The sequence below is a fragment of the Stenotrophomonas sp. TWI1183 genome (assembly GCF_039673115.1).
Classification (GTDB): Bacteria; Pseudomonadota; Gammaproteobacteria; order Xanthomonadales; family Xanthomonadaceae; genus Stenotrophomonas; species Stenotrophomonas maltophilia_AA.
Map to the genome: position 1 here is coordinate 1 of NZ_JBDJKZ010000010.1, position 55,957 is coordinate 55,957.

The following is a 55,957-nucleotide window of genomic DNA, read 5'->3' on the forward strand; positions in this document are numbered from 1 at the left end:
CCGCAGTACCGTTGGATCGTGAGGAGCCGGCCAGCGGCCGGCACTACCGGGATGTGCGATGCCGGCCAGCGGCCGGCGTTACCGGGATGCGCGCGCCGACCAACGGTCGGCGCCTACCGGTGGATCGCTGCGGCCTCAGCGCCGTGCCGGGGCGTCTCCGGCCACGTAGTACGCCGCGGTGCTGCGTGGCAGCGGGGCGCGCCCGCGGATCCGGTCGGCGATCTTCTCGGCGATCATGATCGTGGTGGCGTTGAGGTTGCCGGTGATGATCCGCGGCATGATCGACGCATCGACCACGCGCAGGCTTTCCATGCCATGCACGCGGCCCTGGCCGTCGACCACGCTCATCGCGTCGGTGCCCATCGCACACGAGCACGACGGGTGATACGCCGTCTCGGCATGCGCGCGCACGAACGCATCCAGTTCCGCATCGGTCTGGCACTCGGCACTCGGGCTGATCTCGCGCCCGCGGTACTCGTCCAGCGCGGGCTGGGCGATGATCTCGCGGGTGATGCGGATCGCATCGCGGAATTCCTGCCAGTCCTGGTCGGTGGACTGGTAATTGAACAGGATGGAAGGGTGCTCGCGCGGGTCCAGCGACTTCGCGTGCACGCGGCCGCGGCTGGGCGTGCGCATCGAGCCGACGTGTGCCTGGAAACCGTGTTCCTTGACCGCGTTGGTGCCGTTGTAATTGATCGCCACCGGCAGGAAGTGATACTGGATGTTCGGCCAGTCGAACTCCTCGCGGGTGCGGATGAAACCACCGGCCTCGAACTGGTTGCTGGCACCGATGCCGGTCCCGTTGAACAGCCACTCCGCGCCGATCGCCGGCTGGTTCCACCACTGCAGTGCGGGATACAGCGAGACCGGCTTCTTGCAGGCGTACTGCATGTACACCTCCAGGTGATCCTGCAGGTTCTCGCCGACGCCGGGCAGGTCGTGCACCAGCGGGACGCCGAGTGCGGCCAGCAGCGCGGGCGCGCCCACGCCGGAGCGCTGCAGGATCTGCGGCGAGGCGATCGCACCGGCGCACAGCAGCACTTCGCGGCGCGCGGTGGCATCGATCGGCTCGGCGCTGTTGCCGGCCAGGTAGCGCACGCCCACGGCGCGCTTGCCGGCGAACAGGATGCGGTCGGTGGTGGCATGCACCACGATCTCCAGCCCCTCGCGGTCCTTGGCCATGTCCAGGTAACCGCGCGCGGTGCTGGAGCGACGCCCACGCGGGGTCACGGTGCGGTCCATCGGGCCGAAGCCTTCCTGCTGGTAGCCGTTGAGGTCGTCGGTGCGCGGGTAGCCCGCCTGCACGCCGGCCTCGACCATCGCGTGGAACAGCACGTTGTTGCCGTTCTTCGGGGTGGCCACGCTGACCGGACCGTCGCCGCCGTGGTAATCGTTGGCACCGATGTCGCGGGTTTCCGCCTTGCGGAAGTAGGGCAGCACGTCGTGGTAGCTCCAGTCTTCCAGGCCGTCGAAGCTGGCCCATTGGTCGAAGTCCATCGCGTTGCCGCGGATGTAGCACATGCCGTTGATCAGCGAGGAGCCCCCCAGGCCCTTGCCGCGGCCGCACTCCATGCGCCGGTTGTCCATGTACGGTTCCGGTTCGGTTTCATACGCCCAGTTGTAGCGGCGGCCCTGCAGCGGATAGGCCAGCGCGGCCGGCATCTGGGTGCGGAAGTCCAGCCGGTAGTCCGGGCCGCCGGCTTCCAGCAGCAGTACGCTGACGCCGGCGTCTTCAGTGAGTCGCGCGGCCAGCGTGTTGCCGGCCGAACCGGCGCCGATGATGATGTAGTCGTATTCGCGCTTCATCGCGGTGTCTCCTGGGTAAGGCCGGTTCAGAACACCGACGCGTAGCGGTCCAGCTCGATCTGGATGGATTTGGTGCGGGTGTAGGCGCGCAGCGTGGCCAGCCCGTTCTCGCGGCCGACACCCGACTGCTTGTAGCCACCCACCGGCATCTGCGCAGGCGACTCGCCCCAGCTGTTGACCCAGCAGATGCCGGCCTCGAGCTGGTGGATCACCCGATGTGCGCGCGCCAGGTCGGGCGTCACCACACCGGCGGCCAGGCCGTAATCGGTATCGTTGGCGCGGCGCACTGCCTCGTCCTCGTCGTCGTAGGCCAGCAGGCTCATCACTGGCCCGAAGATTTCCTCGCGCACGATGCGCATGTCGTCACGGCAATCGCTGAAGATGGTCGGCGCTACGTAGCAGCCCTTGCCCAGCGCGCCTTCGGTCAGCCGTTCGCCGCCGCAGACCAGGCGCGCGCCGTCGGCCTTGCCGCTGGCGATGTGCTCGAGCACGCGCTGCATGTGCGCGGCGCTGACCAGCGGGCCGAAGTTGGTGTCCTTGGCCAGCGGATCGCCGATGCGGATGCGCTTGACCCGCTCCAGCAGTTTGGCTTCGAACGCGGCCAGCCTGCCGCGCGGCACGAACACGCGGGTGCCGTTGGTGCAGACCTGGCCGGAGCTGTAGAAGTTGGCCATCATGGCCACGTCGGCGGCCAGGTCCAGATCGGCGTCGTCGCAGATGATCAGCGGCGACTTGCCACCCAGCTCCATGGTGACGTCCTTGAGCGTGGAGCTGGACGCACTGGCCATCACCTTGCGGCCGGTGGCGGTGCCGCCGGTGAAGGAGATCTTCTCGATCAGCGGGTGCTCGGTCAGCGCCGAGCCGACGCCGGCGCCATCGCCGGGCAGCACGTTGAACACGCCATCGGGCAGGCCGGCCTCGGTGAAGATTTCCGCCAGCTTCAGCGCGGTCAGCGGGGTGACCTCGCTGGGCTTGAAGATCATCGCGTTGCCGGCGGCCAGCGCCGGGGCGGCCTTCCACAGCGCGATCTGGATCGGGTAGTTCCAGGCGCCGATCGCACCGACCACGCCCAGCGGTTCCTGCCGGGTGTAGAAGAAGCTGCTCTCGCGCAGCGGCACCTGGCTGCCTTCCAGCCCGTGCATGACACCGGCGTAGTACTCCAGCACGTCCGCGCCGGTGACCACGTCCACGTTGAGCGTTTCACTCAGCGCCTTGCCGGTGTTGCGCGATTCCAGCTCGGCCAGTGCGTCGTTGCGCTCGCGCAGCAGTTCGACCGCGCGCAGCAGGATGCGCGAGCGCTCCACGGTGGTCAGCGCGGCCCACACTTTCTGGCCGGCCTGGGCGCTCTCCACCGCAGCGTCGAGATCGTCGCTGTTGGCGCTGTGGACGTTGGCGAGCAGCTCGCCGTTGGCGGGGTTGATGACCTCGAAGGTCTTTCCGCCCTGGGAAGGAACGTAGCGGCCGCCGATGTACAGCAGCTGGTCGGGGAGGGTAGGCATGTCGATGACTCCTTTGCAGCGGGAGATCAGTGCGTCAACGCGTGAGATGCAGGAACTGCAGGTGACGCTCGTACTGATCGATGATGTCGTTGATGATCTGCTGGCGGCTGTAGCCGAACAGCTCGTAGTCCTGTCCACCCTCATAGAGGTGCACTTCGGCGCGGTAGTAACGCTGGTTGCGGAAGCGCTGCGCGGCGAACGAAGGCGTGAGGTAGCCGCGCATGATCACCTGGTAGGTGAAGACCTGTTGTTCGCCATGGTCCACCAGCAGCTCCATGTGACCCGGCTCGAACTTGGTCTGCACGTCCAGGCCCTGTTCGAGCAGCTGCGCGGCGACGGCTTCGATCGCCGGCTTCACATCGGTGTCCATGAACCGGTACACCTCGTCGCGTACCGGGAAATGCACCGCCTGGGTGATGCGCTGGCGCCAGCCGCGCTGATGCCGCGATTGCCCGATCAACGGGATCGGCGAGTACTGCGAGGCCTTCTTGCGCTGCGACTCTTCGCCCAGCGCACGGGTCAGCCCCCACAGCATCAGCAGCAGCACCACCGAGAACGGCAGCGAGGCCAGCACCACCGCGGATTTGAGCGCGTCCATGCTGCCGGCCAGCAGCAGCCCGGCGGTGACCAGGCCGGTCATCACGCCCCAGAACACGCGCAGCCAGCGCGGGCCGTCGTCTTCCGGATTGCCGCCCTGCGAGGACAGCGTGGACAGCACCACCGTGCCCGAGTCGGCCGAGGTGACGAAGAAGATGAAGCTGACGATCACCGTGACCGCGATCACGGTGCGGCTCCAGGGGTAGCTTTCCAGCAGCGCGTACAGCACGGTCGGTGGGTTCTCCACCGCCATCTGCGCCAGATGCACCTGGTCGTGATGCAGGATCTGGTCCAGCGCGCTGTTGCCGAAGATCGACAGCCACGCCAGGGTGAAACCCAGCGGAATCAGCAGCACGCCGAGCACGAACTCGCGGATGGTGCGGCCGCGCGAGATGCGCGCGATGAACAGGCCCACGAACGGCGCCCAGCCGATCCACCAGGCCCAGTAGAACACCGTCCAGTTGCCCAGCCAGTCCGGGCGCCCGCCATAGGCGTACACATCGAAACTCTTGCCGACCACGTTGCCCAGGTAGTCGCCCATGTTCTGCATGAAGGCGTTGAGCAGGTACTGGGTGGGCCCGGCGAACAGCATGAACAGCAGCAGCGAGATCGCCAGCAGCATGTTGATGTTGGACATCCAGCGCACGCCCTTCTCGACCCCGGAGACGGCCACGGTGATCGCCGCACCCATCATCAGCACGATCAGCCCGACCTGCACCCAGGCCGCGTGCGGCACCGGGAACAGGGTGTTCAGGCCGGCGTTGAGATGCAGCACGCCAAAGCCCATGTCCGCGCCGAGGCCGAACACGGTGGCCACGATGCCCAGCGCATCCACGGTGTAGCCGATCGGCCCGTTGATGCGTTTGCCGATCAGCGGATACAGCGCCGAGCGCAGCGCGAGGGGCAGGTTGTGGCGGTACGCGAAGTAGGCCAGCGCCATCGCCGCCAGCGCGAACACGCCCCAGCCATGCAGGCCCCAGTGCAGGAACAGCAGCTGCATCGCCTGGCGCGCGCTGGCCTCGCCGCTGCCGGTGCCGCCCTGCGGCGGCAGCAGGTAGTGGGTCAGCGGCTCGGAGACGCAGAAGAAGAACAGGGTGATGCTGATGCCTGCGGCGAACAGCATGCCGGCCCAGGACAGATAGCTGAATTCCGGTTCGTCATGGTCCGCGCCCAGCTTGACGTTGCCATAGCCGGACAGCGCCACGCCGACCACGAAGACCAGGTACACGGTCATCGCCAGCAGGTAATACCAGCCGACATTGCGCGACGCCCAAGTCTGGGCATCGAGCAGCATCACGCCGGCATCGATCGGAAACACGGTGACCAGAATGGCGAATGCCGCCACGATCGTGGCGGCAAGCAGGAACACGGGTCGAAGCGTGCGCACCTCGGACAGAGGCGGCTCCACGGTACTCATGGGGTGGGGGATACTCCCGGTGCCGGAGCGGCAGACGGCGGGATTTATCGCACAGGCGCTGTGGACAGCCTGTTTACGCCGCTGCGAGGCCCGCCGCGCAAGGGCGGCGGGTGCACAGGGGTCAGCGCAGCGCGCTGCTCGGCACGTCGATCGACATCGCCAGGGCGAGGTGATCGGAGAACGCGGCCGGCACCGCCTCGGCACTGCGTTGCTGCAGGCCGTTGCTGAGCAGGATGTGGTCGATCGCCCGATCCGGGCGCCAGCTGGGGAAGGTCGGCACCACGCAGCCCGGCGGCTGCAGCGTCGTCTTCTGGTACAGCACCTGCATTTCCGGACGTTCGGCCAGGCAGTTGAAATCGCCCATCAGCACCGCGTTGGGATGCTCGGAGAGCAGATCGGCGATGAAGGCCAACTGCGACATGCGCGAATTGGTCCCCAGCGACAGATGCGCCACCGCGACTGCCAGGCCCTGGCTGCCTTCACCGAACTTGGCCAGCAGCACGCCGCGCCCGCCGATCCGGCCGGGCAGGGCGTGGTCCTGGACCTCGACCGGCTCGAGCTTGCTGAGCAGGCCATTGGCGCTGGACGCGACCCCGCCCATGCGGCGGTTGGGCTGGTGGCTCCAGTAATTGAAGCCGGCGCGCTCGGCCAGATAGTGGGTCTGGTTGGTGAAGCCCGAGCGCAGGCTGCCGGGGTCGGCCTCCTGCAGGCCGACGATGTCGTGCTCACGGGCCATCTGCGCGATGGCATCCAGGCTGGTTCGTTTGCGCCCGGCCGGCAGTGCGTGCGACCAGCTGCGGGTCACATAGTCACTGTAGCGGCGGGTGCTCGAACCGGCCTGGATGTTGGCCGTCAGCAGGCGCAGGGTCCGCGTGTGGGGGGAATTCACGACGGTTCGCTGGTGCTGGATCAGTTGGCCTTGCCGGCGCGTTCGCGCGCGATCAGGTGATCGGCGATGCGCAGCATGTCCGGGAAGCCCTTGCCCTTGACCAGGTACTTGCCGTTGACGATCACCGACGGCGTGCCGCTGATCTTGCTGCGCATGGCGAACTGCTTGGCCGAGTTGGTCTTGGCGTTGACGGCGAAGCTGCCCATCATCGCGGCGAACTGCTTCGGGTCGGCGCCGTGCTTGCCATAGAAGTTGGCGATGTCTTCGACCGAATCACGGCCGCGCTCGCCCTTCAGGCTCTGCTCGGCGTGGATCGCGGCGTACATGGCTTCGTGGGTCTTTTCCTGCAGGCCCATCGCCTGCGCGGCGTAGAACGCACGGCCGTAGTCATCCCAGGTGCCGCCGAACATCGCCGGCACGTAGACGAAGTTGACGTCGCTCGGCAGGCCAGCCTTCCACGGCCCGATCAGCGGCTGGAACGCGGCGCAGGCCGGGCACACGTAACCGAAGATCTCGGCGACTTCGATCTTGCCGGTGGCCGGCTGGAACGGCTGGCCGTTCTCGATCACCACATAGTCGGTGCCCGCGACCGGCTCCGGGCCGGTCGGGCGCGAGGATGCCGGGGCCGGCGCAGGGGTGGTGGCTTCGGCAGCGGCGGTCTCGGCGGCGGCGGTTTCACCGCTGGCGGCCGGGGCCTGCTCGGTCGGGGTGGCCGTTTCGGTGGCCGGGGTGCTGCTCGGCGCGGCCGGTTCGGCCGGGGCGGTGGTGTTGGCGGTACCGTCCTGGGCCTTGCAGGCGGCCAGGATCGGCAGCAGGGCCATGAGCGTAATGGCGAAACGGGTCTTCATCGAAGCATCTCCAGCGGATGAGCATGTTGGGGCCGATGCTGGGAGCATCGGCCAGGGAAGCATGATGACACGCGGAAACGAGCGTCCCGCGTGCACGGTGCGTGATGGTTCAGCGAGCGCTGTCAGAGCGCCTTGCCGCTGCGCGCACGGGCGATCAGGGCATCTGCGTTGCGCAGCATGGCCTCGAACGAGTCGCCCTTGACCAGGTACACGCCATTGATGATCAGCGTCGGCGTGCCGGGCACCTTGGTGCGCAGGGCGAAGGCACGGGCAGCCTTCACCTTGGCGTCCACCGCATCGCTCTTGAGCGCGGCGATGTACTGCGGCGGGGCCACGCCGAAGCCCTGGTAGAACGCAGCCAGTTCATCCGGCGAGACGTTCTGCATCGGCAGCGAGCCCTTCTCATGCAGGGCATCGAACATGGCGCGGTGGCTGCGCTTGGCGACGCCCAGCTGATCGGCGGCGTAGTAGGCGCGGGCAAACGAATCCCACACGCCACCGAAAGCGGCCGGCACCGGGGTGAAGCGGACGTCCTTGGGCAGCTTGGCGGCCCAGGCTTCCAGCTGCGGCTCGAAGTGCGCGCAGTGCGGGCAGGTGTAGCCGAACATCTCCACGACTTCGACCTTGCCGGCCAGCGGCGCGAACGGGCCGGCATCGGCGATGCGTTCGTAATCCTTGCCTTCCACCAGTGGGGTCGGGGTGGCGGCGAGGGTGCTCAACGGGCTCAGGGCCAGCAGCAACAACATCAGGCGGGGCATCAACGTCATCTACATCCATCTCCATACAGAAAAAACGACGCCGGCCCAGTCGCCGGCGTGGCAGTGAACATACCCCGCCAGCCACGGCGGTCGCATCTGTCATCCGACCAAGGGGATGCGCTGCGGTGCGGGCGGTGGTTACGGTGCCTGCGTGCCCCCGGCAACGGTGGCCGCAGCGGCGACATCATCGGCCCGGTTGTGCAGGCCCTGCAGGTAGCTGGCCAGGGCCTGGATCTCCTGCTCGGTCAGCGACTTGGCGATCGTGGCCATGATCTGGAAGTGCGCCTTGTCGGTTTCCTGGGTGGTCCCGGCCTGGTACTCCTGCAGCCGACGGGCAACGTAGGCCGAGTGCTGGCCGCTGATGTGCGGGTAGGCGGGGCCCGGATTGCCGGCGCCGGTCGGGCCGTGACAGGCCATGCAGGCCGGGATGCCGCGCTCGGCATCGCCGCCGCGGTACAGCTGCTGGCCGATCTCGAAGAACTTCTTGCCCGCGTACGGGCCGTCGGTCACGGCGCCATCGTCGGCGATGCCGGCGGTGGCCTTCTGCGTGGCGAAGTAGGCACCGATGTCGCGCATGTCCTGCGGGGTGAGGTCCTGCACGAACGGCACCATCGCCGCCGAGGCCCCGGAGGTGCGCTGGCCATTGGCGATCAGGGCCATCTGCTGGGCGCTGTAGCGCTCGCTCTGGCCGGCGATGCTCGGGTACATCTCCACGGTGGAGTTGCCATCGGCCGAATGGCAGGCCGCGCAGGCCGCGGCCTTGGTCTGCCCGGCCTTGTGGTCGCCCCAGGTGGTTTTGCTGAAATCGACCTCCAGCGAGGCGGTCTTGATCGGCCCGTTGTCCGGCAACGGGGTGATCGAGGTCTGGGCAACGGCAACGGCGGCGAGCAGCGAGACAGCAAGTGCGGAAACGGCAAGAACGCGAGCATGGCGCATGCGGAAGCTCCGTGTGGACCGGCCTGGCGGTTGCGGGACCGCAACCACGGGGATCGCCCGATTATCAACGCCGTTTCACGCCACGGTCAACGCAGGGTGCAGCAAAACCGAGCGCGGGCAGCGCGGATCGGGCCCGGACATGCGATCCTATACCCATGTCATTGCTCCTCGAACGCGCCCAATACCTGCTTTCGGCCCACAACACCCGGCAATTGCCGGACGACGTGGGCGCGGAAGTCGCCTTTGCCGGTCGCTCAAACGCCGGCAAGTCCAGTGCCCTCAACGCCCTGACCCGCCAGAACAGCCTGGCCCGGGTCTCCAAGACCCCCGGCCGCACCCAGCAGCTGGTGTTCTTCGAGGTTACCCCGGGGGCCAAGCTGGTCGATCTGCCCGGGTACGGCTACGCCAAGGTCCCGCTGGACCTGCAGGCGCACTGGCAGGCCTTCATCGACCAGTACTTCCGTACCCGCGAGGCCCTGCGTGGCCTGGTGGTGGTGATGGACATCCGTCACCCGCTGAGGGACTACGACCGCCAGATGCTCGCCTATGCGGTGCAGCGCGGCCTGCCGGCGCACGCGCTGCTGACCAAGGCCGACAAGCTCGGCCGCGGCCAGCAGGGCATCGCCCTGCAGAAGGTGCGCAAGGAGCTGCAGTCCTCCTTCGGCGATACCGTCAGCGTGCAGACCTTCTCCGGCCCCGCCCGCCAGGGCGTGGATGAAGCCCGTGGGATCATCGGCGGCTGGCTGGGCCTGAACAAGCCGGCGCCGGAAGCCACCTGACCCCCGGCGTTGCTGCGGTCCAATGGGCCGCACGGCGCCGGTAGTGCCGGCCGCTGGCCGGCTGCTCTTTCCATCAGATGTATCCGGTGCCGGCCAGAGGCCGGCACTACCGGAATGCGCCTGCCGCCCGTTGTAGGGCGCGGTCGTGTTCCCTCATTCCGCCGGCAACGGCGCGAATTCGCCCGGCACCCAGGCAAACGCCTCACCTTCGCGACGCACGTGCCCCAGCCCCGGGAACGGCAGGTGCGCGCCCGCCACCCACCAGCCCTGATCCGCCGCCTGCGCCATCATCCGGCGCCGGCTGGCGATCGCGGCCGCGCGGTCGCTGTCCGCTTCAAACGACGCCTGCGGCTGCGCGAACTGCACCGCGTGGAAATGCACGAGGTCGCCCCAGACCAGCAGTTGCTGGCCGGCGCCGCCATCGATGCGATAGGACACATGGCCGACCGTATGCCCATGGCTGTCCAATGCGGTGATGCCGGCCGGCAAGTGGTCGCCAGGCGCAAAGCGCTTCAATTTCCCGCTCGCCGCATACGGCGCCACTGCCTTGCGCGCCAACGCGAAGGCAAAGCGCACGCCCTGCGGCGCGGTCGCTTCGCTGGCCGGGTCGAGCCAATACGCGGCATCGGCGGCCGAGAGCCACACCGTGGCATTGGGGTAGGCGAGCCTGTCCTGCGCATCGAGCAGGCCACACAGGTGGTCGGGATGGGCGTGGGTCAGGACGACATCATCCACCTCGGCCGGGTCGTAGCCGGCCTTGCGCAGGTTGCCCAGCACCTGGCCCAGCCCGGGCCCGAAGCATTGCGCGGTGCCGGTATCGACCAGGGTCAGGTGATCGCCCTGCTGCACCAGGTACGCGTTGACGGCGGTCTGCAGGCCCTTGCCATCTTCGGGCACGTAGCGGTGATCGAGCAGCCGGGTGACCGCGCCGGGCGCGATCCCGACCAGCGCCTGTCGGCCCAGTGCGACGGTGCCATCGAACAACGCCGTGACCTGCAGTGTGCCGATCTGCTGGTGATACACGCCAGGCACCTGCTCGCGCGGGGCGTGCGTGGTGGTGGCCAGTGCGGGGCTGGCGACAGCGGCCAGCAGCAGGGCCGTGGCGAGCATACGAACGCGGGGGAAGGACATGACGGATTCCGTACAGGGCGGCGGCGCCGCGGTGTCCCCATGCTGCGCGTCCTGCGGACTGCGTTCCGCTCAGAATGCCGCGCGATCCGCTCGCGCTCAGCTGTTGCCGATCGCCGCCGGTTCCAGCCCATAGCGCTCGACGAAGCGCTTGCTGAAGCTGCCCAGCGAGCGGTAGCCGACGCGCGCGGCCACCGTCTTCAACGGCAGGCGGGTGGTGTAGAGCAGGCCCATGGCATGCGCCAGCCGTGCATCGGTGATCAGTTCGCGCACGCTGGACTGCTCGCTGGCCAACCGCCGGCGCAGCGTCGCACCGCTGAGGCCGAGCTGCGCTTCGAAATCGCGCGACTGCCAGTCGCGCTCGGGCTGGGCGGCGATCAGATCGCGGATGCGCTCACCCAGGCTGGGCTCGGGGGGAACCAGCAGGCTGCCGTGCCCGCGCCGACAGAACGCCACCGCAAGTGACGCGAGGGCCAGCCGTGCTTCGGTGTACTGGCCGTGTTCCAGTGCCTGCCGCCACTGCAGCAGGGTCGCGCCATGTTCGGCGAGCGGCAGCCGGGCCAGTGCGTCGCCGGCCTCGGGCAACGGCTCGTTCCACAGCGCCCGCGCGGCCGTGAGCGCTTCGGCGCACATCGGCACGATCGCACTGAGGTACAGGCCGCTGTGCGGATCGGGAATGTTGACCACATCGATGCGGCAGCGGCGGGTGATCAGGAACAGATCGCCCGGCGCGAATTCCAGGGACTGCTGCGCGGTGCGCACCTGTTTGCGCCCCTGCAGCAGGATCGCGAACTGCGGCTGTGGAATCTCCACCGACGAGGCGCCATGCTCGCGGCGCGCGGTGATGCAGGCGTAGCCGTCCGCACGCTGGCAGTCCGCCAGGCTGGCCAGGGTCGCCAGCAGGGAGGTGGTGGTATCGATCGGGACGGACATCGCTCAGCCCGCCACGTTGAACAGTCGGCCGACCAGGGCGGCCGCCGCCATCGCGATCGCGCCCCAGAAGGTCACGCGCAGCGCGCCCCTCAGGCGCGGGGCGCCGCCGGCATGCGCGGCCAGGGTGCCGGTCAGGCACAGTCCCAGCAGCGTGACGACGGTGGTCGCCTGGCCGACGATGGCATGCGGGGCGAGCAGGGCGGTCAGCACCGGCAACGCCGCACCACTGACGAACGCGCCCGCCGAAGCCAGCGCCGCCTGCATCGGGCGCGCGCGCAGCTCCTCGGTGATGCCCAGCTCATCGCGGGCGTGGGCGCCGAGCGCGTCGTGCGCGGTGAGCTGGGTGGCGACTTCATGCGCCAGCGCGGGACTCAGTCCGCGGTGGCGGTAGATCGCCGCCAGCTCCTCCAGCTCGCTGTGCGGGTCTTCGTGCAGTTCGCGCTTTTCCACCGCCAGGTCGGCCAGCTCGGTATCGGCCTGGGACTGCACCGAGACATACTCACCGGCCGCCATCGACATCGCGCCGGCCACGGTCCCGGCGATGCCGGTGGCCAGAATCGTCGAGGCCGAGGCGCCGCTGGCGGCGATGCCGACCACCAGGCCGGCCACCGAGACGATGCCGTCATTGGCGCCGAGCACGGCGGCACGCAGCCAGCCGACACGGTCGGAGCGGTGGACTTCCGGATGTCGGGATCTGCTCATGGGGCTCAGTTTAGGGCCAGGGCAGCGTCAAGCCCATGCCAGTAGGATGCTGAAAACCGTCACGGTGACACGACGGCAGGGGACGCCACGATATAGTGCGCCCTTGCGATGCGGGGGCGCGAACCCCACATCCCCGCCCTGACCAGAATTCTGCGAGCCTCCCCTTGTCGAGCCCCAGCCACGTCGCCGAGACGCCGATCACCGACCGTAATGAACTGGTCGCCACGTTGGCCTCCGGCGAAAAGCCCAAGGCGCAGTGGCGCATCGGCACCGAGCACGAGAAGTTCGGCTTCCGCCTGGATGACCTGCGGCCGCCCACCTTCGACGGCGACCGCGGCATCGAAGCGCTGCTCAACGGCCTGACCCGCTTCGGCTGGGATCCGGTGCAGGAAGACGGACGCACCATCGCGCTGCTGCGCGACAACGCCTCGGTGACCCTGGAACCGGCCGGCCAGCTGGAGTTGTCCGGCGCGGCGGTGGAGACCATCCACCAGACCTGCGTGGAAACCGGCACCCACCTCAACGAGGTGGCGCAGGTCGCCGGCGAACTGCAGCTGGGCTTCCTCGGCATGGGCTTCCAGCCGAAGTGGACGCGCGATGAGATGCCGTGGATGCCCAAGGGCCGCTACAAGATCATGCGCGAGTACATGCCCAAGGTCGGCACGCTCGGCCTGGACATGATGACCCGCACCTGCACGGTGCAGGTCAACCTGGACTACGCCACCGAAGCGGACATGGTGAAGAAGTTCCGCGTGTCGCTGGCGCTGCAGCCGATCGCCACCGCGCTGTTCGCCGATTCGCCGTTCACCGAGGGCGAGCCCAACGGCTACCAGAGCTACCGCTCGCACATCTGGACCGACACCGACAACGACCGCACCGGCATGCTCGACTTCGTCTTCGAAGACGGCTTCGGTTACGAGCGGTACGTCGATTACCTGCTCGACGTGCCGATGTACTTCTCCTACCGCGACGGCAAGTACCACGATGCCAGCGGCCAGAGCTTCCGCGATTTCATGGTCGGCAAGCTGCCGGTGCTGCCGGGCCAGCTGCCCACGCTGCGCGACTGGTCCGATCACATGACCACTGCCTTCCCGGAAGTGCGGCTGAAGAAGTACCTGGAAATGCGCGGCGCCGACGCGGGCCCATGGAGCCGCCTGTGCGCGCTGCCCGCATTCTGGGTAGGCCTGCTGTATGACGATGCCGCGCTCGATGCCGCGTGGGATCTGGTCCGCGATTTCAGCCTGGTCGAGCGCAACGTCCTGCGTGATGGCGTGCCGCGCCATGGGCTGAAGCTGCCGTTCCGCAATGGCACGGTGCTCGATCTGTCGCGTGAAGCGCTGAAGATCGCCGTGGCCGGCCTCAAGCGCCGCGCCGCGCGCAACGCCGATGGCCAGGATGAAAGCAAGTTCCTGGAGGTGCTGCAGGAGATCGTCGATTCCGGGCTGACCCCGGCCGATCGCAAGCTGGCGCTGTTCCATGGCGAATGGAACGGCAACATCGATCCGGTGTTCAAGGAATTCGCGTACTGAGTGGGCGAAAGCGGTAGTCGGTGGGTCGGGCACTGGGCGCCCATGCCCTTTCCGGCGAATGTCCTCCGGCGTCGGCCTGCGGCCGCCCCCTCCTCCTTTATTTCGCCTCCAAGGGCATGGGCGCCCAGCGCCCGACCCACCGACAGCGCCAGAAAAAAACTGGCTTCCCCTCCTTACCGCAAGCCGAGCCCCGTAGCAGCCGGTAGGCTCCTGGGCAAAATAAAGGAGGAGGCCGCCCGCGGCCGGGGGACATTTGCGCCAGGGGTCTACCGGCTGCTACGGGGCCCTCACGGTCGCGACAGACCCGGGCGAATACACAGCAGGATCCATGCGGCGCCTGGACTGCTCGACCACACGCGTACAGCTGAAAAAAAACCCCGGCATTACCGGGGTTTTTTCATGCCTGTGCGGAAGGATCAGGCCGCTTTTTCCAGCGTGCCCATGTCGATCACGAAGCGGTAGCGCACGTCATTCTTCGCCATGCGCTCCCAGGCCTCGTTGACGGTCTTGATGTCGATCACTTCCACATCGCTGACGATGTTGTGCTCGGCACAGAAGTCCATCATTTCCTGCGTCTCGGCCATGCCGCCGATCGCCGAGCCGGTGATGTGCTTGCGGCCGAAGATCACGCTCACGCCGGTCGGCGGCGGGTCCAGCTCGGTCAGCACGCCGACCAGACACATCGTCGCATCGCGCTTGAGCAGCGCCATGTACGGGTTGGTGTCGTGCCCGACCGGGATCGTGTTGAGCAGGAAATCGAAGCTGCCGGCATGCGCCTTCATCTGCGCCGGATCGCGCGAGACCAGCACCTCGTCGGCGCCCAGACGCTTGGCATCGGCACCCTTTTCCGGGGTGGTGGTGATCATCACCACGGTGGCGCCCATCGCCTTGGCGAACTTCACGCCCATGTGGCCCAAGCCACCCAGACCGATCACGCCGACCTTCTGGCCAGGGCCCACCTTCCAGTGGCGCAGCGGCGAATAGGTGGTGATGCCGGCGCACAGCAGGGGCGCGGCGGCCTTCAGGTCCAGCGTCTCGGACACCTTCACCACGAAACGCTGTTCGACCACGATGTGGTCGGAGTAGCCACCGAAGGTCGGCTGGCCGCTGTCACGCTCGGTGCTGTTGTAGGTGTAGGTGGCACCCTTCTCGCAGTACTGCTCCAGGTCTTCATCGCAGGCCGCGCAGTGGCGGCACGAATCGACCATGCAGCCGACGCCGGCGAAGTCGCCGACCTTGAAGCGGGTCACGTTGGCACCGACCTCGGTCACGCGGCCGATGATCTCGTGGCCGGGCACCATCGGGAACAGGGCGCCGCCCCAGTCGTCGCGGGCCTGGTGCAGATCGGAGTGGCAGATGCCGCTGAAGAGAATCTCGATGCGGACGTCATCGGGACCGGCCGGGCGACGTTCGAAGGAGAACGGCACCAGCGGCGCGGTCTGGTCGTGCACCGCATAACCATGGGCGAGGGACATGGGGAATCCTTGGCAGGTTTGTAGAAAGGCGCTTTACAATACGCCCCGATCCCGTGCACAGACAGTCAGGATATCGGCATGATTCATCAAGTGAAACGGGATAATCATGGCCACTGACAACCTGACCCATCTGGCCGCCTTTGCCGCCGTGGCGCGCCACCGCAGCTTCCGCAAGGCCGGCGCCGAGCTGGCGCTGTCCACCTCGGCGGTCAGCTACGCGATCCGCGCGCTGGAAGAGCGCCTGGGCGTGGGCCTGTTCCATCGCACCACCCGCAGCGTCGCCCTCACCGAAGCCGGCCAGCGCCTGCTCGAACGCCTGCAGCCTGCGCTGGGGCAGGTGCATGACGCGCTGGAGGAGATGAACCATTTCCGTGCCGCACCGGCCGGCCTGCTGCGCATCAACGCCACCCGCGCTGCGGTCCAGACCCAGCTCGGCCCGCGCCTGGCGAAGTTCCTGCTGGCCCATCCGGATGTGCGTCTGGAGCTGGCCCAGGATGACGGTCTGGTCGATATCGTCGCCGGCGGTTACGACGCCGGTGTGCGCCTGCACGAATCGGTCCCCGAAGACATGGTCGCCGTGCCGCTGGGCCCTGCGCTGCGCGGCTTGATCGTCGGTGCGCCGGCCTATCTTGAAGGACGCGAGATACCCCGGCATCCGCGCGATCTGATCCGCCACGAGTGCGTGCGGTTCCGCTTCGCCAGCGGCCATCTGTACAAGTGGCAGTTCGAACGCGATGGCCAGGCGCTGGAAATCGATGTGCCGGGGCGACTCACCCTCGGCGATCAGAACACCATCCTGCAGGCGGTGGTGGACGGACTTGGCCTCGCCTACGTGCTTGAGGATTCCGCGCGTCCGTACCTGGATGACGGTCGGCTGGTTGCGGTACTGGAAGACTGGAGTGAGCCGTTTGCCGGTTTCGCGGTGTATTACCCGCGGCAGCGGCAGATGTCGTCCGCGCTGCGGGCGTTCATTGATCTGCTGCGGGGGTAACACCGGCGGGAGAGGCCTGCACTGGTCGCACGCGTCCCCGTTGGGTAGGCTGGTTTCGCGAGCGGAGGCCTCGTGGGCGCCCCGCAGCGATCACATCGCGGTATGACCAGAAGGAGATGGCACATGGAAGGGATGCACAATCGGAAGCTGTTCGACCTGCTTGTTTCCTGGGTGCTGGCGTATTTCGTCATCATCGGCGCACTGGTTCTGGTCTGCGTCGCGGTCACTATCGCCATGATGATCGGCGCCCGTTGGACGGTCACCGTAGCGGCCGCTCTGTTGGCGGCGGCGCCCGCCGTTGCCTTGCCGTTCTCCGCGCGTGCCGCCAAGTGGTTGCTGCTGCTGGCCTACAGCGGCCTGGCCGCCGCCTTTGTGTGGCTGGCGTTCTGGCCGCAGCCCGGCGCAGCGTCGGTGCCGCTGGTCAAGGGCGTGGTCGTGGCGTTCGCCGCCCTGCTGGTGGTCCGGGTGTGCCTGGCCTGGCGAAACGACCGCAAGGCCCGGCAGCACTGAGGAAGGCGACGTTCTGACGCATTCCGCTGCGCTGCACGGTTGCCATGCACCCTTCGTCGAATCACCGCGATCACGGGAATCACGGGAATCACGGGAATCACGGGAATCACGGGTAGATCCACGCCATGCGTGGATGCTTCCGATGCCTGCGTGGTCAGTGGCGCCGGCTGCGCCATCCCACCGCGATCAGGCCCGCGGCTGCGCCAACGAACAGCAGCGCCGCGGCCGTCTGGCCGGCAGCGTATCCATCGGCATACGCCGCCGTCTGCGCGGTGGTATCCGCCAGGCGTGATGACAGCACGCCCAGGCCACGCACCAGGAAAGCGCCGCCGGCGAGGAAGCAGAGGTAGGGAAGTACGGCGCGCAACGTTGGCATGAGAGGTCCGTCTGCAAGGGGAGAGCGATGTCATCCATGACGCCGGCTGACGCGTGCGGCGTGTGCTGTGGAGTGTTCCTGCCCGGCGGGCGGCCTGTCAACGACCCCGATTCCCCCGCTCCTGTATACTCACCCCCAGTATAGTTAACCGGCCTCGCTCCCATGCCCCATTCACCGCAGGAAAAAAAGCGCGTTCTCGCCCGGGTCCGTCGGATCCGTGGCCAGTGCGATGCGCTCGACCGCGCGCTGGACGCCGGCGCCGAGTGCGGGCCGGTGCTGCAGCAGATCGCCGCGATCCGCGGTGCCGTCAACGGACTGATGTCCGAGGTGATGGAGGCCCATCTGCGCGAAGAGTTCGGGCAGCCGGCGAAATCCGATGCGCAGCGCGACGAGCGCGTGCGCGAGATGAGCATGCTGATCCGGTCCTATCTGAAATGAGTATGCGGGCGACCGCGTACTGCCCATCCTTGTTCCCTGCCTTGGAGTGCTCCCCATGAAATCCCGTGCCGCCGTTGCCTTCGCCGCTGGCGAACCGCTCAAGATCGTCGAGATCGATGTCGCTCCGCCGCAGAAAGGCGAAGTGCTGGTAAAAATCACCCACACCGGTGTCTGCCACACCGACGCGTTCACGCTGTCCGGCGATGATCCGGAAGGCCTGTTCCCGGCCGTGCTCGGCCACGAAGGCGCCGGCATCGTGGTCGAAGTGGGCGAGGGCGTCACCAGCGTCAAGCCGGGCGATCATGTGATCCCGCTGTACACCGCCGAGTGCGGCGAGTGCCTGTTCTGCACCTCGGGCAAGACCAACCTGTGCGTGGCCGTGCGCGCTACCCAGGGCAAGGGCGTGATGCCCGATGGCACCACCCGCTTCAGCTACAACGGCGAGCCGATCTACCACTACATGGGTTGCTCGACCTTCAGCGAGTACACCGTGGTGGCCGAAGTCTCGCTGGCCAAGATCAACCCCGACGCCAACCCGGAGCACGTGTGCCTGCTCGGCTGCGGCGTGACCACCGGCATCGGCGCAGTGCACAACACCGCCAAGGTGCAGGAAGGCGATTCGGTGGCGGTGTTCGGCCTGGGTGGCATCGGCCTGGCGGTGATCCAGGGCGCGCGCCAGGCCAAGGCCGGCCGCATCTTCGCGATCGATACCAACCCGACCAAGTTCGAACTCGCCAGGCAGTTCGGCGCGACCGACTGCATCAACCCGAAGGATCATGACAAGCCGATCCAGCAGGTCATCGTCGAGATGACCACCTGGGGCGTGGACCATACCTTCGAGTGCATCGGCAACGTCAACGTGATGCGTGCGGCGCTGGAATGCGCGCACCGTGGCTGGGGCCAATCGGTGGTGATCGGCGTGGCCGGCTCGGGCCAGGAAATCTCGACCCGTCCGTTCCAGCTGGTCACCGGCCGCTCGTGGAAGGGCACCGCCTTCGGTGGCGTCAAGGGCCGCAGCCAGCTGCCGGGCATGGTCGAAGATGCCATGAAGGGCGACATCGAACTGGCCCCGTTCGTGACCCACACGATGGGCCTGGACGAGATCAACGACGCGTTCGACCTGATGCATGAAGGCAAGTCGATCCGCTCGGTCGTGCATTTCTGAATCACTGAGGGCGGCGCGTGATCCGCGCCGCCCCTATGGAGAATCACCATGGAACGCATCGAACACCGCGCCGCGTCCGGCGGTTGGCAGGACGTGTACCGCCACACTTCGCAGGTGCTGGGCTGCGACATGAACGTCGCCGTGTATCTGCCGCCGCAGGCCGCCACGCAGAAGCTGCCGGTGCTGTACTGGCTCAGCGGGCTGACCTGCAACGAACAGAACTTCATCACCAAGGCAGGTGCGCAGCGCTACGCCGCCGAGCATGGCGTGATCCTGGTCGCGCCGGATACCAGCCCGCGCGGCGATGACGTCGCCGATGCCGAGGGCTACGACCTGGGCAAGGGCGCCGGTTTCTATCTCAACGCCACCGAGCAGCCGTGGGCGGCGCACTACCGCATGTACGACTACGTGGTGGAGGAACTGCCGGCATGGATCGAGGCGCATTTCCCGACGACGGGCGCGCGCAGCATCAGTGGCCACTCGATGGGCGGCCATGGGGCACTGGTGATCGCGTTGAAGAATCCCGGTCGCTACAGGAGCGTCTCGGCGTTCTCGCCGATCGTCGCGCCGACCCGCGTGCCGTGGGGCCAGAAGGCCTTTGCCGCATACCTCGGCGAGGACCGCGCCCGCTGGGCGGCGTGGGATGCCAGCGAGCTGGTCGCCGCGGCCACCGAGCGCCTGCCGTTGCTGGTCGACCAGGGCGGTGGCGATGAATTCCTGGACAGCCAGCTGCAGCCGCAGTGGCTGCAGGCCGCCTGCGCCGCCGCCGGTCACCCGCTGACGCTGCGCCTGCAGCCCGGGTATGACCACAGCTATTACTTCATCAGCAGCTTCATCGGCGAGCACATCGCGCATCACGCCAAGGCGTTGCACGGTTGATGCCCGCCCAACGGCCACGCGGGAGCGTGGCCGTTGCGTCGCTCATTCGCGATCGTAGGAGAACTGGATACCGGCAGTGCCGCCGGTCTGGATGAAAAGATCCATGAACGCCGGCACCGTGTCCTGGCGCTGCCAATCGCGCTGCAGCTCACAGAACAGCTGCGGGACGCTGATCATCCTGCCGCCGGCCTGTTCTATGCGGCGCAGGCCCGCGTCATGCGCGGCCAGGGACGTGCCGCCAACGGCATCGACCACGACGTACACCTCATAGCCCTCCTTCAGGGCATCCAGGGCGGGGAAGGTCAGACAGGCTTCGGTCCACAGGGCGGTCATGATCAGCTTGCGGCGCCCGGTGGCCTGCACCGCTTCGCGGAATGCAGTGTCTTCCCACGAATTGATCGTGGTGCGGTCGTAGGTGGGATGGTCGGCCAGCACCTTGCGCAGCTGCGGAATCGGCGGTTTGTTGAGGCCGCTGCGCACATTGACCGTGGAATGCACGATCGGCAGCCCGTAGGCGACGGCGGCCTTGGCGGTACCGACGATGTTGTTGACCAGCAACTGTCGGTCCATCGAGGCGATCGAGTTCACCTGCACCGGCTGGTAGTCGATGATGATGAAGGCGGCGTTCTGCGGGGTCAGCAGGTGATCGGTGACAGGATCACGGATGGGTTCGCTTGCCATGGGAAATACTCCTGGGCGTGGGGAGGCCGCTGGGCGGCCGGGGTATGGCGATGGCAACGACCATCGCCACGGAGGACAGGGGGGCGTCAATCGCGCTGGGAATCCAGCACTTCGCCGTGCTGCTCCACGTCGCGCGCCTTGGCATAGCTCTCGCTGAGCAGCTGGTAGGCGGGGAAGATGTGGCCGTAGATCTCCGCCCACTGCGCGGCGTCTTCGCGATGCCAGGTGCGCTGCAGCTCGGAGGCGACCGCGGCGGTGTCCATCGGCACCACGCCGGCCTGCGCGACGCGGGCCAGGGTGATCTCCTGCGCCATCTTGGAGTACGTGCCCGAGGCGTCGACCACCGCGAATACCTGGTACCCGTCGGCCACTGCCGCGATCGCCGGGAAGGCCATGCAGACGCTGGTGATGGTGCCGGCGATGATCAGCTGGCGGCGCCCGGTGGCCTTCACCGCGGCGACGAAATCCGGGTTGTGCCACGCGTTGATCTCGCCGCGCCGTGCCACGTACTGCGCGTGTGGGGCGTTGGCATGGATCTCCGGAATCAGCGGGCCGTTGGGGCCCTGCGGCACCGAGGCGGTGGTGATCACCGGCAACCCGGCCAGGCTGGCCATCTTCGCCAGGGCCGCGGCATGCGCACGCACCGTGGTGAAGGGAAGGTCGCCGATGGTCTGGAACAGGCCGCTCTGGTGGTCGATCAGGAGCATGGCGGCCTGGTCGGGGTCGATGACCGGTGCGGCGCCGTTGAAGTTGGCTGGAGTCGTCATTGCGGGGGATCCTTGGTACGTGCAGGGAAAGGAAGTGCCGGTGGGAAGCACCGGCACGGGGACATCACGCCTGGGCGATCTGGCCGAAGCGGCCACTCTTGAAATCGGCGAAGGCCTGGCTGATTTCGTCCTGGCTGTTCATCACAAAGGGCCCGTAGCCCACGATGGGCTCATCGATCGGTTCGCCGCTGAGCACCAGCACCGTGGCATCGTTGTTGGCCTCGATCTGGAGCACACTGCCCTCGCGATCGAGCATCACCAGCTGCGCCTCGTGCACGGCCTGGCTGCCATTGACCTGCACGCTGCCGCGCAGCACGACGAGGGCGACGTGGCGTCCCTCCGGTACCGGCAGCCGGGCGCTGTGCCCCTGGAGCAGGCGCAGGTCCCACACATCCATCGGCGTGAAGGTGCGCGCCGGGCCATGCTGGCCGTCGAACTCACCGGCGATCACGCGCACGCGGCCCGCCTGGTCCGGCAAGGCCACCGATGGAATCTGCGCATCCAGCAGGGTCTGGTAGCCGGGCGCGGCCATCTTGTCCTTGGCCGGCAGATTCACCCAGAGCTGCACCATCTCCAGCGTGCCGCCGGTGCGGGTGAAGGCGTGGGAATGGAACTCTTCATGCAGGATGCCGGAGGCAGCGGTCATCCACTGCACGTCGCCGGGGCCGATGGTGCCGCCGGCGCCGGTGGAGTCGCGATGCTCGACCTCGCCCTCATAGACGATGGTGACGGTCTCGAAGCCACGGTGCGGATGCTGGCCAACGCCGCGGGGCTGCGCGGCCGGGGTGAACGCCATCGGACCGGCGTAGTCCAGCAGCAGGAACGGGCTGACCTGCTGGCCGTGGCTGGAATAGGAGAACAGGGTCCGGGCCGGGAAGCCGTCGCCCACCCAATGCGCCTTCGGGGCGCTGTAGATGCCGAGAATCTTCTTCATGTCGAACTCCTCCGGGGCCACGCCCCTGTCTGATGGAGGAGATGATGGATTCAGGACGCTGGCGCCGGTAGTCGGCAGAATCTATCCTCATAGTCCTATTTGGTGAACGCTGGAGGCGGCCGTGCAGGATCTCAATGACCTCTACTATTTCGCCCAGGTGGTCGATCACGGCGGTTTCGCACCGGCGGGACGGGCACTGGGCATGCCCAAGTCCAAGCTCAGCCGCCGGGTGGCGTTGCTCGAAGAGCGGCTGGGGGTGCGGTTGATCCAACGCTCGACGCGGCATTTCTCGGTCACCGAGGTCGGCCAGACCTTCCATGCGCACTGCAAGGCGATGCTGGTCGAAGCCGAGGCCGCGCAGGAAGCGATCGAACTCACCCGCAGCGAGCCGCGCGGCATCGTCCGCGTGGCATGCCCGGTCGCGCTGCTGGACACGCGCGTCGGCGAGATGATTGCGGCCTTCCTGGCGCAGTGCCCGGGGGTGGAGATACAACTGGACGCCACCAACCGCCGGGTCGATCTGATTGCCGAAGGCATCGATATCGCGATTCGGGTGCGGCCGCCGCCGCTGCAGGACACCGAGCTGGTGATGCGGGTGCTGGCCGAGCGCAGCCAGTGCCTGGTCGCGAGCCCGGCGTTGATTGAGCGGCTGGGCCTGCCACAGGTGCCGGCCGATCTCGCCGCGTTGCCGAGCATGGAGCTGGGCCTGCCGCAGAGCGAGCACGTCTGGAATCTGTTCGGCCCGGACGGCACGCGCGCGGACATCCATCATCGGCCGCGCTTGGTCACCCGCGGCATGCTGACCCTGCGCGCAGCCGCGGTGGCGGGTGTGGGCGTGGTGCAGCTACCAAGGATGATGGTGTGCGACCAGATCGCCGCGGGCACGCTGATGCATGTGCTGCCCGCGTGGGCGCCACGGCGGGAAATCATCCACGCGGTGTTCCCCTCGCGGCGCGGACTGCTGCCTTCGGTGCGCGCGCTGATCGATTTCCTGGCGGAACGCTTCCAGCAGCTCGAGGAAGAGTAACCGGCGCGACCCGCCGCCTTGCCGCACCCGCCCCGTCAACGCGGGATGAATTGATCCCCAGGTGCCGGGCAACCTTGTATGTTGGTCGCAACGCCGCATCGGGATGGAAGCCGCATGGTGGTCTGGCTGTCGGTGCTGTACCTGCTGTGCCACGGCATCGCGCTGGTGCTGCTGCCCGCGCATGCGCTGCCGGTGTCCTATGCGTTCCTGATCGGGGCACCCGTGCTGGCCGCGCTGGCCTGTGTGTTGCGGGGCCGCCGCAGCGCGTCGATCGTCGGCTGGTACGCGATGGCGCTGGGCATGGGGCTCTGGGCCGCGGGCATGGCGTTGAACATGTACCAGGAGGTCGGCCGCGGCAACGCCGATGCGACGCCGGGGCTGAGCATGCTGCTGTACGTGCTGTATGGCGTGCCGCTCACCTTCGCGATGGCCCATCCGCGGCACGAGCCGTGGTATCTCAGCCTGATCGATGCGCTGCTCGCGCTGCTGCTCGGTTACCTGTTTTTCGTCTACACGTTCTCCTTCGCCACGCTCAACGATGCGGGCGAGGAGGGCATCGAGCACCTGCGGCTGATGTTCGACGTGGAGAACATCTTCATCGCCGGCTTCGCGCTGCTGCGCTGGCGGGCCAGCGAGGACGCGTCCCGGCGCGTGTTCTTCCGCACGCTGTGCGTGTTCGCCTGGGTGTACCTGGGCGTGGCCGCGTACATCAACCATGTCGACACCGAAGGCAGCTACGGCGGGCAGGTCGATCTGCTGATCGACGTACCGTTCCTGTTGCTGGCGGTGATGGCGTTGCGACCTTCGCGACGCGGCGACGTGCGCGTACCGCGCACACTGGTGATGGCCGTGCGTGCCGGCAGCCCGCTGATCCTGGCGGTGTCGCTGATGGTGGTGTCGGCCCTGATGGTCCGCGACCATCCGTACCTGGCCGTGGCGGGGTTCGTGCTGGCCACGCTGGGCTCGGGCCTGCGCAGCGTGCTGATGCAGATGCATTCGTTCGCGCGCCAGGACCAGCTCGATGCGCTGTCGCGGATCGACAGCCTCACCGGCCTGGCCAACCGCCGGCAGTTCGACCAGAGCCTGCGTGATGCGTGGGAGCGGGCGCGACGCAGCGGTCAGGGCATCGCATTGCTGATGGTGGATATCGACTGCTTCAAGGACTTCAATGACCGCTACGGTCACCCGGCCGGCGACCAGTGCCTGCGCCTGGTCGCCGCGACGCTGGCCGGCTGCGCGGTGCGCAGCACCGATCTGGTCGCCCGGTATGGCGGTGAGGAGTTCGCGGTGGTGGTGGCGTCGTCGCCACTGGACGGCGCGCCGGCCCTGGCCGAGCGCATGCGCCATGCGGTGGAACAGCTGCAGTTGCCGTCCGCCGAGTCGGGACGGCCGGTGACGATCAGCATCGGCGTCGGGACCGTGAGCCTGGTGCTGGACGCCGACCCTGAGGCGTTGCTTGCAGCGGCAGATGCGGCGTTGTACGCCGCCAAGCGGGGTGGGCGCAATCGGGTGGAAGCGAGCGGCGAACCGGGCTGAGTGACACTCGCGCCCTTCGCTGGCGGCAGCCACTGTGGCCGCCGCCAGCGCGGGCAACCTCACTCAGCGGACGTTGCGCAGTTCCCAGTGACTGCCGGCCAGCATGCGCAGGCGCTGCTTGAACACGTCGCTGTCGATGCTGGTGGTGGCGACGAGGTTGATCCGCAGATCGTCCTGCGCACCGGTGACGGTGGCGGCCGGATCGGTCGCGCCCCACTGCGGATCGACTGCGTCGGGATCGTCCTGCTTGGCGCGCCAGCGGTCGAACAGGACCGTGGTGCGCAGGGCGTTCTGAAGTTCTTCGGCCAGTCCCGCCGCGCCCTGGGCGTGGAAGGACAGGTCCGGGTCGTTGCCGCGTGCCTTGGCCGGGTCCGGCAGGCTGATGTCATAACTTACGGGCATGGTTACCTCCATTGAGTGCGGCAAGGCTGGCAGAGACGCGGTGCAATCCGCGTGCAGAACCGGCGGCCGTGCCGGGATCGTGGCATGGCCGCCGCGATGCTGACCAGTGTGGTCAGCCGCTGAAGGTGTGGGGGCCGTCGGCAAACCCGATCGTCACCGCGCCCTTGCCCACGTTGACCATGCCGGTGAGGCTCATCACCGCCTCGAATACATCCACGCCATGCGCCTGGCACGTCTCGCGCAGCGCGCTATAACCGGGCAGGGCCTGCAGGTCGGCCAGCTCACCGCCGTAACTGATGCACACCGTCGGCGTCATCAGGCCGGCCTTGACCCGCTGCCCGACGAAATCGAACAGCTTCTGCACGGCGTTGTCGAAGCCCTTGATCTTGGCGACCGGCCCGGTCTCGCCACGGTAGCCATGCAGCACCGGCTTGATGTCCAGCGCACTGCCCAGCGCGGCGCTGATCAGGCCGACGCTGCGGTCGCCCTTGTGCCGTGCACGGGCGCGCATGTAGTACAGATCGCGGGTGATCATGTAACCGTGCACGTTGTGCGCCAGCAGTTCCAGCCGCTCACGGATCTGCTGCACGCTCGCGCCGCTGTCGCGCAGCCGGACCGCTTCGACCGCGGTCACGCCCTGGGCGGCGAACAGGTTCTGGGTATCGAGCACGCGCAGCGCGAACGGCGAGTTGAAGCCTGCCGCCTGTCGCACCGGCTTGTAGTCGTTGAGGATCGCGAAGCTGGCCTGCATCGCGTTGTCGTGGATCGGGCTGCGGGTCTTGGTGATCGTCATGCAGAACACATGGTCGTAATCGATCACCAGCTTGCCCAGGAACAGGTCCCGGATCTGGTTGACGCTGAAGGGAATGGTCTCGGCCTCGGCGCCATGCTCGGCGACGTGGGCATGCAGGAAACTCAGTGTGGCCTGTTCGTCGCGATGGTCGGCCAGCACGGCCTCGCCAATGCGGACGGTGATCGGCAGCAGCACGATGTTGTGTTGTTCAATGAAATCCTGCGGCAGATCGCACGCAGAGTCGACCACGATTCCGATGCGCATCCTGTGCCCCTCCGGCAGGTTGTAGGTTCGGAAACGTGAACGCTATCTCAAAACGAGATGCTTTGCCTGACCGGGGAGGCGGAACGACCTCAGCGGCTGCGCTCGACGGCCACCGGCAGGTCCACGATCCGGGCCCATTCGCCCTGCTCGAGCAGGCTGGGATCGGCCAGCACCGCCTGCATCAGCGGATGGGCGTCATTGCCCCAGAACAGCTCGCTCCCGATCGCCAGCGTCGGGACGCCGAATACCCCGGCGGCCAATGCGGCGTCGGTGTTGCGCCGCAGGTCCTCCTTGACTGCGGGGGCGCTGATCGCCGCGGCGACATCGGCGATGTCCAGCATCGCGCCGGGCAGGGCGAGCGCCGCGGCGCTGTCGCCGGCATGACCGTCGCGCCAGATCCAGTTGAACAGGAGGTCGACCGTCTCGTGGGTGGCCCCGGCGGCCAGGCACAGGCGCAGGACCGCCAGCGGGTTGAACGGATGGCCCGGCGGAAAACGCAGCGTCACCCCGGCACTGCGCGCCTGCCACAACGCCTGCCGATAGGTGAAAAGCCGCTTGGCCGGAATCTCGGCCGGGCCGAGGTTGCCCAGGTGATGCAGCACCGCGCCGAAGGCGATCGGCACCGGCACGATGCTCTTGAACTGCGGCAAGGCCTTGAGCTGCTGCCAGTGCAGATAGGCGAACGGTGAGACGAAATCGAAATACCAGCGCAGGGCCATGGTCGGATGCTCACGGGGCAGGGCGACAGGGTCGCCGAACGCAGGGCCGCCGCAGGCAGCGGCCCTGTGCAGGGGCTCAGCGCGAGTATGCGCGCGGTTCGGCGGAGGCTGGCGCCTGGTAGCGGTCGCGCAGGTCGGTCTGGCGCGAACGCATCGGCATCGCGCGGCCGCCCAGCCAGACCTGCTCGGCGTAGTGACCGACATCCAGCGGATCCCCCTCCCACAGCACCAGGTCGGCCAGCTTGCCCGGCTCGATGGTGCCGAGACGGTCGCCGACGCCCAGCGCCTGGGCCGGGACCCGGGTCAGGCCAGCCAGGCCATCGTCCCAGGGCAGCCCGTTGGCCACCGCATTGCCGGCCAGCTGGCGCATCTTGCGCGCGTTGTGCGAGGCATCGTCGCGCTGGGCGAAGCTGACCGGGACGCCGGCCGCCTTCAGCCGCGCGGCGTTCTGCAGGGTCGCGCCAAGCTGGTCGAAGCTGCTCGGCAGGTTGCCCAGCCCATCGACGAACACCGGCACGCCGGCCTGGGCCAGCTGCGGGGCCAGGCGCCAGGCTTCGGCACCGCCGGCGATGGCAATCCTGACCTTCTCACGCGCGGCCCAGCGCAGCAGCTGGCGGATGTCGGCGGCGCGGTCGACCTGCACCACGATCCGGCCCTGGCCGGCCAGATAGCGCGCCAGCGTGGCGCGTCCGGCGGGCGTCAGCAGGGCATGCGGCGAGTCGGCCGGGACGCGCCCGCGCGCCTCGCTGACCATCTGTTCCAGCAGCATCCACTGCGCGGCGCGCGAAGTGCCGGTGAGCTCCGCGCCGGACGCGCCGAGACGGATGAACAACGCCTGCGGGCCGACCGGATCGGCGCTGCCGTCCAGCCGCATCACGCCCCCTTGGCCGGCGATGAAACCGCCGCCCGTGTTGGCCCCGAGCAGGGTGAAACCGATGCCATCCAGCCGCGCGACCGGGATCAGCACCGAGTCCGGATTGAAGGCCAGGGTGACGTCGAACTCCGGGCGCAGCGGCTGGTCTTCCAGCTTGAGCGTGCTGTCCACCGTGGCCGATTCCCCGGAGACTTCTTCGATGCCGATGTCGGTGATGCCGCCGAACAGCGCCGGGGTCAGCGGCTTGCCCGCGGCGTCGACCACGGCCACACCGGCTGGCGTCGACAGGCCCGGGCCGACCGCGCGGATCACGCCGCCCTGGATCAGCACATCGCTGTGTTCCAGGCTGCCGCGTGCGGCGGCGGTGTGCACGGTGGCATTTCGGATCAGCAGATCCTGCGCGAACAACGCCGGTGCCACGCAGGCACCGGCGATCAACAGCAGGGCCTGCGGAAGCAGGCGCATCGCGACGCGGCGGCTCATGGGCGTGCCTCCTGGCCGAGCATGAAGTCCGACAGCGGCTGCCGCCTCACGTCCTGGCGGTCATAGACCTGGTGGCCGTCGACATAGACCTTTTCGGCCAGCGCGTACGAACTGAAGGGGCTGCCGTTCCAGACCACCACGTCACCCATCTTGCCCGCCTCCAGGCTGCCGGTCTGCTTCTCCACGCCCAGCGAGCGCGCCGCGTTGGAGGTGAGCCACATCATGGCCCGCTCCGGGGCGATCTCGATCCCGGCGCGGCGGGCGTTGGCGATCACCTTGGCCGCTTCCTGGTTCAAGCGCTGGATGCCTTCGGGCGAATCCGAGTGCACGATCGCGCAGCTGTTGGCCGGGCGATCGACCAGGGCGATGTTCTCCTGGATGCCATCGAAAGCCTCCATCTTGAAGCCCCACCAGTCCGCCCACAGCGCCCCGCACACGCCTTCCTCGGCGAGCCGGTCGGCCAGCTTGTAGGCCTCCACTGCGTGGTGGAAGGCGGCGATCTTGAAGCCGAATTCCCTGGACAGATCCAGCATCGTGGCCATTTCATCGGCGCGGTAGCAGTGGATGTGCACGCGGATGTCGCCCTGGATCGCGCCGGCCAGCGTATCCAGCTTCAGATCGCGCTTGCCGCCACTGTCGCCGGCGCTGTCGCCCTTGTCGTTGCCACTGAACCAGCGCTTTTTTTTCGGCTGCTTCGGGGTGTTCTTGGCGATGTACTCGCTGGCATCGATGAAGGCCGCGCGGTAGCCGGCGACGTTGCCCATGCGCGTGCCCGGCGCGGTGCCCTTGCCGCCGTAGACGCGCTTGGGATTCTCGCCGCAGGCCATCTTCAGGCCCCACGGCGCGCCGGGGAACTTCATCGCCTGGTAGGTGGTGGCGGGCACGTTCTTCAACGTCACGCCGCGCCCGCCGACCAGGTTGGCCGAGCCGGGCAGCACCTGCATCGACGTCACGCCACCGGCCAGTGCCGCAGCGAAGCCCGGGTCCTGCGGCCACACCGAGTGTTCGGCCCAGACGTTGGCGGTGACCGGCGCGGTCATCTCGTTGCCGTCGCTGTGCGCGCTCACGCCCGGGCTGGGATACACGCCCAGGTGCGAGTGCACGTCGATGATGCCGGGGGTGACCCACTTGCCCTGGCCGTCGACGCGGACCGCATCGGCCGGCGCACTCAGGCCGGTGCCCACGGCCGCGATGCGGCCGTCCTGCAGCAGGACATCGGCGTTGTCCATGCGCACGCCGGTGCCGGTGAGCACCGTGGCATTGCGGATCAGCACCGGGGCCGAGCGGATCGGCGCGTACGTGCTGGGATACGGATCCTGGACGAAACGGGAGGCCGCAGGCGCCGGCCCGGACACGATCGACATCAACGCCAGGCCAACGCCGACGCTCAACAACTTCTGCATGGTTCTCCCCGATGCGGCATGGACACAATTCCTCGACGCTAGTCGGGAGAGGGGCGGGTTGCCAAGTGACCTTTTACCTATTTTTATCAAATGGGACCTAGCATCCTTATGCGAAACAATTGTGAACTTTCCATGAATTTTGCGATAGGCTGAGTGCGGGCTAGTTGGCGCTACCGATAGCTGATCGAAATGCGTTATGTCAGCTCGCCCCTTGCCGAATTTCGAACCCGATCAAGGAAGTTCTGAGTACATGAACCAGAAATCGACGTCCCGCGCGGCCGCCCGCCGCCTGTCGCCAACCCTGTTGGCTTCCGCCATCACCGGCACCCTGCTCGCCGCCATTGCCGTCCCGGCCTTGGCCAGCCCCACCAGCGATGCCCTCCAGCGCTACCAGCAGCAGCGCGCCGAGCAGTCCGCCGCATTCGGCCGTGATCTGCAGAGCGTCTCGCTGGCGACGGCATTCGCCGCGCCGACCGCCTCCTTTGGCCAGACCGTTTCCCTCACCAGCCCGCGTGTCAGCGCCGGTCCTGATGGTCCGATCCTGGGGGAGCCGGGCGATCTGGAGAGCTGGCGCAGTGATGAATTCGCAGGTGACTGGGGTCTTGCGGCGATCAATGCCGACTACGCCTATGCGCGCGGCCTGACCGGCCAGGGAATCCGCCTCGGCGTGTTCGATTCCGGTACCGGGCTGGACCACCCTGAATTTGCCGGCAAGGATCACCGGAGCATCCGCATCGCCGATCTGCTGCCGGATGGCACCCGATGCACGAACACCACGGCCATCGACGGCGCAGGCGCCTGCTTTGCCAGCGACGGCGACGAGGTCCAGATCACCTACGTCGGGTTCAACGACAACGTTCCCGAGAACATCCGCGAGATCATCCGCAATGGTCCGTACGTACAGCCCGGCATTTCCTATGGCACCCACGGCACGCACGTGGGCGGGACCATGGTCGCCAACCGCGATGGCAATGGCATGCATGGCGTTGCGTTCGGTGCGGACCTGACCGCGGCCAAGCTGTTCTTCAACTCGGCCAGCGAGTGGCAGCGGGGGGCCACCGGCTATTCCGTGGTCTCGCTGGCGGGCGTCGGACCGGATTCGACGGCCTTCGCCGACATGTATGACCAGATGAACGCCCAGGGTGTCCGCGCCGTCAACCACAGTTGGGGCCTGGCCACCGAGCCGGGCGCCGCACTGATCGACCTGTACTACGGTGATGAGGAAACCCTGGAGTACCTGAGTACCTTCGCGGACGGCTCGCGCGCCAACGGCATGATCCAGGTGTGGGCGGCGGGCAACAGCGGCCCGAACGCCAGTCCCCAGGCCAGCCCGATTGCCGGTCTGTACGCCACGCTGCCGCGCGCGTTTGCCGATATCGAGCAGTACTGGGTGAGCGTGGTCAACGTCGACCAGAATTCCTTGCTCAGCAACCGCTCCAACAAGTGTGGGCTGAGTGCCAACTGGTGCCTCGCCGCGCCGGGCACCAATATCGCCTCCACCGTCTACGGTGATGATTCCCAGATCAACGCCGAGCTGCTCGTTGATGCGGACGGCAACCTGTTGCTGGACGTCATTTCCCGGGTCCCGACGTACGCCTACGGCCTGAACAGTGGTACCTCGATGGCGGCGCCGCATGTGACCGGCGCGCTCGGCCTGCTGTTCGAGCGCTTCCCGTACCTGACCAACGCCCAGGTGCGCGACGTCATGCTGACCACGGCGCGTGATCTCGGTGCGCCGGGCATCGATGAGATCTACGGCTGGGGCCTGCTCGACCTGCGCAAGGCCATCGAAGGCTACGGCCTGCTGCGCGTCGACACCGACGTGGTCATGAACGAGAAGGCCGGCGGCTTGAAGGTCTGGGAAGGCGATGCGTGGGACGACTGGACCAATGACATCGGCGGCCCGGGCAAGCTGACCAAGTCCGGTATCGGCTGGCTGCGTCTGAGCGGTGACAACAGCTTCAACGGCGCCATCGTGCGCGACGGCGTGCTCGAACTGGACGGCGCCAACGCGCTGACCGCCTCGGTCGATGTGCAGGGCGGTCAGTTCCTGCTCAACGGCCGCCTGGTGTCCACCACGCTCAACAGCCTGGGTGGCAGCAGCCTGATCTCCACCACCGGCGTGCTCGAAGCGTCGGCACTCAACGTGACCGGCGGGTCGGTCACCTTCAACGGTCTGCAGCAGGATGCTGACACGACCGTCGGCAGCGGCGGCAGCTTCGTGCTCAATGGCCGGCTGGTCGACAGCACGCTGACCTCGGCCGGCACCACCGGCGTCAATGCCGGTGCACTGCTGGACGGGTCTGACCTGTTCGTCACCGCCGGCACGGTGTCGTTCAACGGCGTGCAGCAGGGCGGCTCGACCGTGGTCGGCGCCAAGGGCACGCTGAAGGGCGTGGGCACGCTGGGCAGCACCCGCGTCGAGGGCATCATCGCGCCGGGCAACTCGATCGGCACGTTGACCATCAACGGCGATTACGTGCAGACCGCCAGCGGCATCTACCAGGCCGAGCTGGCCCCGGGCAGCCGCAGCGATCTGCTGCGCGTCACCGGTACGGCCACGCTGGATGGCACCCTGAAGGCACTGCCGGAAGCCGGCGTGTACTACCTTGGTGAGCAGTTCAACTTCCTGCAGGCTGCCGGTGGCGTCAACGGGCAGTTCGCCACCACCGACTTCTCGGCCTTCTCGCCGTTCCTGACGTTCAGCCTGGGCTACAGCGCCAATGGCGTGCGCATCGACGTCGCCCGCGGCAACGCGCTGGCCAGCGCCGCGGTCACGCCGAACCAGATCGCCGTGGCCACCAGCGCCGATGGCCTGGCCATCAACCAGGGCCTGCCCAGGCCGCTGACCCAGCTGTTCCCGGCCCAGGTCGGTGCGGCGCTGGATGCGCTGAGTGGTGAGATCCATGCCGCCACGCCGATGGCGCTGGTGGAAAGCAGCCGTTACCTGCGTGATGCGGCGCTGAGCCGTGCCGTGGGCGTGCGTTCGCCGGGGGCCGCGGATGAGGCGGCCGGTGGCGGCGCGTGGGTGCAGGCGATCGGTGGCAGCGGCAAGCTCGACGGCGATGCCAATGCCGCGCGCACCGATTCCAACAGCAATGGTCTGCTGGTCGGTGCCGATCATGTGTTCGGTGGCGGTTGGCAGGTCGGCGGGCTGGTCGGTACCGGCCGGACCGACATCAAGCAGGCGGCCGGTCGCGGCGCCCGTTCGGAGATCGACAACACCCACTTCGGTGCCTACGTGGGCAACCAGTGGGGGGCGTTCGGTCTGCGCGCCGGTCTGGGTTATTCCCGTCATGACGTGGACAGCAAGCGTCAGCTGACGTTTGCCGGCTACCAGGACGCGCTGTCGGCCAAGTACGACGCCACCACCCGCCAGGGCTTCATCGAAGGCGCGTACCGCTTCGGTGGTCGCGAAGGTGGCCTGGAGCCGTACCTGCAGTTCGCGCGCGTTGAAGTGGACGTGGACGGGATCACCGAACAGGGCGGCGCTGCTGCACTGAACGGCCAGGTCGCCGACACCCGCACCAACGTGGCGACCGCCGGCGTTCGGTTCGACAAGGGCCTGAAGACCTCGTGGCAGCAGGAAAGCTGGCTGCATGTCCGCGGTGGCGTCGGCTACCGCCGTGCCTCGGGCGACCGCAGCCAGGTCGCCGAGCTGGCGTGGACCGGTGGCAGCAGCTTCGCGGTCAGCGGCGCGGCGATCGCCGACAACGCCGTGGTCGCCGAGCTCGGCCTGTCGGCCTGGTTGAGCCCGCGCAACCAGCTGGAGCTGGGCTACAACGGCACCTTCGGTGATGACGCCCGCGACCGCAGCGTCACCGCGCGCTGGTCCGTGCAGTTCTGATCCAGCGGTACCGGTAAACCGAAAAAGGCGGCCACTGGCCGCCTTTTTCTTGCGTATTCGTCGATCTCGCTCAAAATTGCAGCCTCAGCACGACCGCAGGCAATCCCCCATGAAAACCAAACAGGACATCGTAGAAAACTGGCTGCCGCGTTACACCGGCGTGCCCCTGGAGCAGTTCGGCCAGCACATCCTGCTGACCAATTTCGGTGGCTACCTGCATACGTTTTCCCAGCTCACCGGGGCGCCCATCCAGGGCGCGGACCGGCCGATGGCCAGCGTCACCAGCGATGACATCACCCTGATCAACTTCGGCATGGGCAGCCCGAACGCGGCGATCATCATGGACCTGCTGTCGGCGGTGATGCCCAAGGCGGTGCTGTTCCTGGGCAAGTGCGGGGGGCTCAAGCGCAAGAACCAGCTGGGCGACCTGATCCTGCCGATCGCCGCGATCCGCGGCGAGGGCACCTCCAGCGACTACCTGCCGCCGGAAGTCCCGGCCCTGCCGGCCTTTGCCCTGCAGCGGGCGGTCTCGACCATGGTCCGCGATCTCGGCCACGACTACTGGACCGGCACCGTCTACACCACCAACCGCCGGGTCTGGGAGCACGACGAGGCCTTCAAGGAAAAGCTGCGGGTGATGCGCTGCATGGCCATCGACATGGAGACGGCGACCCTGTTCGCGGCCGGTTTCGCGAACCATATCCCGATCGGGGCCTTGCTGTTGGTGTCCGACCAGCCGATGATTCCCGACGGCGTGAAGACCGAGGTCTCCGATGCCAAGGTCAGCTCCCAGTTCGTCGAGAACCATATCCAGATTGGTATCGAGGCGCTTAAGCTGATACGGCGCAACGGCAAGTCGGTCCGCCACCTGCGTTTTGACGAGTAACGGCAATGGAACGGATGGACGTCTTGGGGCGTGCCATCCACAGGGGTAGTGAATGGACGTGGCGGCACAAGTAGTGGAATTCTGGCGCGACGCCGGACCGCAGCAGTGGTTCGCGCGCGATGACGCGTTCGATGCGCGGTTTCGCCAGCAGTTCCAGGAAGAGCATTTCGCCGCCGCCCGCCGCGCGCGCGAGCACTGGCTCGGCAGCGCCGATGGCGCGCTGGCGCTGATGATCCTGCTCGACCAGTTCCCGCGCAACTGCTTCCGCGAGACGGCGCATTCCTACGCCACCGACGGCCTGGCGCGTCACTACGCCATGCGTGCGGTGGAGGAGGGCCTGGACCTGCAGCTGGTACCCAAGCTGCGGGCTTTCATCTACCTGCCGTTCGAGCACTCCGAGGACCCGCAGGACCAGGAGCGCTCGGTGGCGATGTTCGATGCGCTGGGCGACAAGGAGTACCTGCAGTACGCAGAGCTGCACCGCGACATCATCCGGCGCTTCGGCCGCTTCCCGCACCGCAACGCGGTGCTGGGGCGGATGCCGACGCCGGAGGAGCTGGATTACCTGGCCGAAGGTGGGTTTGCGGGATGACCCCCCCCGCTGCCACCAACAAAAAAACGCCGGCAATGCCGGCGTTTTTCTTGTCCCGCAACGCGCCGAAGATCAGTACTTCGGCACGCCGTTGTCCACCTCGTTCGACCAGGCATCGATGCCGCCGGTGATGTTGGAGACCTTGGTGAAGCCCAGGGCGCGGAACTGCTCTGCGGCCTGCGCGCTGCGGCCGCCGTGGTGGCACAGGAAGGCCAGCGCGGTGTCCTTGGGCAGGGCTTCCAGACGGGCGCGGTTGTCGCCGTCGAAGGTTTCGAACGGGGCGTTGATCGCCGCGATCGCACGCTCGTCGGCCGGGCGCACGTCGACCACGGTGATGCTGCCGGCACGCAGCTGGTCGTCGGCGTCGCGCACGCTCAGTTCCTGAACGGCCTTCGGCGCGTTCGGGTTGTCGATCGCCAGGCCCTTGCCGCGGATGTCGTCGACCCAGTCGATGGTGATGCCTTCGGCGCGGCGCGCGCTGGCCAGGTCGAACTGCACGCGCAGGCCGTTGGACTCGGCGGCGATCGCGTTGTCGTCGTGCGGGGCGAGCTGGAAGTTCGGCTGGAAGCGCGCGTCGATGCCCAGCTGCAGCGAGGCACCCGGGGAATCGGCCAGCGCGCCACGCAGCATTTCCACGGCGGCCGGGGTCACGGTGATGCGCGGCGGGGTGCGGTCCGGCGCGGCCAGGCCGAGCACGCTGCTCAGTTCACCGTTGCCGGCCATCTGCAGGATGATGTCGCTGCCGCCGACCAGCTCGCCGTCGATGTACAGCTGCGGGATGGTCGGCCACTCGCCGTAGGCCTTGATGCCTTCGCGGATTTCCGCGTCGGCCAGCACGTTGACGTGGTCGAACTCCACGCCGAGGTCCTGCAGGGCGCCGACGGCCTTGGCCGAGAAACCGCACTGCGGCATGCTCGGCTGACCCTTCATGAACAGCACGACGCGGTTGGCGTTGAGAATGGATTCGATGCGCGAGCGCAGGGCGGGTTCAAGGGACATGGCGGTCGGGGTCCGGATATGCGAACCGCGTATTCTACGCGGCATGGCATCATGGGGCATGACCGTACCGGAAACGTTGTATCGCATTCCCCGGCGCCCCTGGCGCTGGCTGCCGTGGCTGGTGCTGTCGCAGCTGCTGGTGGTGCTGGTCTGGGTCGCTTGGGGCTGGCGCTACGGCCTGCCGTTGATGGTGGCGACCCACGCCCTGTTCATGGTGCCGGTATTCCTGCCCAACAGCCGCTTCTATGCCCCGGTGCTCAGCCGCCTTCCCGGCGACGCCCGCAAGGTCTGGCTGACCATCGATGACGGCCCCTCGGCCGAGACCCCGGCGGTGCTCGACCTGCTGGACCGCTACGAGGCCAAGGCGACCTTTTTCCTGGTCGGTGAACGCGCGCAGGCGCGGCCGGAGCTGGTGCAGGCGATGCTGGCCCGCGGGCACAGCCTGGGCAACCACAGCCACCGCCACCCGCAGACCCGCTTCTGGCGGCTCGGGCGGCAGGCGATGGCGGCCGAGATCACACAGTGCCAGCAGGCCCTCACCGCGATCGCGGGTACCCCGCCACGCTGGTACCGCTCGGTGGTCGGGATGACCAACCCGTTCGTGGCCCCCGCGTTGAAGCAGTGGCAGCTGACCCGGGTCGGCTGGAGCGCGCGTGGCTTCGACGGGGTGGAGTGCAGACCCGAGCAGGTGGTCGAGCGGATCACGCGTGACCTGGCGCCAGGCAGCATCGTGCTGCTGCATGAGGGCGCGGCGCATGGCCACAACCTCGCCATCATCGAAGCGGTACTGCAGGCGGTGCAGGCGCGCGGGCTGCACGCGGGTCTGCCGGACTGACGCCCGGCCGTCGGCCGGCGCAGGCCGGGCTCAGCTCAGGGCGCCGATGATCATCAGCAGGACCACGCCGAGCATGCTGCCGACCGAGATCACCAGGCCGAGGATCGCGAACACGCGGCGGCGGTCCGTCTGAAATGCGCCGGCTACGCCCAGGCCGAAGGCCACCAGCTGCATCAGGGCGGTGCACATCAGGCCAAGCCCGACCAGGATCGCCGACATCGAGGTCTCCTCCATGCCACCCGGCGTGGTGGTCTCGATGATGCCGGCGATGACGATCAGGCCCAGCATCAACACGGCGCCGCACAGGGCGGTGATGAACGCGGCAATACCCATGCCGGAATGAGGGGGGTGCATCAGGGCTCCTTGTCGATGCGGTGAAACGGAGGAATCAGGGGGCGAGGGGCTGCGCGGCCGCGGCGTCCGACGGCGGATGCGAGGCATGCCATTGGTCGCGGATCCAGCCGCCGAGCGACAGCTGCGCGATCAACACGCCCAGCGTCACCAGCAGCGCGATGATCCCGAACAGGCGCCGCCGGCGCGGCTGCAGCACGCTGCCCAGGCCGAGCAGCAGGGCCAGGATGGCCAGTCCGATACTGCTGCCGAGCAGGGCGGCCAGCGACCACGGCAGCTCGCGCATGGCCGCATGTTCGGGCGCATGCGCGTAATGCATGCTCAGCAGCAGCATCACCAGGCCACAGGCACTGACGATCAGCGCGGCGATGCCCAGCGCGGAATGTCGGGTCTGTCGGGGCATGGGCGGCTCCTTGCCGGAAAGGGGGGCGCGAGTATGCGCGCGTGCGGCCGGTGGCGCGAGTCGTGGCGGCTAGGCGGCCGCGGGGCGCACGCCGACGATCAGCCAGTTGTTGAAGGGCGTGTTGCCATACAGCGGCGTCATCCGCAGGTGCAGGCCGGCGGCGTCCAGTGGCGCGCGCAGGCTCGCGGCGTCCGGGTAGTGGCAGGGGCGCGTGCCCATCCAGCCGACCAGGTGCGCGAGCATGTCGGTGATCCGCGTGGTGCGGTCGCGACCGCTCTGGTCGGCAAGCGTGGTACGGATCACCAGCCGCGCGCCGGGGGCCACGCGGGTGGCGGCGGCGTGCAGCAACTGCGTCTGTGCGGCTGCGGGCAGGTACTGCAGCACGTCGAGCAGGGCGACGTTGCCATGGTGGGCGGGCAGGGTGGCGCTGGCATCCACGCAGGAGAAGGTAGCCTGCGGCAACCCGGCGCGTGTGCTGGCGCGCTCGGCCCGCGCGATCTTGTCGGCGTCGATGTCCAGCCCGTGGTAGGCCAGTGCGCTGCCGTGCTGGCGCAGCACGTGGGCCAGCAGGCCCAGGCCGCAGCCGATATCCAGCAACGGGAGGGCAGGCGCCTCGTCCAGCGCGGCGAGCACGCCGGGATACAGCGGATCGCTGCCGAGTTTGCCGCGGCTGTAATAATAGTCGCGACGGTTGCCGAGCCGCTGCGCCGGCAGGAACGCCGTGGCGATCCGGCGGGCCTGCTCCCTGGCCAGCGGCAGCGTGGCCTCGCTCAGCGGGTCGGCTCCGCCCACAGCACGCGCGTCACGTCGAACGCGCGCTGGTGCCACAGCGTGTACATCGCCGCGGACGGATGCAGGCCATCCTCGGCCAGCATGACGGTCTCACCGCCCCATTGGCGGCTCAGGTCGGTGATGTCGACGAAGGCCACGTCGTGCTCGGCGCAGATTGCCGCGGCGGCGGCATTGTACGCATCCAGCTCATGACCGATCTGCCCGCGGTCGCGGCCGGACGCCACGGCGTACGGCGTCACGCCCCAATCCGGGATCGACAGCACCAGCACGCGCGGTGCACGGTCGCCGGCGAAGGCCAGCGCGCGCTGCAGCAGGGCGGTGAAGCGCGGGCGGTACTCGTCCACGCTGCGCCCACGGTATTGATCGTTGACCCCGATCAGCAGGCTCACCAGGTCGAACGGACCCTGTGGTGCGTCCGCATCGATGCCGGCCTCGAGCTCATCGGTGGTCCAGCCGGTGGTGGCGATGATCGTTGGATCGTCCAGCGCCACGCCGATATCGCGCAGGGCCGCAGCCAGTTGCATCGGCCAGCGCCCGGCGGGGTCAACGCCTTCGCCGATCGTGTAGGAATCGCCCAGGGCCAGATACGGCAGGCCCATCAGGCGACCGCGCTGCGCGGCTTGATCGGGACCACCTTCGTATTGGCTTCGGCGCGGCGTGCCAGGGCACGGTCGATGCGCGCGAACACATCGCGCATGACCTCCGGCTCGGGCAGCAGGGTCACGCGGAAGTGGTGGCGGTAAGGCACGTTGAAGCTCGAGCCCGGCACCACCAGCACGCCTTCCTCGTTCATCAGCTCCAGCGCGAAATCATGGTCATCGAAGCTGCGCGCAGCGGCCCCGACCACCGCCGGGAACGCGTACAGCGCGCCGGCCGGTGCCACCAGCGACAGATGCTCGCTGGCGTTGCAGGCCTCGATCACGGCGCGGCGGGTTTCATACAGGCGGCCACCGGGTGCGCACAGCGGCGAGATGGTGTCCGGCCCGTTCACGGCGGCATCGATGGCGTACTGGCCTGGCACGTTGGCGCACAGGCGCAACGCACTGAGCAGGTCCATCGCCGCGCGGAACTCGCCCAGCCGCTCGCCCGCGCCGGACAGCATCGCCCAGCCCACGCGCCAGCCGCAGGCGCGATGCACCTTGCTCAGGCCGCTGAAGGTGATGCACGGATGCTCGCCGGCCAGCGGCGCGACGGCATGGAACTGCGCGTCGTCATAGAGGATCTGGTCGTAGATCTCATCCACCATCAGCAGCAGGTTGTGCTTGGCCGCGATGGCGACGATGCGCTCCAGCAGCTCGCGCGAGTAGCTGGCGCCGCTGGGGTTGTTCGGGTTGATCAGCACGATCGCGCGGGTGCGCGAGGAGACCAGGGCCTCGATCTCGACCGGGTCGGGCTGGAAGCCGTTCTCCGGCGCGCAGCGGTAATACACCGGGCGACCATCGTTGAGGATGGTCGCGGCCGACCACAACGGATAGTCGGGTGAGGGCACCAGCACTTCGTCGCCCGGGTTGAGCAGGGCGCGCAGAGACAGGTCGATCAGCTCGCTCACGCCATTGCCGATGAATACCCGGTCCGGGTGCGCATCGGGTGCGCCGCGCCGGGCGTAGGCGGCGGCGATGGCTTCGCGCGCCTCCGGCAGGCCCTGCTGGTGGGTATACGGATCGGTGCGGCCCATGTCGTCGGCGATCGCGCGCTGCAGGTGCTCCGGCGCACGGAACCCGAAGTTGCCCGGGTTGCCGATGTTGAGCTTGATCAGCTTGCGGCCCTGGGCCTCCAGCTCCCGCGCTCGTCGCGCCAGTTCGCCCCGGATCTCGTAGCGGACTTCGGACAGGCGCTCGCGGGTGGCGAGCGGCTTCAGCGGGGGCGTGGACATGAACGGGCCGTCATTCAGGCATGGAAACCGCATGGTAGCGGAATTGTTGCGTTGCAGGGCAAGCGTTTCCGGCCGAATGCCCGGCCCTGCAAGGCAGTTGCAGATGAAAGGATTTCCGCGGGTGCGGACCGGCGTCGGCCTGTGCGGCGACGGCCGGTCGCCACACCCTTTAGAATGGGCACGATGAGCGAACCCACTGATTACCTTGCCCTGCAGACCATTGGCTGGCCCTGGCCGGGCGGCCCGGAGCTGCCGGCCTGGCAGGCCCTGTTCGAACAGTTCCCGCAGGCGCGCCCCGGCCGGGTGATCGAGCAGCATCGCACCGGGTACATCGTCTCCGATGCGCCGGAAGCGGCGATCAAGACCGAATCCCCGCCGGAGTGGCAGCGCCCGCGCTTCCCCAGCCACGAGCGCGCGGCGGTCGGCGACTGGGTGCTGCTGGACGGCATCAAGATCGTCGCCCTGCTGCCGCGACGCACCGCCATCAAGCGTGGCGCCGCCGGCGAGCATTACCACCAGCAGGTGATCGCGGCCAACATCGATACGGTGTTCATCGTCTGTGGCCTGGATGCCGACTTCAACCCGCGCCGGATCGAGCGCTACCTGCTGCTGGTCGGCGGGGGCGGTGCACAGCCGGTGGTGGTGCTGACCAAGGCCGACCAGACCGAATACAGCCAGGACGCCCTGGATGTGCTGGAAGAACTGGCGGCGCAGAACATTCCGCTGCTGGCGATCAACGGCAAGGACCCGGCCAGCGCCTCGGCCCTGCTGCCGTGGCTGGCCGCCGGCCAGACCGTGGTGCTGGTCGGTTCGTCCGGTGCCGGCAAGTCGACCCTGACCAATACGCTGCTCGGCCACGAGCGCATGAAGACCGCGGATGTGCGCGTCAACGACTCGCGCGGCCGCCACACCACCACCCATCGTGCCTTGATTCCGCTGCCGGCCGGCGCCTGCCTGATCGACACCCCCGGCATGCGCGAGCTGAAGCCGACCGGTGAAGAGGCCCTGAGCGAAGGCGGTTTCTCCGACGTGGAAGCGCTGTCGGCGCAATGCCGTTTCCGCGACTGCGCGCACCAGCGTGAGCCGGGCTGTGCGATCCGCGCGGCCATCGACGACGGCACGCTGGATGAAGAGCGCCTGCTCAACTACTTCAAGCTGAAGGAAGAAGTCGCCGCGGCCGCCGCCAAGCTGGCCGTGCGCCAGGCGCAGCAGGCCATCGAGCGCAAGCACGTCGGCAAGGGCGCCCAGTGGCGCCCGGGCGGGAAGGGCGGCCGGCGATAGCTTTTGCTACTGTCCGTCCATGGACACGCCAATGACCGTGGATCGTGACGTTGCCCACCACACCGCGCTCGATGCCCAACTGGTCGAGGCGGTGGGCGGGATCAAACTGCTCGGGCTGACCAGTTGGCCGGCCGCGTTGCAGGCGCCGTTCCTGGCCAGCGTCGCCCGGGGCCAGCCGGTCCTGCCGCAGGTCGACTACCCCCGGCTCGATTTCGCCGATACCCGCCATCGGCTGGCCGCGATCAGCGCCCAATGCGATCCCGACCATCCCATCGGCCTGTATGTGCAGCGCTCGGCGCACAGCTGGGACCAGGCCGCCGGTCTGCTCGAATCGCTGGGAACGCCCGACGTGGACCGCTACTCGGTGGAGCTGTTCGGCGCGCCCGAGCAGCCGCTGCCCGGCAACGGCCCCAGCACCCGCGATGCGGCCCGCCACTTCATCCAGATCGCGCAGGAGCTGGACCACGAACTGCTCGCGCCCGAAGAACAGGTGCCGGTCTCGGCCACGGCCCTGCAGCTGCAGCTGCAGAGCGATCTGGATGCCTTCTTCGAGTCGCGCATCATCACCGTGCAGCTGGATCCGGAGCTGATCTCCAAGGCCGCTGCCGGCCCCAACCGGATCCGCCTGCGCACCAGCGCCCGCTTCAGCGCCTACGATCGCGCGCAGCTGTTCCACCACGAGGCGCTGGTCCACTCACTGACCGCACTCAACGGCCGCGAACAGCCCCACCTGCCCAGCCTGGCGCTGTCGTCGCCGCGGGTCACCGCGACCCAGGAAGGGCTGGCCACGTTCGCCGAACAGATCACCGGCAGCATCGACATCGAGCGCCTCAAGCGCATCAGCCTGCGCACCGAAGCGATCGCGATGGCACGCGAGGGCGCCGATTTCATCGCGGTGTTCCGCTATTTCTGCGATGCCGGGCAGAACAACGAAGAGAGCTTCGCCTCCGCCCAGCGTGTGTTCCGCGGCGTGCCGCCGAGCGGCGGCGCCGCCTTCACCAAGGACACCGTGTATCTGCGCGGGCTGGTCTCGGTGCACACCTTCTTCCGGCACATGCTGGCCGAAGACCGCCTGCAGGTCTGCCGCTGGCTGTTCGCCGGCAAGATGTCGCTGACCGATGCGATCGCTTTCGCGCCGCTGTTCGAAGAGGGCATCCTGCGGCCGCCGCGCTGGCTGCCGCACTGGGTCAGCCGCGCGAATGGGTTGGCCGGCATGCTGGCGTTCTCGCTGTTCGCCAACCGCATCCGCATGGATCAGCTCGCCCCCGAGTAGTGCCGGCCGCTGGCCGGCTGCCTCGCGCACCCTCCGCGCGCATCCCACGCGTTCGTGAGCACTGCATCGCAATTCATCTGCGATCACTCTTACCGTCAACATCCTTTCATGTTCCGCTCGCATGCTGGTCATGCACCTGCATTGCGCAGGTCATTTTCCCCCATGTAACGGACGACCATGCTTACCCGACCCCTGACGATCGCGGTGGCGCTCGCGCTGTGCGCCGCCAACGCCCACGCCGCCGATGTAGACGCCACCGCCGCTGCCAATGTCGCGCTCAGCGCGCAGACACTCGATACCGTTTCGGTGATCGGCCAGGGCGAGACCCGCCAGGTGCAGCGCATCACGGCAGTGGACAAGGAGGTGCTGCCGCCGGGTACCAGTGGCCAGAAGATTCTTGATCGCCTGCCGGGCGTCTCCGTGCAGTCCAACGATGCCTTCGGCGCCAATGAAGAATCGCAGACGATCAGCCTGCGCGGCTTCGACAAGAGCCGCCTGGGCTATACGCTGGACGGCATCCCGCTGGGCGACAACAGCTACGGCAACTACAACGGCCTGAGCATCGCCCGCGCGTTGATCGCCGAGAACCTGGCCGGCGCCGAGCTGTCGCAGGGCATCGGCTCGCTGGGCGTGGCGTCCACCAGCAACCTCGGCGGCACCATCCAGTACTTCTCGCAGGACCCGTCCACCGAGTTCGGCGGCAAGGCCAGCGTCACCGTCGGCGATGACAACCAGCGCCGCGGTTACCTGCGGGTGGACACCGGCGACCTCAACGGCTTCTCGGCGTATGTCTCCGGCGTGCACCAGGATTCGGACATGTGGGCCGAGCCGAACCAGAACCAGACCACCCGCCAGTTCAATGCCAAGGCGATCTGGAACGTCGGCGACAATCGTTTCGGTGCCTTTGCCGCCACCTCGCGCGTGAGCCAGGCCAACTACGCCTATCTCTCCAAGAGCATGCTCGCGCGTGGCCTGGGCTGGGACTGGAACATCTACGCCCCGGACTGGGACCGCGCGGTCGCCGCCGCCTACTGTGCACCGGGCACCTACAACGCGCAGAAGTGTGCGTTCACCGGTGGCGTCAACAGCATCGACGATGCGTACTACCAGAGCCGCGCACTGCGCGACGACAACCTCTACTCGCTGGATGCCGACCTCGCGCTGGGCGACAACGCCCGCCTGAAGCTGCTCGGCTACCACCACGAGAACCGTGGCCAGGGCCACTGGTGGGCACCGGGCCAGCCATCCAACCCGGGCACCCCGGAGATGCTGCCGATTTCGATCCGCAGCACCAACTACACCATCAACCGCCAGGGCATCACCGCCGCACTGAGCTGGCAGTGGGGCATCCATTCGCTGGAAGCCGGCCTGTGGTACGAGCGCAACGACCACAATGTCGAGCGCAACTTCTACTACATCACCGGCCCGTTCCTCGATGATGGCTATCTCAACCATCCGGACCGTCGTCTGTTCGATCAGGACTTCGACATCCGCACGCGCCAGTTCTACGTGCAGGACCGCATGCGCTTCCTGGACGACCGCCTGACCGTGGACGTGGGCATCAAGAGCCCGAACACCCGCATGACTGCCAACGCCAAGCCGGGTACCGAAGCCAGCTACGCCTCGGGCACGCTGACCGCCAAGGAATCGGTGCTGCCGCAGGCCGGCATCGGCTTCAGGCTGAGCCCGAACCAGGAAGTGTTCGCCTCGTACTCGGAGAACATCGCTGCCTTCGTCGGCGGCGGCAGCGGTGGCCCGCTGCAGGTCTCGCCGGAATCCTTCGCGGCCAGCGCCGGGCTGGAGCCGGAGAAGTCGAAGACGCTGGAGGCCGGCTTCCGCACCTTCGGCGAGAAGTACCAGGCCTCGATCGCGGCCTACCACGTGATGTTCGACAACCGCCTGCTCTCGCTCAATCCGTGCACCAGCATCGAAGTGGGCACGCGCCCGGAGTGCATCACGCGCTTCATCAACGTGGGTTCGGTGAAGAGCCGTGGTGCGGAGCTGACCTTCATCCTCAAGCCGATCGATGGCCTGCAGTGGTACAACGCGCTCTCCTGGAACAAGACCACCTACGAGGACAACTACACCTCGGGCGGTGCGATCGTGCCGGTGGCCGGCAAGATCACGGTGGACACGCCCGAGCGCATGGCCTCCAGCGAGATCAGCTGGAACCGCGACGGTTTCTTCGCCAGCCTGCGCGCGAAGTACACGGGCAAGCGTTACTACACGTACACCAACGACCAGTCGGTGCCGGGCGTGACGACGTTCGATGCGGGCATGGGGTATTCGTTCGGGCCGGGCATGGGCCTGCGCGATATCAAGGTGTCGCTCAACGCGACCAACCTGACCAACAAGCGCTACGCCGGCCAGCTCAGTTCGTTCGCCCCGACCGATCCGACCGGCACCCGCTACGCGATCCACGCCAGCGCGCCGCGCCAGCTGTTCATGACGGTCGCTGCGGAGTTCTGACCGCCACCTGCAAGGGCAAGGGTAGCCACCGACCGTTGGTCGGTGGGCGCAACGCCTCCCAGATGGCTGGGCCAGGCGCGGGGTGTGTGGGTTCGCGGGACGCGCCGTAAACCCATCCATGGGGGCTCGTGAGCCGCATCCATGCGGCACAACGGTCCCGCCAACCCACACACCCCACGCCTCCGACATTTGGCTGGTGGCCATGGAGATGAAGAGCCGGTGCCGAGCGGAGCGGATCCGTGGTGGGCTGAACGCTCTAAGCCGAACAAGCCACGCACGCCAAGCGAGCCTGGCGAAGCAGGCAAGGCTCGCCAGAGCAGGCGAGGCAAGCAGGCAAGTCAAAGCAAGCGAAGCACACCGGCAAACAAGCACGCTAAAGCAAGCCAAAGCAAGCCAAAGCACGCCAAAGCACGCCAAAGCAACGGCGTCACCAAGAGCCTGCTCTTTCGTTGCGCACCAGTCCCCTGTCAAAGGGTGGGCACGGGTGGGTTGGCGGGACCATGTGTTGCCATGGATGGCAACACATGAGCTTACATGGACGTACTTGCAGCGGGTCCCGCCAACCCACCCGTGCCTGCCCAGCGCGACACGAACCTGCCCACCAGCTTTTTACCTACTGTCGCCGTTGCTGTTGCGCTAAAAAAGCCAAAAAAAGCCGCGACGCCTCTCAGCATCGCGGCTCACCCCGTGGGGGAGGTCACGCATCAAACGGGATGCGCAAAAACATCAGAACATGTGCAGACCACCATTCACCGCATAATCCGCACCGGTCACATACGCCGCATCGTCCGACGCCAACCACGCACACAGACTCGCCACCTCCTCCGGCTTGCCCAGACGACGGATCGGCACAGACCCCGCCAGACGATCCAGCACATCCGGCGGAAAACTGCTGATCGACTGACTCGCGATATACCCCGGCGAAATCGTATTGACCGTCACGCCCCGCGTCGCCACCTCATTGGCCAGCGCCCGGCTGAACCCATGCATCGCCGCCTTCGCCGTCGCGAAGTTCACCTGGCCGATCTGGCCCTTGTGCGCACTGACCGAACCGATGTTCACGATCCGGCCCCAGCCGCGCGTGCTCATCCCATCGATCACCTGCTTGGTGATGTTGAACAGCGCATGCAGATTCGAGCCCATCACCGCGTTCCAGTCGTCCGGACTCATCTGCCGGAACAACACATCGCGGCTGCCGCCGGCATTGTTCACCAGCACATCGATCTCGCCGACCTCGGCCTTCACCTTGGCGAAGGCGGCCACCGTCGAGGACCAGTCCGCGGCGTTGCCTTCCGATGCGATGAAATCAAAGCCGAGCTCGCGCTGCTCGCGCAGCCAGGCAGCCTTGCGCGGCGAATTCGGGGCGCAGCCGGCGACCACGGTGTGGCCGTTGCGGGCCAGCTTCTGGCAGATGGCAGTGCCGACACTGCCCATGGCGCTGGTGACGTAGGCGATGCGAAGAGTCATGGCGGAACGCTCCTTGGGAGACGGATCAGGACGCAAGCGGGTACAGGCCGAACAGCAGCCCACCGAACATCAGCAACAGCGAAATGGCGATGGCCCACTTCAGGGTGAACTTCTGGTGGTCGGCGAATTCCACCTTGGCCAAGCCGACCAGCAGATAGGTCGAGGGCACCAGCGGGCTGAGCAGATGCACCGGCTGGCCGGCCAACGAGGCGCGCGCCATTTCCACCGGGGTGATGCCGTAGTTGCCGGCGGCCTCGGACAGGATCGGCAGCACGCCGAAGTAGAAGGCATCGTTGGACATGAAGAAGGTGAACGGCATCGAGGCCAGGGCGGTGATCACCGCCAGGTACGGGCCCCAGCTGTCCGGGATGATCGCCAGGAAGCTGTGCGACATCGCCTCCACCATGCCGGTGTTGTTGAGGATGCCGGTGAAGATGCCGGCCGCGAAGATCAGCGACACCACCGACAGCACGTTGCCGGCATGGTTGACCACGCGGCGGCGCTGCTCGGCCAGGTTCGGGTAGTTGATCACCAGGGCGATCGCGAAGCCGACCATGAACAGCACCGGCATCGGCAGCACGCCCAGGATCAGTGCGGTCATCAGCGCGATGGTCAGGCCAAGGTTCACCCACAGCAGCTTCGGACGCTTGGTGTCCTCGGCATCTTCCACGGTCGGCAGCGTGTTGCCGTCATCGGAGACGCTGTTGTCCATCCAGCTGCCGCCCTGCGGCAGGGTCACCACGCCCAGGCGACGGCGCTCCTTCATGCCCAGGTACCAGGCCAGCACCAGCACGCCGGCACAGGCGATCACCATCGAGGGGATCAGCGGCACGAACACGTCGGCCGGGTCCACATGCAGCGCGGTGGCGGCGCGGGCGGTCGGGCCGCCCCACGGGGTCAGGTTCATCACGCCGCCGGCGAGGATGGTCACGCAGGTCATGTTCAACGCGTTCATGCCCAGCCGCTGATACAACGGCAGCATCGCCGAGACGGTGATCATGTAGGTGGTCGAGCCGTCGCCGTCGAGCGAGATCAGCATCGCCAGGATGGCGGTGCCGAGCACGATCTTCATCGGGTCTCCCTTGACGAAGCGCAGGATGATCCGCACCAGCGGATCGAACAGTCCCGCATCGATCATCACCCCGAAGTACAGGATGGCGAACATCAGCATCACGCCGGTCGGCGCGATCTTCTTGATGCCTTCCAGCATCATGTCGTCGATGCCGGCCGCGAAGCCGCCGATCAGCGCGAACAGGATCGGAATGGTGATGAGGGCGACCAGCGGCGAGAGCCGCTTGCTCATGATCAAGTACATGAATGTAATGACCATGCCAAAGCCGAGGATGCTCAGCATCATCTGCATTCTCCAGAAGCAACGGGGCGGAAAGAGGGGATCAGAAGTCGTACTGCAGGCGGCCGGTGACCGCGCGGGTGCGATCCACGGTGGCGTCGGCCAGGCGGTCGCGGTTGCGGCTTTCGATCAGGTTGAGCATGAAGCGCAGGTTCGGGCGCATGTACCAGTTGCCGCCCAGCGTCCACGCCTCGGTCTGGCCATCGCGCAGATCGGGCTGGCCGATCAGGTGCTGGTCGCCGCGCATCTGGTCATAGCGCAGCGCCAGCTCGAACGCACCGGCCCTGTGCTGGAAATCCTTGACCCGGCCGAAGCGCCCGGTCTTGCGGTCGTACACGCGCGATTCGCCGGTGACGAACCAGCTGACCAGGCCGTAGCCGGCCAGCACCTTGCCGCGCTGGCTGCCGTCGTCGAAGGTAGCGCCGCTGAATTCGCCCTGCCACGACAGTGGCCCGCGGACCTGGGCGTACTCCAGCGACCACTTGTTGACGTCGGTATCGCGGCCGGCCGAGAAGTCCACCAGGGTCAGGCGGCTGTTGTCGGAGAGGTGACCCGCCGGGCGCGGCCGGATCTTCAGCCCGGGCACGCCATCGGCGCCCGGGGTGTCGTAGCGCTCATGCGCCAGCGACACGCCCAGGTGCAGTACGTCGCCGGCGGTGGCGCCGGGCGCCCAGGTCGCGCGGCCACCGGCGGCACGGCCCTTGACCTGCCACGCATCGATGCTTTCCAGGCTGTAGGCGCTGGCGGCCCAGGTCATGTCGCCGCGTGCGGCCTGCCAGGAGGCCCCGAGGCGATACAGCGGCGCCAGCGTGGTGCCGGCATTGCCGCGCTCCAGGAAGGTGCCGTAGTTGGAACTGGTGCGGTCATCCAGCGAGAAGAACTGCTTGAACTGGCCCACGGTCAGCTTGCCGGCCTCGCCGAAGCTGCGGCTGACGAAGACATCCTTGGCTTTGACACGGTCGCCGGAGAAATCCGCTTCCATTTTGTAGTCGACGGCAAAGAACTTGCCGGACACGTCAAGCCACGCGCGGCGGATCTCGGTGTCGTCCTTGTTCGGGATGCCGCGGCTGTCGTTGTGGAAATCGGCGAAGTCCAGGTGCAGGCGGCCGCCGAGGCTGGCCGTGACCGGGCGGTCGTCATCGCGGTCGTCGGCGGCCCAGGCCGGCGCGGCCAACAACAGGGTGCAGGCGGCAGGCATGCACCAGCGCAAGGCGTTCAGTTCCATGGACCCTCCCAGGTACCGGATGTTCGGGGGTGACGCGATGGCGCAGCCTAGTGCCGGGATGCTGTCATCCACCTGTCAGCCATTGCTGCGCCGCAGCGAAACGCACGGATGCGGCTGCACGCGCTAGCATTCCCGCACCTTTCCCGATCCCGACCGATGCGCATCCTGCTGGTGGAAGACAACCCGGACCTGGCCGACGCGATCGTCCGTCGCATGCGCCGCAGCGGCCACGCCGTGGACTGGCAGAGCGACGGGCTGGCCGCGGCGAGCGTGCTGCGTTACCAGAGCTTCGATCTGGTCGTGCTCGATATCGGCCTGCCCAAACTGGATGGGCTGCGCGTGCTGGCCGGCATGCGCGAGCGCGGTGACAGCACCCCGGTGCTGATGCTGACCGCGCGCGACGGGATCGAGGACCGCGTGCAGGCGCTGGATGTCGGCGCGGACGATTACCTGGGAAAACCATTCGATTTCCGCGAATTCGAAGCGCGCTGCCGCGTGCTGCTGCGGCGCACCCGGGGACAGGCCAGCGAGGTGGTGCAGATCGGTGGGTTCCAGTTCGACAACGCCGCGCACCGGGTCAGCCTGGACGGCCAGCCGATCGAGCTGCCCAACCGTGAGTACCGCCTGCTCGAGATCCTGATGGGGCGGCTGGGGCAGGTGGTCGGCAAGGACGAGATCGGCAATGGCCTGTTCGGCTTCGATGACGAGGCCGGGCCCAACGCGATCGAGCTCTATGTCGGCCGTCTGCGCCGCAAGCTGGCCGACGCGCCGCTGCGGATCGTCACTGTGCGTGGCAGCGGCTACCTGCTTGAAGCACACGACGCCACGCCCGATGGCGGCGCCGATGGCGACTGAGGCCCGCGCGCCGACCTCGGTCCGGCGCACGCTGTGGCTGTACCTGGGTGGCCTGATGGCTCTGTTCGCCGTGGCGTTGTTCTTCGGTGCGCGCGACTACGGCCAGCGCGCCGCCAACCGTTCCTACGATCACCTGCTGGTGTCCTCGGCGCTGTCGATCATCGACTCGGTGGCGCTGGTGGATGCGCAGTGGCAGGTCGATCTGCCGTACGCCTCGCTGGACCTGCTGGCGATGGCGCCGGAGGACCGCGTGTTCTACCGCGTCTCCGATGCGCGCAACCAGACCGTGACCGGCTACGGCGATCTGCCCGCGCCGCCGCGCGCGCCGAGCGATCGCCCGCAGTTGTTCGACGCGCCCTACAGCGGGGAGACGGTGCGCTTCGTGGTGGTGTCGCGCCGGGTCTCCTCGCCGTCCGCCCAGGCCGAAGTGCGCGTGCAGGTGGGGCAGACGCGACGGGCGCGCGAGGCGCTGGCGCAGGACATGGTGACTCGCGCGCTGGTCGCGATCGTGGTGCTCTCGCTGTTGTCGCTGGCGCTGGTCGCGCTTGGCGTGCACCGCGCGCTGCGGCCGCTGGTGCGGGTCGAGCGCGAGCTGTCCAGGCGCGAGCCGTCCGACCTGCGGCCACTGGATGCCGCCACGCCGCAGGAGATGGACCAGATGGTCGGCGCGCTCAACCACTTCATGGGCCGGCTTTCGAGCAGCAATGAAACCCTGCGTGCCTTCATGGCCGAGGCCGCGCACCAGATGCGCACCCCCTTGGCGGCACTGCGTGCGCAGGCACAGCTGGCGCTGGACGATGAAGATCCGGAGGACATGCGGCGCAGCCTGCAGGCGATCGAGCGCAATGCCACCCACATGAGCCGCCTGCTCAACCAGCTGCTCAGCGATGCCAGCGTGATCCATCGCGCCAACCTGCAGCGCTTCGCCCTGGTCGACCTGGCCGAGATCGTGCACCAGGCCCTGCACGAGGCCTTGCCGCAGGCATTGCCCGCACCTCGCGTGCAGCTGGCGGTGACCAGCGATCCGGCGTGGGTCAACGGCGATGCACTGCTGCTGCGCGAAGCGATCAAGAACCTGATCGACAATGCGCTCAAATACGGCGGCGACGGCGTACTGCAGCTGGCGCTGACCACCGATGACAGCCACTGCGTGCTGACCATCGCCGACCACGGCCCGGGCATCGCACCGGCCGATGCCGAACGCGTGTTCGAGCGCTTCGCACGTGGCGAAGGCGCCGCGGCCGGCGGTGCCGGACTGGGTCTGGCGATCGTCAAGCGCGTGGTCGACAGTCATGGCGGCCACATCGATCTGGCCAACCGTGTGGGTGGCGGGCTGGTCGCCACCATCCGGCTGCCGAGGAGGCGCGCATGAAACGCTGGCATGGCCTGTTGCTGTTGCTGTTCACCACCACGGTCTTCGCTGATCCGGGCGATGTGCAGCGCTTCCCGGCGCAGGGCGCTCCCACCGCGCAGCTGCGCATCCACGGCTCGACCGACATCGAAGTCTTCGCCACGGTGATTGCCGATTACCAGCGGCTGCATCCCGGCACGGAGATCGTCTACGAAGACATCATCACGCAGGACATGTATGCGCGCTACCTGCGGGATCGCAGCGGTCCGGCTTCACCGGACATGCTGATCAGCAGTGGCATGGATCTGCAGGCCAAGCTGGTCAACGATGGCCATGCGCTGGCGCACCGCTCGGCGCAGACGGATGCGCTGCCCGGCTGGGCACAGTGGCGGCACGAAGCATTCGGGATCAGCTATGAGCCGGTCGCGATGGTCTACAACACCCGTACGCTGCCGGCGGCCCGGGTGCCGCACACGCGCCGGCAGCTGCTGGAGCTGCTGCGGGCGCCCGATGCGCCATTGTTGGGGCGGGTGGGAACCTACGATGTGCAGCGCAGCAGCGTCGGCTATCTGTTGGCGACCCAGGACGGCCAACGCGGCAGCATGGCCGGCGCCCTGCTCGGAGCGCTGGGCGACAACCGGGTGCAGCTGGAGGAGCGCACCGGCGTGCTGCTCGACAAGGTCAGCAGCGGCCAGCTCTCGCTGGTCTACAACGTGCTCGGCTCCTATGCGCAGGCCCGGATCGATGCGGGTGCGCCGCTGGGCATCATCGAACCGGAGGACTACACGCTGGTGATGCTGCGCACCGCGGTGATTCCGCGTGGTGGCCGGCATCCGGAAGAAGCCCGCCGCTTCCTCGACTATCTGCTCTCACCGCGCGGGCAGCAGGTGCTCTCCCGCGAGGCGCGGCTGATGCCGATCCTGCCGGCGGCGGGCCAGCGCCGTGGCGCTTCGCCGGAGCGCAGCTACCGTCCGATCCAGCTCGGCCCGGGCCTGCTGGTGTACCTGGACGGACTCAAGCGCCGCCAGTTCCTGGAAGCGTGGCGCGGCAGCATGCAGCAGGAGCGGTGAGGCCGCCAGCGGGCGGCCCGCGCATTCCATCTGCGCGGGAAGCGGTAGTGACGGCCGCTGGCCGTCAACCTCATTACAATCGACGCCATGAGTGACATCACCGTTCTGGTCGCCGACGACCATCCCCTGCTGCGTGCCGCTGTCGTGCATTCGCTGCGCCAGGCGCTGCCGCAGGTCAATGTGATCGAAGTGGCCAGTGCCGCGACGCTGGAAAGCGCGCTGGGCCAGCACCCGGAGATCGAGCTGGTCCTACTGGACCTGACCATGCCCGGCGCACGCGGGTTCTCCTCGCTGCTGCATGTGCGCGGATCGCACCCGGACATCCCGGTCGTGATCGTCTCGTCCAACGACCACCCGCGTGTGATCCGCCGCGCGCAGCAGTTCGGCGCCGCCGGCTTCATCCCCAAATCGGCGCCCGCCGAGACCATCGGCCAGGCCGTGGCCGCCGTGCTTGACGGCGGCGTGTGGTTCCCGGCCATGGCTGCGGAACGCTCCGAGTCCGATGCACTGCTGGCCGCGCGCCTGGCCCAGCTCACCCCGCAGCAGTTCCGCGTGCTGCTGAGCCTGGCCGACGGCCTGCTCAACAAGCAGATCGCCTACGAGCTGGGCCTGGCCGAGAACACGGTCAAGGTGCACGTCACCGCGATCCTGAAGAAGCTCGAGTGCCACAGCCGCACCCAGGCGGCAGTGCTGGTGAAAGCGCTGGAGCCGGAAGGGGATGCCGGCGGAGGGCTGTAGAGGCGCCCCCTCAGCTGCGATGTCGCACCAGCAGCTGTGTCATCAATGCCCGCAACGCCGGTGGGCGTACCGGCTTGGACAGGAAGCCCCAGCCATTCTCCATCGCCTGCGCCTTGAGCGCATCGTCGCGCTCGGCGGTGACCAGGATCACCGGTGGGCGTGCCTGCCACAGCGTGCACAGCGCTTCGTACAGGTCCGGGCCGTGCCACTGGCCCATGCGCACGTCCAGCAGCAGCAACTGCGGCGTGTTGAAGGCCGAGGCGATCTCCAGCGCCGGCTGCGGGCCATCGGCCAGTTCCACCGCACAGCCCCAGCGTTCCAGCAGCGCACGGGTAGCCGCGCAGACGCGCGGGTCGTCGTCGATGCTCCATACCCGGCAGCCGCGCAGCGGGCTGTCGTCGCCCGGCTCGGCGTTCGGCAACGGGGCGGCGGCGGGCAGGGGGACGTCGCCGGCGGCGCCCAGCGGTACGTCGACCGCGAACACGCTGCCGCTGCCCAGGGTGGAGCGCAGGTGGATGCGGTGCCCCAGCAGGCGGCCGATGCGCTCGACAATCGCCAGGCCCAGCCCGGCGCCGCGCTCCTGGTCCACGCCGTCATCCAGGCGGCGGAACTCTTCGAAGATTTCGCCCTGCAGGCTCTCGGGAATGCCCGGGCCCTGGTCGTGCACTTCGATGCGCAGCTGATCGCCCACGCGCCGGCAGCCAATGAGCACGCGCCCGCGCGGGGTATATCGCAGCGCATTGGACAGGAAGTTCTGCAGGATGCGGCGCAGCAGGGCTTCGTCGCTCACCACCACCGCGCGGGTGTCCACCCAGTCCAGCTTCAGACCACGGCCTTCGGCGGCAATGCCGAATTCGCGCGCCAGCGTTTCCAGCAGTGGCGACAGTGCGAATGCATGCACGTGGGTCTGCAACGTGCCGGACTCCAGCCGCGAGATGTCCAGCAGGCTGTTGAGAATGGAATCCTGCGCGGCCAGCGCGGCGTCGACATGCTCGCTCAGTTCCCGCGCATCGCCGCCCAGCTTGCCGCGTAGCACCGAGACGAACATGCGCGCCGCATTGAGCGGCTGCAGCAGGTCGTGCACCGCCGAGGCCACGAACCGTGATTTGTAGCGGTTGGCGCGCTCGGCCTCGCGCCGTGCTTCGTCCAGATCGCGGGTGCGCTCGGCCACGCGATGCTCCAGGGCATCGGCCAGCGAGCGCAGCTCGCGCGCGGTGTTCTTGTAGCTGGTGATGTCTGCGTAGCTGGTCACGAAGCCGCCGTCGGGCAGGGGATTGCCGCGTATTTCCAGCACGGTGCCGTCGTCCTTCTCGCTCTCGCGCATGTGCGGGCGGCCGCTGCGCAGATGGTTGAGGCGACGCTCGATCGCTTCTTCGATCGGCCCGGGCCCGAGCAGGCCACGGCGCGCGTTGAAGCGGAAAATCTCTTCGATCGGCCGCCCGACCTGGATCAGGCCGGACGGAAACCGGAACAGCTCCAGATAGCGCGCGTTCCACGCCACCAGCTTCTGCTCGTTGTCGATCACCACCACGCCCTGCGGCAGGTGCGCCAGGCTGCGGCTGAGGCCGCTGTCGGCCTGCTGGGCGGCCTGCAGCACGCCGTCCTGCGCGGTACGCAGCTCCTGTGCATGCTGTTTGAGCACGCTTTCCAGCTCGCGCCGGCTGCGCTGGCGATGGGCGGCAAGGCGCCGCCGCTGCTGGATGAACAACACCAGGAAGCCCAGTGCCAGCCACGCCGCACCGCCTCCGATGGCGGCACTGCGCCCGGCACTGGTGGCAGCGCCGGCATCGTGCAGCAGGTGCAGGTTCCACTGCTCCTCGGGCAGCGCCAGGGTCTGCCAGAGCATCTCGCCCGGCAGCACCGGATCGAGCAGGTGGACCATGCGGCCGCCATCGTCGAGCACGCTGCCGGTGCGTACCCGCAGCGGTTGCAGTGAGCGGTCGGCGTACTGGCGGCTGTCGAGCATCTCGCTGCGTTCGGCGGCGCCCAGCGGCCGCAGCAGCCGGTAGCGCCAGGCGTCGCGGTTGGCCAGGAACACCACATCGTGCTCGTCGCTGGCCAGCACCACGTCCGGGCTGGTCAGCCATTCCTGCTCCAGCGCGGCCAGTTCGATCTTGATCACCACCACGCCGATGCGCGCGCCGTCTTCCTCGATCGCCTGCGACAGGTAGTAGCCGGGCACGCCGGTGGTCATGCCGATTCCGTAGAAGCGGCCGTGGCCGGTGGCCAGTGCCTGGCGGTAGTAGGGACGGTAGCTGTAGTCCTCGCCGACGTTGCTGCTGGGCTGGTCCCAGTTGCTGGCGGCCACGGCCACGCCGTCACGCCCGACCAGGGTCAGGGTGGAGGCGCGGGTGACCTGGTTGGCGCGCTGCAGTTTCAGGTTCAGCCGCTGGCGGGCGGCGGCATCGGGGCGCCGCTGCAGCGCCCCACGCAGGTCCGGGTCCAGCGCCAGCACCTGCGGCAGCGTGCCGAAGCGGTCGATGCGCTGCTGCAGGCCCTGGGCGTACAGCTCCAGCTGACGCTGCACCTGGCCGCTCTCGGTGGCCAGCGCGCGGCGCCAGGCGTAGTGGCCGGCCGCGGCCGCGCACAGCACGGTGCCGCCGATCATCACCAGCAGGGTCAACAGCAGGGTGCGGTGGCGGCCGAGCCAGTACATGGGCGGCAGTCTACGATCGCGCGGCGGGCGGGGGGTGCACGCCCGCCGCGCCGGTTACGGTCGGCGGCGCAGGGCTCAGAAGTGCATCTGCGCGCGCAGTTCGAA

The 55,957-nt window shown here is 67.8% G+C and carries 51 protein-coding genes (1 of these 51 cut by a window edge); 20 read left to right on the forward strand and 31 right to left on the reverse strand.

The window, feature by feature from the left end; all coding sequences use genetic code 11:
- Positions 1-135: 135 nt before the first annotated feature.
- The 7 genes from betA to ABE434_RS10970 form a co-directional block, all read right to left on the reverse strand.
- On the reverse strand, positions 136-1,806 hold the full coding sequence (gene betA, locus ABE434_RS10940; protein ID WP_346478848.1) for a choline dehydrogenase: 1,671 nt from the start codon (positions 1,804-1,806) through the stop codon (positions 136-138).
- Between the two features lie 26 nt (positions 1,807-1,832).
- Positions 1,833-3,305 (reverse strand): betaine-aldehyde dehydrogenase, encoded by a 1,473-nt coding sequence (gene betB, locus ABE434_RS10945; protein ID WP_346478849.1) that lies wholly within the window; start codon positions 3,303-3,305, stop codon positions 1,833-1,835.
- Positions 3,306-3,339: 34 nt separating this feature from the next.
- A complete protein-coding gene (gene betT / locus ABE434_RS10950; RefSeq protein ID WP_179460069.1) occupies positions 3,340-5,319 on the reverse strand; it encodes a choline BCCT transporter BetT in 1,980 nt (659 codons plus the stop codon).
- Between the two features lie 121 nt (positions 5,320-5,440).
- Positions 5,441-6,178: an endonuclease/exonuclease/phosphatase family protein gene (locus ABE434_RS10955; protein ID WP_346478937.1), complete on the reverse strand. Its 738-nt coding sequence runs from the start codon at positions 6,176-6,178 to the stop codon at positions 5,441-5,443.
- Positions 6,179-6,228: 50 nt separating this feature from the next.
- A complete protein-coding gene (locus ABE434_RS10960; RefSeq protein ID WP_176988209.1) occupies positions 6,229-7,056 on the reverse strand; it encodes a thiol:disulfide interchange protein DsbA/DsbL in 828 nt (275 codons plus the stop codon).
- A gap of 122 nt (positions 7,057-7,178) precedes the next feature.
- Positions 7,179-7,823, reverse strand: coding sequence for a thiol:disulfide interchange protein DsbA/DsbL (locus ABE434_RS10965; protein WP_346478850.1), 645 nt, complete (start codon positions 7,821-7,823; stop codon positions 7,179-7,181).
- A gap of 129 nt (positions 7,824-7,952) precedes the next feature.
- Positions 7,953-8,750, reverse strand: a complete 798-nt coding sequence (locus tag ABE434_RS10970) for a c-type cytochrome (RefSeq protein WP_346478851.1) — start codon at positions 8,748-8,750, stop codon at positions 7,953-7,955.
- A gap of 155 nt (positions 8,751-8,905) precedes the next feature.
- Here ABE434_RS10970 and yihA point away from each other — a divergent pair, with 155 nt between their 5' ends.
- Positions 8,906-9,529 carry a ribosome biogenesis GTP-binding protein YihA/YsxC gene (yihA, locus tag ABE434_RS10975; protein ID WP_346478852.1) on the forward strand — a complete coding sequence of 208 codons (624 nt, stop codon included), beginning with the start codon at positions 8,906-8,908 and terminating at the stop codon, positions 9,527-9,529.
- Between the two features lie 153 nt (positions 9,530-9,682).
- On the opposite strand, the gene ABE434_RS10980 is transcribed toward yihA, so the two are convergent.
- From ABE434_RS10980 to ABE434_RS10990, 3 genes are all read right to left on the reverse strand, one after another.
- Positions 9,683-10,660, reverse strand: a complete 978-nt coding sequence (locus ABE434_RS10980; protein ID WP_346478853.1) for an MBL fold metallo-hydrolase — start codon at positions 10,658-10,660, stop codon at positions 9,683-9,685.
- Between the two features lie 96 nt (positions 10,661-10,756).
- Positions 10,757-11,590, reverse strand: a complete 834-nt coding sequence (locus ABE434_RS10985; protein WP_346478854.1) for a helix-turn-helix domain-containing protein — start codon at positions 11,588-11,590, stop codon at positions 10,757-10,759.
- 3 nt (positions 11,591-11,593) lie between these two features.
- On the reverse strand, positions 11,594-12,292 hold the full coding sequence (locus ABE434_RS10990; protein WP_346478855.1) for a VIT family protein: 699 nt from the start codon (positions 12,290-12,292) through the stop codon (positions 11,594-11,596).
- 164 nt (positions 12,293-12,456) lie between these two features.
- Here ABE434_RS10990 and ABE434_RS10995 point away from each other — a divergent pair, with 164 nt between their 5' ends.
- Positions 12,457-13,821, forward strand: a complete 1,365-nt coding sequence (locus tag ABE434_RS10995; RefSeq protein ID WP_346478856.1) for a glutamate--cysteine ligase — start codon at positions 12,457-12,459, stop codon at positions 13,819-13,821.
- A 416-nt stretch (positions 13,822-14,237) separates the two neighbouring features.
- Here ABE434_RS10995 and ABE434_RS11000 read toward each other — a convergent pair whose 3' ends face one another.
- Positions 14,238-15,296 (reverse strand): NAD(P)-dependent alcohol dehydrogenase, encoded by a 1,059-nt coding sequence (locus tag ABE434_RS11000; protein WP_346478857.1) that lies wholly within the window; start codon positions 15,294-15,296, stop codon positions 14,238-14,240.
- A 106-nt stretch (positions 15,297-15,402) separates the two neighbouring features.
- Between ABE434_RS11000 and ABE434_RS11005 the strand changes: the two genes are divergently transcribed.
- On the forward strand, positions 15,403-16,287 hold the full coding sequence (locus ABE434_RS11005; RefSeq protein WP_121039764.1) for a LysR family transcriptional regulator: 885 nt from the start codon (positions 15,403-15,405) through the stop codon (positions 16,285-16,287).
- A gap of 123 nt (positions 16,288-16,410) precedes the next feature.
- On the forward strand, positions 16,411-16,797 hold the full coding sequence (locus tag ABE434_RS11010; protein WP_346478858.1) for a hypothetical protein: 387 nt from the start codon (positions 16,411-16,413) through the stop codon (positions 16,795-16,797).
- Positions 16,798-16,951: 154 nt separating this feature from the next.
- Here the strand turns inward: ABE434_RS11010 and ABE434_RS11015 are convergent, their stop codons facing one another.
- Complete coding sequence (locus ABE434_RS11015; RefSeq protein ID WP_346478859.1) at positions 16,952-17,173, reverse strand: hypothetical protein; 222 nt, start codon at positions 17,171-17,173, stop codon at positions 16,952-16,954.
- A gap of 162 nt (positions 17,174-17,335) precedes the next feature.
- On the opposite strand from ABE434_RS11015, the gene ABE434_RS11020 reads away from it, so the two are divergent.
- From ABE434_RS11020 to fghA, 3 genes are read left to right on the forward strand one after another with little or no spacing between them, the layout of a single operon-like run.
- Positions 17,336-17,611: a metal/formaldehyde-sensitive transcriptional repressor gene (locus tag ABE434_RS11020; RefSeq protein ID WP_176988219.1), complete on the forward strand. Its 276-nt coding sequence runs from the start codon at positions 17,336-17,338 to the stop codon at positions 17,609-17,611.
- 55 nt (positions 17,612-17,666) lie between these two features.
- Entirely contained in the window at positions 17,667-18,776 is a 1,110-nt protein-coding gene (locus ABE434_RS11025) for an S-(hydroxymethyl)glutathione dehydrogenase/class III alcohol dehydrogenase (protein ID WP_346478860.1), read from the forward strand.
- A gap of 48 nt (positions 18,777-18,824) precedes the next feature.
- On the forward strand, positions 18,825-19,655 hold the full coding sequence (gene fghA / locus ABE434_RS11030; RefSeq protein WP_346478861.1) for an S-formylglutathione hydrolase: 831 nt from the start codon (positions 18,825-18,827) through the stop codon (positions 19,653-19,655).
- A 42-nt stretch (positions 19,656-19,697) separates the two neighbouring features.
- On the opposite strand, the gene ABE434_RS11035 is transcribed toward fghA, so the two are convergent.
- From ABE434_RS11035 to ABE434_RS11045, 3 genes are all read right to left on the reverse strand, one after another.
- Positions 19,698-20,336 carry a hydrolase gene (locus tag ABE434_RS11035; RefSeq protein WP_346478862.1) on the reverse strand — a complete coding sequence of 213 codons (639 nt, stop codon included), beginning with the start codon at positions 20,334-20,336 and terminating at the stop codon, positions 19,698-19,700.
- Positions 20,337-20,422: 86 nt separating this feature from the next.
- Positions 20,423-21,103, reverse strand: coding sequence for an isochorismatase family protein (locus tag ABE434_RS11040; RefSeq protein WP_346478863.1), 681 nt, complete (start codon positions 21,101-21,103; stop codon positions 20,423-20,425).
- A gap of 64 nt (positions 21,104-21,167) precedes the next feature.
- Positions 21,168-22,037: a pirin family protein gene (locus tag ABE434_RS11045; protein ID WP_346478864.1), complete on the reverse strand. Its 870-nt coding sequence runs from the start codon at positions 22,035-22,037 to the stop codon at positions 21,168-21,170.
- Between the two features lie 121 nt (positions 22,038-22,158).
- Between ABE434_RS11045 and ABE434_RS11050 the strand changes: the two genes are divergently transcribed.
- Positions 22,159-23,064, forward strand: a complete 906-nt coding sequence (locus ABE434_RS11050) for a LysR family transcriptional regulator (protein WP_346478865.1) — start codon at positions 22,159-22,161, stop codon at positions 23,062-23,064.
- A gap of 114 nt (positions 23,065-23,178) precedes the next feature.
- The gene (locus ABE434_RS11055) at positions 23,179-24,600 is read left to right on the forward strand and encodes a diguanylate cyclase (protein ID WP_346478866.1); all 1,422 of its coding nucleotides are present in this window, start codon (positions 23,179-23,181) and stop codon (positions 24,598-24,600) included.
- A 63-nt stretch (positions 24,601-24,663) separates the two neighbouring features.
- Here the strand turns inward: ABE434_RS11055 and ABE434_RS11060 are convergent, their stop codons facing one another.
- The 5 genes from ABE434_RS11060 to ABE434_RS11080 form a co-directional block, all read right to left on the reverse strand.
- A complete protein-coding gene (locus ABE434_RS11060; protein ID WP_179460084.1) occupies positions 24,664-25,002 on the reverse strand; it encodes a hypothetical protein in 339 nt (112 codons plus the stop codon).
- A gap of 112 nt (positions 25,003-25,114) precedes the next feature.
- Positions 25,115-26,059: a DegV family protein gene (locus ABE434_RS11065; RefSeq protein ID WP_346478867.1), complete on the reverse strand. Its 945-nt coding sequence runs from the start codon at positions 26,057-26,059 to the stop codon at positions 25,115-25,117.
- Between the two features lie 89 nt (positions 26,060-26,148).
- The gene (locus tag ABE434_RS11070) at positions 26,149-26,778 is read right to left on the reverse strand and encodes a DsbA family protein (protein ID WP_346478868.1); all 630 of its coding nucleotides are present in this window, start codon (positions 26,776-26,778) and stop codon (positions 26,149-26,151) included.
- A gap of 76 nt (positions 26,779-26,854) precedes the next feature.
- Complete coding sequence (locus ABE434_RS11075) at positions 26,855-28,135, reverse strand: amidohydrolase family protein (RefSeq protein WP_346478869.1); 1,281 nt, start codon at positions 28,133-28,135, stop codon at positions 26,855-26,857.
- A complete protein-coding gene (locus ABE434_RS11080; RefSeq protein WP_346478870.1) occupies positions 28,132-29,538 on the reverse strand; it encodes an amidohydrolase in 1,407 nt (468 codons plus the stop codon). The genes ABE434_RS11075 and ABE434_RS11080 overlap by 4 nt, the downstream gene beginning before the upstream one ends.
- Positions 29,539-29,788: 250 nt before the next feature.
- Between ABE434_RS11080 and ABE434_RS11085 the strand changes: the two genes are divergently transcribed.
- The 3 genes from ABE434_RS11085 (at position 29,789) to ABE434_RS11095 (ending at position 34,863) form a co-directional block, all read left to right on the forward strand.
- The gene (locus ABE434_RS11085; RefSeq protein WP_346478871.1) at positions 29,789-33,385 is read left to right on the forward strand and encodes an autotransporter domain-containing protein; all 3,597 of its coding nucleotides are present in this window, start codon (positions 29,789-29,791) and stop codon (positions 33,383-33,385) included.
- Between the two features lie 109 nt (positions 33,386-33,494).
- Complete coding sequence (locus tag ABE434_RS11090; RefSeq protein ID WP_088432404.1) at positions 33,495-34,271, forward strand: AMP nucleosidase; 777 nt, start codon at positions 33,495-33,497, stop codon at positions 34,269-34,271.
- A 52-nt stretch (positions 34,272-34,323) separates the two neighbouring features.
- A complete protein-coding gene (locus tag ABE434_RS11095; protein WP_346478872.1) occupies positions 34,324-34,863 on the forward strand; it encodes a DUF924 family protein in 540 nt (179 codons plus the stop codon).
- 72 nt (positions 34,864-34,935) lie between these two features.
- On the opposite strand, the gene grxD is transcribed toward ABE434_RS11095, so the two are convergent.
- The gene (gene grxD, locus ABE434_RS11100) at positions 34,936-35,862 is read right to left on the reverse strand and encodes a Grx4 family monothiol glutaredoxin (RefSeq protein ID WP_176988236.1); all 927 of its coding nucleotides are present in this window, start codon (positions 35,860-35,862) and stop codon (positions 34,936-34,938) included.
- 58 nt (positions 35,863-35,920) lie between these two features.
- On the opposite strand from grxD, the gene ABE434_RS11105 reads away from it, so the two are divergent.
- Positions 35,921-36,697 carry a polysaccharide deacetylase family protein gene (locus ABE434_RS11105; RefSeq protein ID WP_346478873.1) on the forward strand — a complete coding sequence of 259 codons (777 nt, stop codon included), beginning with the start codon at positions 35,921-35,923 and terminating at the stop codon, positions 36,695-36,697.
- Between the two features lie 30 nt (positions 36,698-36,727).
- Here the strand turns inward: ABE434_RS11105 and ABE434_RS11110 are convergent, their stop codons facing one another.
- The 5 genes from ABE434_RS11110 to ABE434_RS11130 form a co-directional block, all read right to left on the reverse strand.
- Complete coding sequence (locus ABE434_RS11110; RefSeq protein ID WP_346478874.1) at positions 36,728-37,051, reverse strand: hypothetical protein; 324 nt, start codon at positions 37,049-37,051, stop codon at positions 36,728-36,730.
- Positions 37,052-37,085: 34 nt separating this feature from the next.
- A complete protein-coding gene (locus ABE434_RS11115; protein ID WP_179460095.1) occupies positions 37,086-37,451 on the reverse strand; it encodes a hypothetical protein in 366 nt (121 codons plus the stop codon).
- 69 nt (positions 37,452-37,520) lie between these two features.
- Complete coding sequence (locus ABE434_RS11120; protein WP_346478938.1) at positions 37,521-38,204, reverse strand: class I SAM-dependent methyltransferase; 684 nt, start codon at positions 38,202-38,204, stop codon at positions 37,521-37,523.
- 17 nt (positions 38,205-38,221) lie between these two features.
- Positions 38,222-38,842 carry a GDSL-type esterase/lipase family protein gene (locus ABE434_RS11125; RefSeq protein WP_346478875.1) on the reverse strand — a complete coding sequence of 207 codons (621 nt, stop codon included), beginning with the start codon at positions 38,840-38,842 and terminating at the stop codon, positions 38,222-38,224.
- Positions 38,842-40,116, reverse strand: a complete 1,275-nt coding sequence (locus ABE434_RS11130) for a pyridoxal phosphate-dependent aminotransferase (protein WP_346478876.1) — start codon at positions 40,114-40,116, stop codon at positions 38,842-38,844. The genes ABE434_RS11125 and ABE434_RS11130 overlap by 1 nt, the downstream gene beginning before the upstream one ends.
- 174 nt (positions 40,117-40,290) lie before the next feature.
- Between ABE434_RS11130 and rsgA the strand changes: the two genes are divergently transcribed.
- The 3 genes from rsgA to ABE434_RS11145 all read left to right on the forward strand — a co-directional run bounded on the left by rsgA (position 40,291) and on the right by ABE434_RS11145 (position 45,139).
- Positions 40,291-41,397 (forward strand): ribosome small subunit-dependent GTPase A, encoded by a 1,107-nt coding sequence (gene rsgA, locus ABE434_RS11135; RefSeq protein ID WP_176988242.1) that lies wholly within the window; start codon positions 40,291-40,293, stop codon positions 41,395-41,397.
- A gap of 19 nt (positions 41,398-41,416) precedes the next feature.
- Positions 41,417-42,670 carry a flavohemoglobin expression-modulating QEGLA motif protein gene (locus ABE434_RS11140; protein ID WP_346478877.1) on the forward strand — a complete coding sequence of 418 codons (1,254 nt, stop codon included), beginning with the start codon at positions 41,417-41,419 and terminating at the stop codon, positions 42,668-42,670.
- A 177-nt stretch (positions 42,671-42,847) separates the two neighbouring features.
- Entirely contained in the window at positions 42,848-45,139 is a 2,292-nt protein-coding gene (locus tag ABE434_RS11145; RefSeq protein ID WP_346478878.1) for a TonB-dependent receptor, read from the forward strand.
- Positions 45,140-45,865: 726 nt separating this feature from the next.
- On the opposite strand, the gene phbB is transcribed toward ABE434_RS11145, so the two are convergent.
- From phbB to ABE434_RS11160, 3 genes are read right to left on the reverse strand one after another with little or no spacing between them, the layout of a single operon-like run.
- Positions 45,866-46,606 (reverse strand): acetoacetyl-CoA reductase, encoded by a 741-nt coding sequence (gene phbB, locus ABE434_RS11150; RefSeq protein WP_088432597.1) that lies wholly within the window; start codon positions 46,604-46,606, stop codon positions 45,866-45,868.
- A gap of 25 nt (positions 46,607-46,631) precedes the next feature.
- The gene (locus tag ABE434_RS11155; protein WP_176988487.1) at positions 46,632-47,960 is read right to left on the reverse strand and encodes a CitMHS family transporter; all 1,329 of its coding nucleotides are present in this window, start codon (positions 47,958-47,960) and stop codon (positions 46,632-46,634) included.
- A gap of 40 nt (positions 47,961-48,000) precedes the next feature.
- The gene (locus ABE434_RS11160) at positions 48,001-49,182 is read right to left on the reverse strand and encodes a porin (protein ID WP_346478879.1); all 1,182 of its coding nucleotides are present in this window, start codon (positions 49,180-49,182) and stop codon (positions 48,001-48,003) included.
- A 156-nt stretch (positions 49,183-49,338) separates the two neighbouring features.
- Here ABE434_RS11160 and ABE434_RS11165 point away from each other — a divergent pair, with 156 nt between their 5' ends.
- From ABE434_RS11165 to ABE434_RS11180, 4 genes are all read left to right on the forward strand, one after another.
- Positions 49,339-50,037, forward strand: a complete 699-nt coding sequence (locus tag ABE434_RS11165; RefSeq protein WP_346478880.1) for a response regulator transcription factor — start codon at positions 49,339-49,341, stop codon at positions 50,035-50,037.
- Positions 50,027-51,409, forward strand: a complete 1,383-nt coding sequence (locus ABE434_RS11170) for a sensor histidine kinase (RefSeq protein WP_346478881.1) — start codon at positions 50,027-50,029, stop codon at positions 51,407-51,409. Before ABE434_RS11165 ends, ABE434_RS11170 begins: the two co-directional genes overlap by 11 nt.
- On the forward strand, positions 51,406-52,458 hold the full coding sequence (locus tag ABE434_RS11175; protein ID WP_346478882.1) for an ABC transporter substrate-binding protein: 1,053 nt from the start codon (positions 51,406-51,408) through the stop codon (positions 52,456-52,458). Before ABE434_RS11170 ends, ABE434_RS11175 begins: the two co-directional genes overlap by 4 nt.
- A gap of 87 nt (positions 52,459-52,545) precedes the next feature.
- Complete coding sequence (locus tag ABE434_RS11180) at positions 52,546-53,196, forward strand: response regulator transcription factor (protein ID WP_346478883.1); 651 nt, start codon at positions 52,546-52,548, stop codon at positions 53,194-53,196.
- Positions 53,197-53,206: 10 nt separating this feature from the next.
- Here the strand turns inward: ABE434_RS11180 and ABE434_RS11185 are convergent, their stop codons facing one another.
- Together ABE434_RS11185 and ABE434_RS11190 are read right to left on the reverse strand one after the other, a co-directional pair.
- On the reverse strand, positions 53,207-55,852 hold the full coding sequence (locus ABE434_RS11185) for a PAS-domain containing protein (protein WP_346478884.1): 2,646 nt from the start codon (positions 55,850-55,852) through the stop codon (positions 53,207-53,209).
- A gap of 75 nt (positions 55,853-55,927) precedes the next feature.
- Positions 55,928-55,957, reverse strand: the end of a protein-coding gene (locus tag ABE434_RS11190) for a porin (RefSeq protein WP_176988251.1). 1,137 nt of this gene lie beyond the right edge of the window; only the last 30 of its 1,167 coding nucleotides appear in the window; its start codon lies off the right edge, out of view; its stop codon occupies positions 55,928-55,930.

What these genes read in the sequence shown, in the direction of transcription:
- ABE434_RS11130 (WP_346478876.1), bottom strand. Translation starts at nt 40,116, where the DNA reads ATGTCCACGCCCCCGCTGAAGCCGCTCGCCACCCGCGAGCGCCTGTCC.
- ABE434_RS11110 (WP_346478874.1), bottom strand. Translation starts at nt 37,051, where the DNA reads ATGCACCCCCCTCATTCCGGCATGGGTATTGCCGCGTTCATCACCGCC.
- fghA (WP_346478861.1), top strand. Translation starts at nt 18,825, where the DNA reads ATGGAACGCATCGAACACCGCGCCGCGTCCGGCGGTTGGCAGGACGTG.
- ABE434_RS11145 (WP_346478878.1), top strand. Translation starts at nt 42,848, where the DNA reads ATGCTTACCCGACCCCTGACGATCGCGGTGGCGCTCGCGCTGTGCGCC.
- ABE434_RS10980 (WP_346478853.1), bottom strand. Translation starts at nt 10,660, where the DNA reads ATGTCCTTCCCCCGCGTTCGTATGCTCGCCACGGCCCTGCTGCTGGCC.
- ABE434_RS11015 (WP_346478859.1), bottom strand. Translation starts at nt 17,173, where the DNA reads ATGCCAACGTTGCGCGCCGTACTTCCCTACCTCTGCTTCCTCGCCGGC.
- ABE434_RS11020 (WP_176988219.1), top strand. Translation starts at nt 17,336, where the DNA reads ATGCCCCATTCACCGCAGGAAAAAAAGCGCGTTCTCGCCCGGGTCCGT.
- betT (WP_179460069.1), bottom strand. Translation starts at nt 5,319, where the DNA reads ATGAGTACCGTGGAGCCGCCTCTGTCCGAGGTGCGCACGCTTCGACCC.
- ABE434_RS10970 (WP_346478851.1), bottom strand. Translation starts at nt 8,750, where the DNA reads ATGCGCCATGCTCGCGTTCTTGCCGTTTCCGCACTTGCTGTCTCGCTG.
- grxD (WP_176988236.1), bottom strand. Translation starts at nt 35,862, where the DNA reads ATGTCCCTTGAACCCGCCCTGCGCTCGCGCATCGAATCCATTCTCAAC.
- ABE434_RS11125 (WP_346478875.1), bottom strand. Translation starts at nt 38,842, where the DNA reads ATGGGCCTGCCGTATCTGGCCCTGGGCGATTCCTACACGATCGGCGAA.
- ABE434_RS11160 (WP_346478879.1), bottom strand. Translation starts at nt 49,182, where the DNA reads ATGGAACTGAACGCCTTGCGCTGGTGCATGCCTGCCGCCTGCACCCTG.
- ABE434_RS11045 (WP_346478864.1), bottom strand. Translation starts at nt 22,037, where the DNA reads ATGAAGAAGATTCTCGGCATCTACAGCGCCCCGAAGGCGCATTGGGTG.
- phbB (WP_088432597.1), bottom strand. Translation starts at nt 46,606, where the DNA reads ATGACTCTTCGCATCGCCTACGTCACCAGCGCCATGGGCAGTGTCGGC.
- ABE434_RS11080 (WP_346478870.1), bottom strand. Translation starts at nt 29,538, where the DNA reads ATGCAGAAGTTGTTGAGCGTCGGCGTTGGCCTGGCGTTGATGTCGATC.
- ABE434_RS11075 (WP_346478869.1), bottom strand. Translation starts at nt 28,135, where the DNA reads ATGAGCCGCCGCGTCGCGATGCGCCTGCTTCCGCAGGCCCTGCTGTTG.
- ABE434_RS11055 (WP_346478866.1), top strand. Translation starts at nt 23,179, where the DNA reads ATGGTGGTCTGGCTGTCGGTGCTGTACCTGCTGTGCCACGGCATCGCG.
- ABE434_RS11060 (WP_179460084.1), bottom strand. Translation starts at nt 25,002, where the DNA reads ATGCCCGTAAGTTATGACATCAGCCTGCCGGACCCGGCCAAGGCACGC.
- ABE434_RS10990 (WP_346478855.1), bottom strand. Translation starts at nt 12,292, where the DNA reads ATGAGCAGATCCCGACATCCGGAAGTCCACCGCTCCGACCGTGTCGGC.
- ABE434_RS11065 (WP_346478867.1), bottom strand. Translation starts at nt 26,059, where the DNA reads ATGCGCATCGGAATCGTGGTCGACTCTGCGTGCGATCTGCCGCAGGAT.
- ABE434_RS11040 (WP_346478863.1), bottom strand. Translation starts at nt 21,103, where the DNA reads ATGACGACTCCAGCCAACTTCAACGGCGCCGCACCGGTCATCGACCCC.
- ABE434_RS10960 (WP_176988209.1), bottom strand. Translation starts at nt 7,056, where the DNA reads ATGAAGACCCGTTTCGCCATTACGCTCATGGCCCTGCTGCCGATCCTG.
- ABE434_RS11140 (WP_346478877.1), top strand. Translation starts at nt 41,417, where the DNA reads ATGGACACGCCAATGACCGTGGATCGTGACGTTGCCCACCACACCGCG.
- ABE434_RS11070 (WP_346478868.1), bottom strand. Translation starts at nt 26,778, where the DNA reads ATGGCCCTGCGCTGGTATTTCGATTTCGTCTCACCGTTCGCCTATCTG.
- ABE434_RS11170 (WP_346478881.1), top strand. Translation starts at nt 50,027, where the DNA reads ATGGCGACTGAGGCCCGCGCGCCGACCTCGGTCCGGCGCACGCTGTGG.
- ABE434_RS11000 (WP_346478857.1), bottom strand. Translation starts at nt 15,296, where the DNA reads ATGTCCCTCGCCCATGGTTATGCGGTGCACGACCAGACCGCGCCGCTG.
- ABE434_RS11090 (WP_088432404.1), top strand. Translation starts at nt 33,495, where the DNA reads ATGAAAACCAAACAGGACATCGTAGAAAACTGGCTGCCGCGTTACACC.
- rsgA (WP_176988242.1), top strand. Translation starts at nt 40,291, where the DNA reads ATGGGCACGATGAGCGAACCCACTGATTACCTTGCCCTGCAGACCATT.
- ABE434_RS11035 (WP_346478862.1), bottom strand. Translation starts at nt 20,336, where the DNA reads ATGGCAAGCGAACCCATCCGTGATCCTGTCACCGATCACCTGCTGACC.
- ABE434_RS11155 (WP_176988487.1), bottom strand. Translation starts at nt 47,960, where the DNA reads ATGCTGAGCATCCTCGGCTTTGGCATGGTCATTACATTCATGTACTTG.
- ABE434_RS11180 (WP_346478883.1), top strand. Translation starts at nt 52,546, where the DNA reads ATGAGTGACATCACCGTTCTGGTCGCCGACGACCATCCCCTGCTGCGT.
- yihA (WP_346478852.1), top strand. Translation starts at nt 8,906, where the DNA reads ATGTCATTGCTCCTCGAACGCGCCCAATACCTGCTTTCGGCCCACAAC.
- ABE434_RS11115 (WP_179460095.1), bottom strand. Translation starts at nt 37,451, where the DNA reads ATGCCCCGACAGACCCGACATTCCGCGCTGGGCATCGCCGCGCTGATC.
- betB (WP_346478849.1), bottom strand. Translation starts at nt 3,305, where the DNA reads ATGCCTACCCTCCCCGACCAGCTGCTGTACATCGGCGGCCGCTACGTT.
- betA (WP_346478848.1), bottom strand. Translation starts at nt 1,806, where the DNA reads ATGAAGCGCGAATACGACTACATCATCATCGGCGCCGGTTCGGCCGGC.
- ABE434_RS11025 (WP_346478860.1), top strand. Translation starts at nt 17,667, where the DNA reads ATGAAATCCCGTGCCGCCGTTGCCTTCGCCGCTGGCGAACCGCTCAAG.
- ABE434_RS11095 (WP_346478872.1), top strand. Translation starts at nt 34,324, where the DNA reads ATGGACGTGGCGGCACAAGTAGTGGAATTCTGGCGCGACGCCGGACCG.
- ABE434_RS11175 (WP_346478882.1), top strand. Translation starts at nt 51,406, where the DNA reads ATGAAACGCTGGCATGGCCTGTTGCTGTTGCTGTTCACCACCACGGTC.
- ABE434_RS10965 (WP_346478850.1), bottom strand. Translation starts at nt 7,823, where the DNA reads ATGACGTTGATGCCCCGCCTGATGTTGTTGCTGCTGGCCCTGAGCCCG.
- ABE434_RS11085 (WP_346478871.1), top strand. Translation starts at nt 29,789, where the DNA reads ATGAACCAGAAATCGACGTCCCGCGCGGCCGCCCGCCGCCTGTCGCCA.
- ABE434_RS11105 (WP_346478873.1), top strand. Translation starts at nt 35,921, where the DNA reads ATGACCGTACCGGAAACGTTGTATCGCATTCCCCGGCGCCCCTGGCGC.
- ABE434_RS11010 (WP_346478858.1), top strand. Translation starts at nt 16,411, where the DNA reads ATGGAAGGGATGCACAATCGGAAGCTGTTCGACCTGCTTGTTTCCTGG.
- ABE434_RS11005 (WP_121039764.1), top strand. Translation starts at nt 15,403, where the DNA reads ATGGCCACTGACAACCTGACCCATCTGGCCGCCTTTGCCGCCGTGGCG.
- ABE434_RS10985 (WP_346478854.1), bottom strand. Translation starts at nt 11,590, where the DNA reads ATGTCCGTCCCGATCGATACCACCACCTCCCTGCTGGCGACCCTGGCC.
- ABE434_RS11165 (WP_346478880.1), top strand. Translation starts at nt 49,339, where the DNA reads ATGCGCATCCTGCTGGTGGAAGACAACCCGGACCTGGCCGACGCGATC.
- ABE434_RS11185 (WP_346478884.1), bottom strand. Translation starts at nt 55,852, where the DNA reads ATGTACTGGCTCGGCCGCCACCGCACCCTGCTGTTGACCCTGCTGGTG.